This is a genomic window from Pseudomonas sp. NFACC24-1, from assembly GCF_900115235.1.
GTDB lineage: Bacteria > Pseudomonadota > Gammaproteobacteria > Pseudomonadales > Pseudomonadaceae > Aquipseudomonas > Aquipseudomonas fluorescens_AA.
Map to the genome: position 1 here is coordinate 57,672 of NZ_FOVS01000009.1, position 55,851 is coordinate 113,522.

The 55,851-nt window shown below is 61.7% G+C and carries 57 protein-coding genes (2 of these 57 running past the window's edge); 49 read left to right on the forward strand and 8 right to left on the reverse strand.

All coding sequences use genetic code 11. The features are described 5' to 3' along the window. The 21 genes from BM317_RS10740 to flhB all read left to right on the forward strand — a co-directional run. Nucleotides 1–1,341: the 3' portion of a sigma-54 dependent transcriptional regulator gene (locus BM317_RS10740; RefSeq protein WP_003199076.1), read on the forward strand. It extends 135 nt beyond the left edge of the window; only the last 1,341 of its 1,476 coding nucleotides appear in the window; the start codon falls outside the window, past its left edge; it ends in the stop codon at nt 1,339–1,341. A 128-nt stretch (nt 1,342–1,469) separates the two neighbouring features. Next, nucleotides 1,470–2,660 (forward strand): sensor histidine kinase, encoded by a 1,191-nt coding sequence (locus BM317_RS10745; RefSeq protein WP_256574124.1) that lies wholly within the window; start codon nt 1,470–1,472, stop codon nt 2,658–2,660. A gap of 5 nt (nt 2,661–2,665) precedes the next feature. Next, a complete protein-coding gene (gene fleR, locus BM317_RS10750; protein ID WP_092167431.1) occupies nt 2,666–4,060 on the forward strand; it encodes a sigma-54-dependent response regulator transcription factor FleR in 1,395 nt (464 codons plus the stop codon). Nucleotides 4,061–4,282: 222 nt separating this feature from the next. Then, the gene (gene fliE, locus BM317_RS10755) at nt 4,283–4,609 is read left to right on the forward strand and encodes a flagellar hook-basal body complex protein FliE (RefSeq protein WP_003199082.1); all 327 of its coding nucleotides are present in this window, start codon (nt 4,283–4,285) and stop codon (nt 4,607–4,609) included. Nucleotides 4,610–4,624: 15 nt separating this feature from the next. Beyond that, the gene (gene fliF, locus BM317_RS10760; RefSeq protein WP_060738649.1) at nt 4,625–6,409 is read left to right on the forward strand and encodes a flagellar basal-body MS-ring/collar protein FliF; all 1,785 of its coding nucleotides are present in this window, start codon (nt 4,625–4,627) and stop codon (nt 6,407–6,409) included. Beyond that, nucleotides 6,402–7,421: a flagellar motor switch protein FliG gene (fliG, locus tag BM317_RS10765; RefSeq protein ID WP_003199086.1), complete on the forward strand. Its 1,020-nt coding sequence runs from the start codon at nt 6,402–6,404 to the stop codon at nt 7,419–7,421. Before fliF ends, fliG begins: the two co-directional genes overlap by 8 nt. A gap of 7 nt (nt 7,422–7,428) precedes the next feature. Next, nucleotides 7,429–8,274, forward strand: a complete 846-nt coding sequence (fliH, locus tag BM317_RS10770) for a flagellar assembly protein FliH (protein ID WP_092167434.1) — start codon at nt 7,429–7,431, stop codon at nt 8,272–8,274. Further along, nucleotides 8,264–9,622 (forward strand): flagellar protein export ATPase FliI, encoded by a 1,359-nt coding sequence (gene fliI / locus BM317_RS10775; protein ID WP_003199089.1) that lies wholly within the window; start codon nt 8,264–8,266, stop codon nt 9,620–9,622. Before fliH ends, fliI begins: the two co-directional genes overlap by 11 nt. Nucleotides 9,623–9,628: 6 nt before the next feature. Beyond that, nucleotides 9,629–10,078 carry a flagellar export protein FliJ gene (gene fliJ / locus BM317_RS10780; RefSeq protein ID WP_053182982.1) on the forward strand — a complete coding sequence of 150 codons (450 nt, stop codon included), beginning with the start codon at nt 9,629–9,631 and terminating at the stop codon, nt 10,076–10,078. Nucleotides 10,079–10,180: 102 nt separating this feature from the next. Further along, the gene (locus BM317_RS10785) at nt 10,181–10,486 is read left to right on the forward strand and encodes an STAS domain-containing protein (RefSeq protein WP_072408521.1); all 306 of its coding nucleotides are present in this window, start codon (nt 10,181–10,183) and stop codon (nt 10,484–10,486) included. Nucleotides 10,487–10,491: 5 nt separating this feature from the next. Continuing rightward, nucleotides 10,492–12,198: an ATP-binding SpoIIE family protein phosphatase gene (locus tag BM317_RS10790; RefSeq protein ID WP_092167440.1), complete on the forward strand. Its 1,707-nt coding sequence runs from the start codon at nt 10,492–10,494 to the stop codon at nt 12,196–12,198. A gap of 31 nt (nt 12,199–12,229) precedes the next feature. Further along, nucleotides 12,230–12,574: an Hpt domain-containing protein gene (locus tag BM317_RS10795; protein WP_053178502.1), complete on the forward strand. Its 345-nt coding sequence runs from the start codon at nt 12,230–12,232 to the stop codon at nt 12,572–12,574. Nucleotides 12,575–12,662: 88 nt separating this feature from the next. Next, the gene (locus BM317_RS10800; protein ID WP_092474289.1) at nt 12,663–14,039 is read left to right on the forward strand and encodes a flagellar hook-length control protein FliK; all 1,377 of its coding nucleotides are present in this window, start codon (nt 12,663–12,665) and stop codon (nt 14,037–14,039) included. 231 nt (nt 14,040–14,270) lie between these two features. Beyond that, entirely contained in the window at nt 14,271–14,774 is a 504-nt protein-coding gene (gene fliL / locus BM317_RS10805) for a flagellar basal body-associated protein FliL (protein WP_072341628.1), read from the forward strand. Between the two features lie 9 nt (nt 14,775–14,783). After that, a complete protein-coding gene (gene fliM, locus BM317_RS10810) occupies nt 14,784–15,752 on the forward strand; it encodes a flagellar motor switch protein FliM (RefSeq protein WP_053120288.1) in 969 nt (322 codons plus the stop codon). Between the two features lie 71 nt (nt 15,753–15,823). Next, a complete protein-coding gene (fliN, locus tag BM317_RS10815; RefSeq protein ID WP_060738643.1) occupies nt 15,824–16,282 on the forward strand; it encodes a flagellar motor switch protein FliN in 459 nt (152 codons plus the stop codon). Next, nucleotides 16,283–16,720: a flagellar biosynthetic protein FliO gene (fliO, locus tag BM317_RS10820; protein ID WP_092167444.1), complete on the forward strand. Its 438-nt coding sequence runs from the start codon at nt 16,283–16,285 to the stop codon at nt 16,718–16,720. It begins immediately after the preceding gene. After that, a complete protein-coding gene (gene fliP / locus BM317_RS10825; RefSeq protein WP_060738641.1) occupies nt 16,720–17,469 on the forward strand; it encodes a flagellar type III secretion system pore protein FliP in 750 nt (249 codons plus the stop codon). The genes fliO and fliP overlap by 1 nt, the downstream gene beginning before the upstream one ends. 23 nt (nt 17,470–17,492) lie before the next feature. Then, nucleotides 17,493–17,762, forward strand: a complete 270-nt coding sequence (gene fliQ / locus BM317_RS10830; protein WP_038858957.1) for a flagellar biosynthesis protein FliQ — start codon at nt 17,493–17,495, stop codon at nt 17,760–17,762. Between the two features lie 4 nt (nt 17,763–17,766). Continuing rightward, nucleotides 17,767–18,549, forward strand: a complete 783-nt coding sequence (gene fliR, locus BM317_RS10835) for a flagellar biosynthetic protein FliR (protein WP_092167447.1) — start codon at nt 17,767–17,769, stop codon at nt 18,547–18,549. A 3-nt stretch (nt 18,550–18,552) separates the two neighbouring features. Continuing rightward, entirely contained in the window at nt 18,553–19,689 is a 1,137-nt protein-coding gene (gene flhB / locus BM317_RS10840) for a flagellar biosynthesis protein FlhB (protein ID WP_092167449.1), read from the forward strand. Nucleotides 19,690–19,734: 45 nt separating this feature from the next. Here the strand turns inward: flhB and BM317_RS10845 are convergent, their stop codons facing one another. Continuing rightward, a complete protein-coding gene (locus BM317_RS10845) occupies nt 19,735–21,693 on the reverse strand; it encodes a hypothetical protein (RefSeq protein ID WP_092474291.1) in 1,959 nt (652 codons plus the stop codon). A gap of 267 nt (nt 21,694–21,960) precedes the next feature. Here BM317_RS10845 and flhA point away from each other — a divergent pair, with 267 nt between their 5' ends. The 14 genes from flhA (at nt 21,961) to BM317_RS10915 (ending at nt 36,350) form a co-directional block, all read left to right on the forward strand. After that, the gene (flhA, locus tag BM317_RS10850) at nt 21,961–24,090 is read left to right on the forward strand and encodes a flagellar biosynthesis protein FlhA (RefSeq protein WP_092167453.1); all 2,130 of its coding nucleotides are present in this window, start codon (nt 21,961–21,963) and stop codon (nt 24,088–24,090) included. Between the two features lie 11 nt (nt 24,091–24,101). Beyond that, the gene (gene flhF / locus BM317_RS10855; RefSeq protein WP_060738636.1) at nt 24,102–25,451 is read left to right on the forward strand and encodes a flagellar biosynthesis GTPase FlhF; all 1,350 of its coding nucleotides are present in this window, start codon (nt 24,102–24,104) and stop codon (nt 25,449–25,451) included. A gap of 115 nt (nt 25,452–25,566) precedes the next feature. Beyond that, nucleotides 25,567–26,397: a flagellar synthesis regulator FleN gene (gene fleN, locus BM317_RS10860; protein WP_003184001.1), complete on the forward strand. Its 831-nt coding sequence runs from the start codon at nt 25,567–25,569 to the stop codon at nt 26,395–26,397. Next, nucleotides 26,394–27,137 (forward strand): RNA polymerase sigma factor FliA, encoded by a 744-nt coding sequence (gene fliA, locus BM317_RS10865; protein ID WP_014337177.1) that lies wholly within the window; start codon nt 26,394–26,396, stop codon nt 27,135–27,137. Before fleN ends, fliA begins: the two co-directional genes overlap by 4 nt. Nucleotides 27,138–27,302: 165 nt before the next feature. Then, nucleotides 27,303–27,674 (forward strand): chemotaxis response regulator CheY, encoded by a 372-nt coding sequence (locus BM317_RS10870; protein ID WP_003199125.1) that lies wholly within the window; start codon nt 27,303–27,305, stop codon nt 27,672–27,674. Nucleotides 27,675–27,692: 18 nt separating this feature from the next. Then, the gene (locus tag BM317_RS10875) at nt 27,693–28,478 is read left to right on the forward strand and encodes a protein phosphatase CheZ (RefSeq protein ID WP_060738635.1); all 786 of its coding nucleotides are present in this window, start codon (nt 27,693–27,695) and stop codon (nt 28,476–28,478) included. Between the two features lie 30 nt (nt 28,479–28,508). Beyond that, complete coding sequence (locus BM317_RS10880; protein WP_092167455.1) at nt 28,509–30,761, forward strand: chemotaxis protein CheA; 2,253 nt, start codon at nt 28,509–28,511, stop codon at nt 30,759–30,761. Between the two features lie 48 nt (nt 30,762–30,809). Continuing rightward, nucleotides 30,810–31,943, forward strand: coding sequence for a protein-glutamate methylesterase/protein-glutamine glutaminase (locus tag BM317_RS10885; protein WP_060738633.1), 1,134 nt, complete (start codon nt 30,810–30,812; stop codon nt 31,941–31,943). Then, the gene (locus BM317_RS10890; RefSeq protein WP_003199135.1) at nt 31,943–32,683 is read left to right on the forward strand and encodes a flagellar motor protein; all 741 of its coding nucleotides are present in this window, start codon (nt 31,943–31,945) and stop codon (nt 32,681–32,683) included. The genes BM317_RS10885 and BM317_RS10890 overlap by 1 nt, the downstream gene beginning before the upstream one ends. Before the next feature lie 15 nt (nt 32,684–32,698). Then, nucleotides 32,699–33,583, forward strand: a complete 885-nt coding sequence (gene motD / locus BM317_RS10895; RefSeq protein WP_060738632.1) for a flagellar motor protein MotD — start codon at nt 32,699–32,701, stop codon at nt 33,581–33,583. Between the two features lie 49 nt (nt 33,584–33,632). After that, nucleotides 33,633–34,424 carry a ParA family protein gene (locus BM317_RS10900; RefSeq protein WP_060738631.1) on the forward strand — a complete coding sequence of 264 codons (792 nt, stop codon included), beginning with the start codon at nt 33,633–33,635 and terminating at the stop codon, nt 34,422–34,424. A 96-nt stretch (nt 34,425–34,520) separates the two neighbouring features. Next, nucleotides 34,521–35,396: a CheW domain-containing protein gene (locus BM317_RS10905; protein ID WP_092167457.1), complete on the forward strand. Its 876-nt coding sequence runs from the start codon at nt 34,521–34,523 to the stop codon at nt 35,394–35,396. Between the two features lie 72 nt (nt 35,397–35,468). Further along, nucleotides 35,469–35,954 (forward strand): chemotaxis protein CheW, encoded by a 486-nt coding sequence (locus BM317_RS10910; protein ID WP_003199144.1) that lies wholly within the window; start codon nt 35,469–35,471, stop codon nt 35,952–35,954. Further along, on the forward strand, nt 35,955–36,350 hold the full coding sequence (locus BM317_RS10915) for a DUF2802 domain-containing protein (RefSeq protein WP_060738629.1): 396 nt from the start codon (nt 35,955–35,957) through the stop codon (nt 36,348–36,350). It begins immediately after the preceding gene. A gap of 247 nt (nt 36,351–36,597) precedes the next feature. Here the strand turns inward: BM317_RS10915 and BM317_RS10920 are convergent, their stop codons facing one another. Together BM317_RS10920 and BM317_RS10925 are read right to left on the reverse strand one after the other, a co-directional pair. Next, a complete protein-coding gene (locus BM317_RS10920) occupies nt 36,598–36,927 on the reverse strand; it encodes an EscU/YscU/HrcU family type III secretion system export apparatus switch protein (RefSeq protein ID WP_060738627.1) in 330 nt (109 codons plus the stop codon). After that, complete coding sequence (locus BM317_RS10925) at nt 36,924–38,495, reverse strand: flagellar hook-length control protein FliK (protein ID WP_092167459.1); 1,572 nt, start codon at nt 38,493–38,495, stop codon at nt 36,924–36,926. Before BM317_RS10925 ends, BM317_RS10920 begins: the two co-directional genes overlap by 4 nt. Before the next feature lie 199 nt (nt 38,496–38,694). Here BM317_RS10925 and ccmA point away from each other — a divergent pair, with 199 nt between their 5' ends. From ccmA to BM317_RS10980, 11 genes are all read left to right on the forward strand, one after another. Next, nucleotides 38,695–39,330, forward strand: coding sequence for a cytochrome c biogenesis heme-transporting ATPase CcmA (gene ccmA, locus BM317_RS10930; RefSeq protein WP_092167461.1), 636 nt, complete (start codon nt 38,695–38,697; stop codon nt 39,328–39,330). Next, nucleotides 39,327–39,995, forward strand: coding sequence for a heme exporter protein CcmB (gene ccmB / locus BM317_RS10935; protein WP_003183957.1), 669 nt, complete (start codon nt 39,327–39,329; stop codon nt 39,993–39,995). Before ccmA ends, ccmB begins: the two co-directional genes overlap by 4 nt. 94 nt (nt 39,996–40,089) lie before the next feature. Further along, nucleotides 40,090–40,845, forward strand: a complete 756-nt coding sequence (locus tag BM317_RS10940) for a heme ABC transporter permease (protein ID WP_092167464.1) — start codon at nt 40,090–40,092, stop codon at nt 40,843–40,845. After that, nucleotides 40,842–41,018, forward strand: a complete 177-nt coding sequence (ccmD, locus tag BM317_RS10945) for a heme exporter protein CcmD (RefSeq protein WP_003199159.1) — start codon at nt 40,842–40,844, stop codon at nt 41,016–41,018. Before BM317_RS10940 ends, ccmD begins: the two co-directional genes overlap by 4 nt. Next, nucleotides 41,015–41,470 carry a cytochrome c maturation protein CcmE gene (gene ccmE, locus BM317_RS10950; RefSeq protein ID WP_060738623.1) on the forward strand — a complete coding sequence of 152 codons (456 nt, stop codon included), beginning with the start codon at nt 41,015–41,017 and terminating at the stop codon, nt 41,468–41,470. The genes ccmD and ccmE overlap by 4 nt, the downstream gene beginning before the upstream one ends. 3 nt (nt 41,471–41,473) lie before the next feature. Continuing rightward, nucleotides 41,474–43,462 (forward strand): heme lyase CcmF/NrfE family subunit, encoded by a 1,989-nt coding sequence (locus BM317_RS10955; RefSeq protein ID WP_092167466.1) that lies wholly within the window; start codon nt 41,474–41,476, stop codon nt 43,460–43,462. Beyond that, nucleotides 43,459–43,995, forward strand: coding sequence for a DsbE family thiol:disulfide interchange protein (locus BM317_RS10960; RefSeq protein ID WP_072408483.1), 537 nt, complete (start codon nt 43,459–43,461; stop codon nt 43,993–43,995). The genes BM317_RS10955 and BM317_RS10960 overlap by 4 nt, the downstream gene beginning before the upstream one ends. Then, on the forward strand, nt 43,992–44,465 hold the full coding sequence (locus tag BM317_RS10965) for a cytochrome c-type biogenesis protein (RefSeq protein ID WP_092167468.1): 474 nt from the start codon (nt 43,992–43,994) through the stop codon (nt 44,463–44,465). Before BM317_RS10960 ends, BM317_RS10965 begins: the two co-directional genes overlap by 4 nt. Further along, the gene (gene ccmI / locus BM317_RS10970; RefSeq protein WP_092167471.1) at nt 44,458–45,660 is read left to right on the forward strand and encodes a c-type cytochrome biogenesis protein CcmI; all 1,203 of its coding nucleotides are present in this window, start codon (nt 44,458–44,460) and stop codon (nt 45,658–45,660) included. Before BM317_RS10965 ends, ccmI begins: the two co-directional genes overlap by 8 nt. Before the next feature lie 14 nt (nt 45,661–45,674). After that, nucleotides 45,675–46,082 carry a hypothetical protein gene (locus tag BM317_RS10975; protein ID WP_060738618.1) on the forward strand — a complete coding sequence of 136 codons (408 nt, stop codon included), beginning with the start codon at nt 45,675–45,677 and terminating at the stop codon, nt 46,080–46,082. Nucleotides 46,083–46,463: 381 nt separating this feature from the next. Further along, the gene (locus BM317_RS10980; protein ID WP_092167473.1) at nt 46,464–48,557 is read left to right on the forward strand and encodes an LTA synthase family protein; all 2,094 of its coding nucleotides are present in this window, start codon (nt 46,464–46,466) and stop codon (nt 48,555–48,557) included. A 61-nt stretch (nt 48,558–48,618) separates the two neighbouring features. On the opposite strand, the gene BM317_RS10985 is transcribed toward BM317_RS10980, so the two are convergent. Beyond that, nucleotides 48,619–48,771 (reverse strand): DUF3309 family protein, encoded by a 153-nt coding sequence (locus BM317_RS10985; RefSeq protein WP_003183939.1) that lies wholly within the window; start codon nt 48,769–48,771, stop codon nt 48,619–48,621. A gap of 230 nt (nt 48,772–49,001) precedes the next feature. Here BM317_RS10985 and BM317_RS10990 point away from each other — a divergent pair, with 230 nt between their 5' ends. The 3 genes from BM317_RS10990 to csrA all read left to right on the forward strand — a co-directional run bounded on the left by BM317_RS10990 (nt 49,002) and on the right by csrA (nt 50,559). Then, the gene (locus BM317_RS10990; protein WP_092167476.1) at nt 49,002–49,817 is read left to right on the forward strand and encodes an SDR family oxidoreductase; all 816 of its coding nucleotides are present in this window, start codon (nt 49,002–49,004) and stop codon (nt 49,815–49,817) included. A gap of 57 nt (nt 49,818–49,874) precedes the next feature. Beyond that, complete coding sequence (locus BM317_RS10995) at nt 49,875–50,207, forward strand: YnfA family protein (protein WP_092167605.1); 333 nt, start codon at nt 49,875–49,877, stop codon at nt 50,205–50,207. 151 nt (nt 50,208–50,358) lie between these two features. Then, nucleotides 50,359–50,559 (forward strand): carbon storage regulator CsrA, encoded by a 201-nt coding sequence (csrA, locus tag BM317_RS11000; RefSeq protein WP_060738615.1) that lies wholly within the window; start codon nt 50,359–50,361, stop codon nt 50,557–50,559. Here the strand turns inward: csrA and BM317_RS11005 are convergent. From BM317_RS11005 to BM317_RS11020, 4 genes are all read right to left on the reverse strand, one after another. Then, nucleotides 50,548–50,775 carry a YheU family protein gene (locus tag BM317_RS11005; protein WP_003199186.1) on the reverse strand — a complete coding sequence of 76 codons (228 nt, stop codon included), beginning with the start codon at nt 50,773–50,775 and terminating at the stop codon, nt 50,548–50,550. The genes csrA and BM317_RS11005 overlap by 12 nt on opposite strands. A gap of 191 nt (nt 50,776–50,966) precedes the next feature. Then, nucleotides 50,967–52,154: an osmoprotectant NAGGN system M42 family peptidase gene (locus BM317_RS11010; RefSeq protein WP_162491250.1), complete on the reverse strand. Its 1,188-nt coding sequence runs from the start codon at nt 52,152–52,154 to the stop codon at nt 50,967–50,969. Nucleotides 52,155–52,365: 211 nt separating this feature from the next. Beyond that, nucleotides 52,366–54,111: an N-acetylglutaminylglutamine synthetase gene (ngg, locus tag BM317_RS11015; RefSeq protein ID WP_092167478.1), complete on the reverse strand. Its 1,746-nt coding sequence runs from the start codon at nt 54,109–54,111 to the stop codon at nt 52,366–52,368. A gap of 3 nt (nt 54,112–54,114) precedes the next feature. Continuing rightward, a protein-coding gene (locus BM317_RS11020) for an N-acetylglutaminylglutamine amidotransferase (protein WP_092167480.1) crosses the window boundary here: on the reverse strand, nt 54,115–55,851 show its 3' portion. 36 nt of this gene lie beyond the right edge of the window; only the last 1,737 of its 1,773 coding nucleotides appear in the window; its start codon lies beyond the right edge, outside the window; it ends in the stop codon at nt 54,115–54,117.

A 55,851-nucleotide genomic window follows, 5' to 3' on the forward strand; every position in this document is an offset into this window, starting at 1 on the left:
TTGTCGTCCAGTCGTGAAGTCATCTGTGTCCTTATCGGGACCGTAAATGCTCCCGCAACGCTTTTGGGCTTGCTAAAGACACTCTCAACCTGGGATGAGTTCCTTCCGGTTTTGTTAATGGGAGAAAATTCTTCCCTTGACTTGCCTGAAGACCAGCGTCGCCGGGTACTTTCCACCCTCGAAATGCCGCCCAGCTACAGCAAGCTGCTCGATTCGCTGCACCGCGCGCAGGTTTATCGCGAGATGTACGATCAGGCCCGCGAGCGCGGCAGGCATCGCGAACCCAACCTGTTCCGCAGCCTCGTCGGCACCAGCCGGGCGATCCAGCACGTGCGCCAGATGATGCAGCAGGTCGCCGATACCGACGCCAGCGTGCTGATCCTGGGCGAGTCGGGCACCGGCAAGGAAGTGGTCGCGCGTAACCTGCATTACCACTCCAAGCGCCGCGAAGCGCCATTCGTGCCAGTCAACTGTGGCGCGATCCCGGCCGAGTTGCTGGAAAGCGAACTGTTCGGCCATGAGAAAGGCGCCTTCACCGGCGCGATCACCAGCCGCGCCGGGCGTTTCGAACTGGCCAACGGCGGTACGCTGTTTCTCGACGAGATCGGCGACATGCCGCTGCCGATGCAGGTCAAGCTGTTGCGGGTCCTGCAGGAGCGCACCTTCGAGCGCGTGGGCAGCAACAAGACCCAGAGCGTTGATGTGCGCATCATTGCCGCTACGCACAAGAACCTCGAGAGCATGATCGAGGTCGGCAGTTTCCGCGAAGACCTCTATTACCGCCTCAATGTTTTCCCGATCGAAATGGCGCCACTGCGTGAGCGCGTCGAAGACATACCGTTGCTGATGAACGAACTGATCTCGCGCATGGAGCACGAAAAGCGCGGTTCGATCCGCTTCAATTCGGCGGCGATCATGTCCCTGTGTCGCCATGGTTGGCCGGGTAACGTCCGCGAGTTGGCCAACCTGGTGGAGCGCATGGCGATCATGCACCCGTACGGGGTGATCGGCGTGAATGAGTTGCCGAAGAAATTCCGCTACGTCGACGACGAAGACGAGCAAATGGTCGACAGCCTGCGCAGTGACCTGGAGGAGCGGGTGGCGATCAACGGTCACACGCCGGACTTTACCGCCAATGCCTTGTTGCCGCCCGAAGGCCTGGATCTCAAGGATTACCTGGGCGGCCTTGAACAAGGGCTGATCCAGCAGGCGCTGGACGATGCCAACGGTATCGTGGCCCGCGCGGCAGAACGCCTGCGCATCCGTCGCACCACCCTGGTGGAGAAGATGCGCAAGTACGGCATGAGCCGTCGCGAAGGAGATGAACAGGCGGATGATTGACGCCTGTTTTACAACCGCCTGATTCTTGGGCGGTTTTTTTTCGGCACGGGTATTGCTATAGCCCTCGCAACGTTCCGTTTAACTGACGGTCAGCCAAGCGAGAGAGCACGATGACCCAAGCCGCCCAGATGTCTCCTGTCCCCGAACCGGGACACATGCCGTCCGCCGAACAGGCAGGCCGGCTTGGTCTTGAGCAGGCATTTTCGCTGTTCAGCCAGATGTCCAGCCAACTGACTGATTCCTACAGCCTGCTCGAAGCTCGGGTCACCGAGCTCAAGGGCGAGTTGGCCGTGGTCAGCGCCCAGCGCATGCAGGAGCTGGCGGAAAAGGAACGCCTGGCCAATCGCCTGCAAAATCTCCTCGACCTGTTGCCCGGTGGTGTGATCGTCATCGACGCCCACGGCCGTGTGCGCGAAGCCAACCCGGCGGCCTGCGAGTTGCTCGGCCTGCCCTTGGAGGGCGAGCTGTGGCGGTACGTCATCGCCCGCTGCTTTGCGCCCCGGGACGACGACGGCCATGAAGTGTCCCTCAAGGACGGTCGGCGCCTGTCCATCTCGACGCGCTCGCTGGACGCCGAGCCTGGGCAATTGGTGCTGCTCAATGACTTGACTGAAACCCGTCACCTGCAAGACCAGTTGGCTCGCCACGAGCGCCTGTCTTCCCTGGGGCGGATGGTGGCCTCGCTGGCCCATCAGATTCGTACGCCGCTGTCCGCCGCGCTGCTCTATGCCAGTCACCTGACCGAGCAGCAATTGCCGATGGAAACCCAGCAACGCTTCGCCGGACGCTTGAAAGAGCGCCTGCACGAACTGGAGCACCAGGTGCGGGACATGCTGGTGTTCGCTCGCGGCGAGCTGCCGTTGACCGACCGTGTCACCCCAAAAGCCTTGTTGCAATCGCTGCAGGCCGCGGCGTTGACCCATGTGCAGGAGCTGCCGATCCGCTGGCAGTGCGACAGCCATGTCGGTGAAGTGCTGTGCAACCGCGACACACTGGTGGGCGCGGTGTTGAATCTCATCGAAAACGCGATCCAGGCCAGCCGCGGCGACGTCCGGCTGAAAGTGCACTTGTACACACGGAACAACACCTTGCGCCTGTCTGTCAGCGACAACGGCAGCGGTATCGAGCCGGTCGTGCTGGCGCGCCTGGGCGAGCCATTCTTCACCACCAAGACCACCGGCACGGGCCTGGGCCTGACCGTGGTCAAGGCCGTGGCCCGTGCTCATCAGGGAGAATTGCAGTTGCGCTCGCGGTTGGGCCGTGGCACGTGTGCGACGGTGTGTTTGCCGCTGTTTTCCAATGCGCCAGGGGTGGAGTGAAAGCAATGGCGATCAAGGTGTTGCTGGTTGAGGATGACCGGGCCCTGCGCGAGGCGCTGGCCGATACCCTGGTGCTGGCCGGGCACGACTACGCCGCCGTCGGTTCGGCGGAGGAAGCGCTGCTGGCGGTGGGCCGGGAAGCGTTCAGCCTGGTGGTCAGTGACGTCAACATGCCGGGCATGGACGGCCATCAATTACTCGGCCTGTTACGTGCCCGTCAGCCGCAACTGCCCGTCTTGCTGATGACCGCTCACGGTGCCGTCGAGCGAGCAGTGGACGCCATGCGCCAGGGCGCGGCGGATTACCTGGTCAAGCCGTTCGAGCCAAAAGCATTGCTGGACCTGGTGGCGCGCCATGCCTTGGGCAGTCTCGCGGTCGAGGGCGAAGGCCCGGTGGCCATCGAGCCGGCCAGTGCGCAACTACTGGAATTGGCCGCACGGGTCGCTCGCAGTGATTCAACCGTGTTGATTTCCGGTGAGTCCGGTACGGGTAAGGAAGTGCTGGCCCGCTACATCCATCAACAATCCCGGCGTGCCGGGGAACCGTTCATTGCCATCAATTGCGCGGCGATTCCCGACAACATGCTCGAGGCGACACTGTTCGGCCACGAAAAGGGTTCGTTCACCGGCGCCATCGCGGCCCAGGCCGGCAAGTTCGAGCAGGCCGACGGTGGCACGATCCTGCTCGATGAAATTTCCGAAATGCCGTTGGGCCTGCAAGCCAAGCTGTTGCGGGTATTGCAGGAGCGGGAAGTGGAGCGGGTGGGGGCGCGCAAGCCTATCAGCCTGGATATTCGCGTGGTGGCGACCACCAACCGCGACCTGGCTGGCGAAGTGGCGGCGGGGCGTTTCCGTGAAGACCTCTATTACCGTCTGTCGGTGTTCCCGCTCGCCTGGCGTCCGTTGCGCGAGCGCACCGCCGATATCCTGCCGCTGGCCGAGCGCCTGCTGAACAAACACGTCAATAAAATGAAGCACGCGGCGGCCCGGCTTTCAGCCGAGGCCCGGGCTTGTCTGGTTGCCTACCCGTGGCCGGGCAATGTCCGAGAGCTGGATAACGCCATTCAGCGGGCCTTGATCCTGCAACAGGGCGGTTTGATCCAGCCGGAGGATTTCTGCCTGGCCGGTCCGGTGGCCTGTGCGCCATTGCCCGCATTGGCGCAGGCACCGACCGTAACCCCCGTGCCACCGATGGACGTCGAGGGCGATTCGGTCGGCGCCTTGGGCGATGACCTGCGGCGTCGCGAGTTCCAGATGATCATCGACACTCTGCGCGCCGAGCGCGGTCGTCGCAAGGAGGCCGCCGAACGCCTGGGGATCAGCCCGCGCACCCTGCGCTACAAGTTGGCGCAAATGCGTGACGCCGGCATGGATGTCGAGGCTTATCTGTTCGCCAGTTGAATAAGCCCCAAAACCCCTGTGGGAGCGAGCTTGCTCGCGATAGCGGTGGGTCAGTCAAGTTGGGGGCGGATGTGATGGGGTATCGCGAGCAGGCTCGCTCCCACAATGGGCCTGTGCGCGCATTTGTTTTCCATCGCCATGGAGCTGGCACCCTTGTTGCTAATACCTGAATACCCGCTGAGTAAGTGTCAAAAAAATGCGGGCCGCCAGAGAGAGTAGACCATGAGCCAAGGTATTGAATTTAATCGGTTGATGTTGGACATGCGGGCCATGCAAATGGACGCCATGGCCCAGCCTAAATCGGTCGCGGTCCCCCAGGTGGGTGGCAGCAGCTTTTCCGACATGCTCGGTCAGGCCGTCAATAAAGTGAACGATACCCAGCAGGCGTCGAACCAGTTGGCCAGTGCTTTCGAGATTGGCAAAAGTGGCGTCGACCTGACGGACGTAATGATCTCCTCGCAGAAAGCCAGTGTCTCGTTCCAGGCGCTGACCCAGGTTCGCAACAAACTGGTTCAAGCCTACCAAGACATCATGCAGATGCCGGTTTAAGGAAATTATTGAGTCATGGCAGAAGCAGCCGTTGATAACGTTCCAGCCAAGGCCACTCCGGTAGACGGCAAACCGCCGTTGTTCGGCCTGTCCTTCCTGGAAAATCTCTCCGAGATGACCATGCTGCGTCAGGTGGGCCTGTTGGTCGGCCTGGCTGCCAGCGTGGCGATTGGTTTTGCCGTGGTGCTGTGGTCCCAGCAACCGGACTATCGTCCGCTGTATGGCAGCCTGGCGGGCATGGACGCCAAGCAAGTCATGGAGACCCTGGCTTCCGCCGACATTCCTTACACCGTCGAACCCAATTCCGGCGCCTTGCTGGTCAAGGCCGATGACGTCGCCCGTGCGCGCCTCAAGCTCGCCGCGGCCGGCGTGACGCCGACCGATGGCAACATCGGTTTCGAGATCCTCGACAAGGACCAGGGCCTGGGCACCAGCCAATTCATGGAAGCGACCCGTTATCGTCGCGGCCTGGAAGGTGAGCTGGCGCGGACCATTTCCAGCCTGAACAACGTCAAGGGTGCCCGCGTGCACCTGGCGATTCCGAAAAGCTCGGTGTTCGTGCGCGACGAGCGCAAGCCCAGTGCTTCGGTATTGGTCGAGCTGTATTCGGGCCGTTCCCTGGAGCCAGGCCAGGTCGTGGCCATCGTCAACCTGGTGGCGACCAGCGTACCCGAGCTGAGCAAATCGCAGATCACCGTGGTCGACCAGAAGGGCAACCTGCTGTCCGACCAGGCGGAAAACTCCGAACTGACCATGGCCGGCAAGCAATTCGATTACAGCCGTCGCATGGAAGGCATGCTGACCCAGCGGGTGCACAACATCCTGCAACCGATCCTGGGTAACGATCGCTATAAAGCCGAAGTGTCGGCCGATGTCGACTTCAGCGCCGTCGAGTCCACTTCCGAGCAGTTCAACCCGGATCAGCCGGCGTTGCGCAGCGAGCAGTCGGTGAATGAACAACGCACCGCCAGCAATGGCCCGCAAGGCGTCCCGGGTGCCCTGAGCAACCAGCCGCCGTCGCCGGCCAGCGCGCCGCAAACCACCGGTGGCGCCACGGCGGCCGCCGGCATGGTGCAGCCAGGCCAGCCGCTGATCGATGCCAATGGCCAGCAGATCATGGACCCGGCCACCGGCCAGCCGATGCTGGCGCCGTACCCGGCCGACAAGCGTCAGCAGTCGACCAAGAACTTCGAGCTCGATCGTTCCATCAGCCACACCAAGCAACAGCAGGGCCGTTTGAATCGCTTGTCGGTCGCGGTGGTGGTGGACGATCAGGTCAAGGTCAACCCGGCCAACGGCGAAACCAGTCGTGCGCCATGGAGCGCCGACGAATTGGCGCGCTTTACTCGCCTGGTGCAGGACGCCGTCGGTTTCGACGCCAGCCGCGGCGACAGTGTCAGTGTGATCAACGTGCCGTTCTCCCTGGAGCGCGGTGAAGTGGTCGCCGATATTCCATTTTATTCGCAACCCTGGTTCTGGGATGTGGTCAAGCAAGTATTGGGTGTGCTGTTCATCCTGATACTGGTGTTCGGCGTGCTGCGTCCGGTGCTCAACAACATCACCAATGGCGGCAGGAACAAGCAGTTGGCCGGCCTGGGTGATGTGGAGCTGGGCGGCATGGGCGGCCTGGATGGCGAATTGGCCAATGATCGCGTCAGCCTCGGCGGGCCGCAGAGCATTCTGCTGCCAAGCCCGAGCGAAGGCTATGACGCTCAGTTGAACGCTATCAAGAGTCTGGTGGCAGAAGACCCGGGTCGTGTGGCCCAGGTCGTGAAAGAGTGGATTAACGCAGATGAGTGATAATCGAGCCGCTGTTGCCAAATTGTCCCGGGTCGACAAAGCCGCGATCCTGCTGCTGTCCCTGGGCTCGACCGACGCCGCCCAGGTGCTGCGCCACATGGGGCCCAAGGAGGTCCAGCGCGTGGGCGTGGCCATGGCGCAGATGGGTAACGTGCACCGTGAGCAGGTCGAGCAGGTGATGAGCGAGTTCGTCGACATCGTCGGCGATCAGACCAGCCTGGGCGTGGGTTCCGACGACTACGTGCGCAAGATGCTCACCCAGGCACTGGGCGAGGACAAGGCCAACGGCCTCATCGACCGGATCCTGCTGGGTGGCAATACCAGCGGCCTGGACAGCCTCAAGTGGATGGAGCCGCGGGCGGTTGCCGACGTGATCCGTTACGAGCACCCGCAGATCCAGGCGATCGTGGTGGCTTACCTCGACCCGGACCAGGCTGGCGAAGTGCTGGGCAACTTCGACCACAAGGTGCGCCTGGATATCATCCTGCGCGTTTCTTCGCTCAATACCGTGCAGCCGGCGGCCCTGAAAGAATTGAACCAGATTCTCGAGAAGCAGTTCTCGGGCAACTCCAATGCCTCGCGCACCACCCTGGGTGGCATCAAGCGTGCGGCGGACATCATGAACTTCCTCGACAGTTCGATCGAAGGTCAGTTGATGGACTCGATCCGCGAATTCGACGAAGACCTGTCCGGTCAGATCGAAGACCTCATGTTCGTGTTCAACAACCTGTCCGATGTCGATGATCGTGGTATCCAGGCCCTGTTGCGCGAAGTGTCGTCCGATGTGCTGGTACTGGCCCTCAAGGGCTCGGACGAAGGCGTCAAGGAAAAAATCTTCAAGAACATGTCCAAACGGGCGGCCGAACTGTTGCGCGACGACCTCGAGGCCAAAGGCCCGGTGCGCGTCAGCGATGTGGAAACCGCACAGAAGGAAATCCTCACCATCGCCCGCCGCATGGCCGAAGCCGGGGAGATCGTTCTCGGTGGCAAGGGCGGCGAAGAGATGATCTAAGGTCGTTATGTCTGCCAAGAGTGATGAAGCGCCCAGCGACCTGATCCGCGCCCGGGACGTCGGTGGTTTCGACGTCTGGTCGCTGCCCAGCTTCGACCCTCACGTGCCCGAGCCTGAGCCGGAGCCGGTGGAAGAGCTGCCGGAAATGGAGGAGGTGCCGCTGGAAGAAGTCCAGCCACTGACCCTCGAGGAAGTCGAGAGCATTCGCCAGGAAGCCTATAACGAAGGCTTTGCCGTGGGGGAAAAGGAAGGCTTCCACAGCACCACGCTCAAGGTCCGCCAGGAAGCCGATGTGGCGCTGACGGCCAAGCTCCGTGCGTTGGAATCGCTGATGCTCAACCTGTTCGACCCCATCGCCGAGCAGGACACCCAGATCGAGAAATCCCTGGTGGGCCTGGTGCAACACATCGCCAAGCAAGTGATCCAGCGCGAACTGGCCATCGATTCGAGTCAGATCGAACACGTCATGCGTGAAGCGCTCAAGTTGTTGCCGTTGGGCGTGGGTAACGTGCGGCTGTACATCAATCCCCAGGACTTCGAACTGGTCAAGGCCCTGCGCGAGCGCCATGAAGAAACCTGGCGCATCGTCGAGGACGCGGCGCTGCTGCCGGGCGGTTGCCGGGTGGAAACCGAACACAGCCGCATCGACGCCACCGTTGAAACCCGCATCAGCCAGATCATGGCCAAGTTATTCGACCAACTGCACGAACAGGCCCTGCACCCGGCCGCCGCCGACCTGAGCCTGGAGTTGCCGGACGATCCCCAGATCAGTGCCGATGCCGCGCCGGCCGATGTGGAGCTGCAGGTGCCTGAATTGGACGCTTCCGTACCGGACAACCGCGATGCGCCTTGAGCGAACCAGCTTCGGCAAGCGCCTGGGCAGCTACGCCGAGGCCAGTGAGCTGGCCGGCCAACCGATCCTGGAAGGTCGCCTGCTGCGCATGGTCGGCCTGACCCTCGAAGCCGAGGGTCTGCGTGCCGCCATGGGTAGCCGCTGCATGGTGATCAATGACGACAGCTACCACCCCGTGCAGGTCGAAGCCGAAGTCATGGGCTTCTCCGGCAGCAAGGTCTTCCTGATGCCGGTGGGCAGCGTCGCCGGCATCGCGCCCGGCGCGCGCGTCGTGCCCCTGGCCGACAATGGTCGCCTGCCCATGGGCATGAGCATGCTCGGGCGCGTGCTGGACGGGGCCGGGCGCGCGCTGGACGGCAAGGGCGGCATGAAGGCCGAGGATTGGGTGCCGATGGACGGCCCGACGATCAACCCCCTCAAGCGTGACCCCATCAGCGTGCCGCTGGACGTGGGTATCCGTTGCATCAACGGTTTATTGACGGTCGGTCGCGGCCAACGCCTGGGGCTGTTTGCCGGTACTGGGGTGGGCAAGAGTGTGCTGTTGGGCATGATGACCCGCTTCACCGAAGCCGACATCATCGTGGTGGGGCTGATCGGTGAACGGGGCCGTGAGGTCAAGGAATTCATCGAGCACATCCTCGGCGAGGAAGGGCTCAAGCGTTCGGTGGTGGTGGCTTCGCCAGCGGACGATGCGCCGTTGATGCGGCTGCGGGCTGCCATGTATTGCACGCGCATCGCCGAGTATTTCCGCGACAAGGGCAAGAATGTCCTGTTGCTGATGGATTCGCTGACCCGCTTCGCCCAGGCCCAGCGGGAAATCGCCCTGGCCATTGGCGAACCGCCGGCCACCAAGGGCTATCCGCCTTCGGTGTTCGCCAAGCTGCCGAAACTGGTGGAGCGCGCCGGCAATGCGGAAAAGGGTGGCGGCTCGATCACCGCGTTCTATACCGTGTTGTCCGAAGGTGACGACCAGCAAGACCCCATCGCCGACTCGGCCCGGGGTGTGCTCGACGGTCACATCGTGCTGTCCAGGCGCCTGGCCGAAGAAGGTCACTATCCGGCCATCGATATCGAGGCGTCCATCAGCCGGGTCATGCCGTCGGTGATCAGTGCCGAACACATGAAGCGGGCCCAGCAGTTCAAGCAGTACTGGTCGCGTTACCAGCAAAGCCGTGACCTGATCAGCGTCGGTGCCTATGTGCCCGGCGGTGACCGCGAGACCGACACCGCCATCAGTCTCTACCCGGCCATGGCCGTCTACCTGCGCCAAAGCTTGAACGACAACATCGGCATGGGCGCCAGCGAGGCGCACTTGCAGACTATTTTCGCGCCGGTCTCAGGCACGTAACCGGCCATGGCCACGAGTCGTGCGGCGCGCCTGGCACCCGTTGTGGACATGGCGGAAAAGGCCGAGAAGACTGCCGTCCAGCGACTGGCGTATTTCCAGGGGCAAGTGGCCGTTGCCGAGAGCAAACTGGCAGACCTGGAAAACTTTCGACTCGAATACCAGGAGCAGTGGATTGCCCGGGGCAGCCACGGGGTGTCCGGGCAATGGTTGCTGGGTTACCAGGGGTTCCTGGCACAACTGGGTACCGCCATCGACCAGCAGCGCCAGAGCCTGGTCTGGCACCAGAACAACCTGGAGAAGGCTCGCCAGAGCTGGCAAGAGGCGTTTGCCCGAGTCGAAGGGTTGCGCAAACTGGTGCAGCGTTATATCGATGAAGCGCGACAGTTGGAAGACAAGCGCGAACAGAAACTGCTCGATGAGCTGTCCCAGCGCCTGCCACGCCAGAACCCCTACTGATGCGAAATGAGGATTTTGTCGGATGAACGAGGCAAAACCTTGCTCAGAGCTGTACCAGATGCTACACCTTGTACACGTATGTCCATGACAAGGAAGCCGATCATGTCAGTCGTTACCGAAGTATCCCCCGATGGGCATAAGCTGACGATTTCGATCAAAGGTCGATTCGATTTCGGGCGGCATCAGGAGTTTCGTGAGTCCTATGAGCGGCTCGATACGAAACCCGAGTCCATCGTGGTGGATTTGAAGGAAGCCACTTATCTCGACAGTTCCGCCTTGGGCATGCTCCTGCTGTTGCGCGATCATGCTGGCGGCGATGAGTCGGATATCCGAGTCGTCAACAGCAGTTCCGACGTCAAGAAAATCCTCGCGATCTCCAATTTCGACAAGCTGTTCGACATCAGTTGATCGCCATGCAATCGTCGTCGGAGCCACTGACGGTCCTGATTGCCGAAGACAGTGCCGCTGATCGACTGCTGTTGTCGACCATTGTCCGCCGCCAGGGTCACCACGTGCTCACCGCGGCCAATGGCGCCGAAGCGGTCGACGCCTATCTGGAACAGCGTCCGCACCTGGTGCTGATGGACGCGATGATGCCCGTGATGGACGGCTTCGAAGCCGCACAGAGAATCAAGCAACTGGCTGGGGACCAATTGGTCCCGATCATTTTCCTCACCTCACTGACTGAGAGCGAAGCCCTGGCCCGTTGCCTGGAAGCGGGCGGCGACGACTTCCTGGCCAAGCCCTACAACCAAGTAATCCTGGCGGCCAAGATCAAGGCCATGGACCGCTTGCGCCGGTTGCAGGCCACGGTGGTGGAGCAGCGCGACCAGATCGCCCGGCACCATGACTATCTGCTCAACGAACAACGGGTCGCCAAGGCCGTGTTCGACAAGATCGCCCACTCCGGCTGCCTGAGCGCGCCGAACATCCGCTACCTGCAATCACCTTACGCCTTGTTCAATGGCGACTTGCTGCTGGCCGCGTTCAACCCGGCCGGCGACATGCACGTCTTGCTGGGGGATTTCACCGGGCACGGTTTGCCGGCGGCGGTCGGGGCGATGCCGCTGGCGGAAGTGTTCTACGGGATGACGGCCAAGGGCTACGGCCTGGCGCAGATCCTGCGGGAGATGAATGCCAAGCTCAAGCGCATCCTGCCGGTGGACATGTTCTGTTGCGCAACGCTGTTGTGCCTCAGTTTCCAGCGTTGCACGGTGGAAATCTGGAACGGTGGCATGCCCGATGGTTACCTGCATGACAGCCTCAGCGGCGAGCGTACGCCATTGCCGGCGCGGCACCTGCCGTTGGGCGTGCTCGCGCCGCACTTGTTCGATGACCGCACCGAAGTGCATTCGATGTCCCTGGGGGACCGGGTGTTCCTGTTGTCCGATGGCGTAATAGAGACCAGTGACCGCGATGATCAGCCGTTTGGCGTGGAGCGGTTGCAGCAGGTGTTTTCGGCCAACCGTGAACCTGACCGTCTTTTCGAGGACATCCAACAGGCCCTGCGGGATTTTCGCGGTGAGGCCCGTGATGACTTCAGCATGGTCGAGGTGCGGCTGGTCGCACCGACGCAACTCAATCCGCCACCCCCGGTATATTCCGATAGCGGACAGTCCAGCCCACTGGACTGGTCGGTGAGTTTCGAGTTCCGGGCGCAGACCCTCAAGCGCTTCAACCCGATGCCCTACCTGTTGCAGTTGCTGCTTGAGGTCCATGGGCTCAGGGCGCAGAGTGGTGCTCTTTATAGTGTCATGTCTGAGCTCTACTCCAATGCCCTGGATCACGGGGTGCTGGGGCTCGACTCGAGCCTCAAGTGTGATGCGGCGGGTTTTGCTCGCTACTACAGCGAACGTAATACGCGCCTGGATGAACTGAGCGACGGTTACGTGCGGGTGCACTTGCACGTTTCGCCAAACGGCGAGGGTGGTCGCCTGGCCATCGAGGTCGAAGACAGCGGCGAGGGTTTCGATGTCGCCCGGGTGCTGGCACGCCCCGTGGACAGTGATCGGTTGTCGGGGCGCGGCGTGGGCCTGGTGCGCCAGTTGAGCCACCAGGCCCGCTGGTCAGACGATGGTCGTAGTGCGCGCGTGGAGTTTTTCTGGGAGGCTCTGGCATAATTGGCGTCATTCTTGATCAGGGAGCGAGCAAGTGAACGAGATTCATCTGGACCGCGACGTGCTCAGCACGTTGAAGGAAGTCATGGAGGAGGGGTATCTGGAGTTGCTGGATACGTTTCTCAACGACTCCGAGGCTCGCCTGCGCGTGCTGCATGAAGCGCGGGACGCTGAAAAATTGAGCGCCACCGCCCACAGCTTCAAGGGCAGCAGCAGTAACATGGGCGCCATCCGCCTGGCCGAGCTGTGCGGCGAACTGGAACAGCGTGCCAAGCAGCCTTCATTGGGCGGTATCGAGAATCTGGTCAACGAAATCGACAGCGAGTTCGCCCATGTCCGCAAGCTTTGCCGGGAAGAGCGTGAAGGCTTTCACTGCTGAGATTTGACGGCCAAGTAAACGTTGGCCCGTGCCTTGCATTGTCTAGTCTCGACTGTACCTATGATTCCAGTGCAGCGGAGACTTTTTTATGCCCGTTACCCCAAATTCACTGCTTCAGGCCTCTGTCCAGGCCAAGCCCAAGGTCGCCGTCAATTCACCGGCAGCGGCCCCGGACCTCGGGGATAGAGCCTCCAGCTTCGCTCAAGTCTTCGCCAGGCAGGCGCCTGCCAAAGCGGCTACGGCCCCGGAGCCTGTGGTGAAATCGACGCGCGACAAGGCCGCCGATAACACCGTCAAAAAAGACACCGGCAACGAAAGCCCTGCCGCTCCGGAACCGACGGTTGCCGATAGCGGCAAACCCTTGCCCGCGGACAAACCAGCCAGCACCGACGACAAGGCCGCCAGCGATACCAGTGCTGACTTGGCTGAAACGCCCGTGGCGGATGCCGCACCAGTCGATCCGAGCCTGGATCCTGGCGTGCTGCCGGACATGACTGTGGTGCCGGTCGCGACAGCCCCGGCGGAACCTGCCCCCGTGACGGTCACGACTGAGGTTCAGGTCGCCACGGCAGTCGCGGCGCCCGTTGTTCCATTGGCCGCCCCGGCCCAGCCTGCGGTCCCGGTTGTCGATCCAGCCTTCGACCCGGAGGCCGACCCTCTCGACGCATTGCCCGCCTTGCGCTTGGCAATGGAGCAGGGCGGCCATGTTTCCGCCACCAGCCAGGCGCAGCCCAAGAACGCTGCCCCGGTGTCGCTCGACGGTGAGCCGACGTCGGCGCAGACCTTTGCCGCCGGTATGGCCAGCATGCTCAGTGTGCAAGCCGATCAGAACAGCACCGAGTCCGGTAGCCAGGGGGGCGACAAGGCCTTTGGCGGCTTGATCAGCGAAGGCCTCAAGGACCTGGGCGCGGCGTCCAGCGACACTCGTGTGGATGATTTCGCCAACCGCCTGGCCGCGCTGACCCAGGCCGCTACACCCAAAACCGCCAACGCAATACCGGTCAATCAACCTATCGCGATGAATCAGAGCGGTTGGACCGAAGAGGTGGTCAACCGGGTGATGTACCTGTCCAGCGTCAATCTCAAGGCGGCCGACATCCAATTGCAGCCTGCGGAGCTCGGACGCCTGGATATCCGGGTGAACATGGTTCCGGACCAGCAGACTCAGGTCACGTTCATGAGTGCCCACTCCGGCGTTCGTGAAGCCCTCGAAGGCCAGTTGCATCGCCTGCGGGACAGTTTTAGCCAGCAGGGCATGGGCCAGGTCGACGTCAGTGTGTCGGATCAATCCCGGGGTTCGCAGAACCAGGAGCAGCAAGCCCAGCAGCAGGCCCGGGCCGGGCGTACGACGTCATCCGGCGGGCGGGTGGATTCAGCGGAGGAAGCGGGCCCGGCCGGTATCGCTGAAGTGGCCGCCAGCACAACCAGCGTCATTGGCACCAGCGCGGTCGACTACTACGCCTGATCCAACGATGCTCACCCCTGTGGGAGCGAGCTTGCTCGCGATAGCCGATTGTCAGTCATCCTTGCAGGGACTGGTTCATCGCTATCGCGAGCAAGCCCGCTCCCACATTGCTTTCATGGGGGCTGAAGAGCGTATCTGCCCGTCATCCTGGGTACCGACACTTCTGGCATAACACTTGCTCCTGCCTTGCCGTGCAACAGTGAAAACCCCGATTAGTGACGGATTATTGGCATGGCGAAGAGCGAAGCAGCAGCTGTAAAAGACCCTGCAACCAAAGGCAAACTCAAGCTGATCATCATGATCGTGGTGGGTTTGCTCCTGGCGATCGGTGTGTCCGTGGGGGCGACCTGGTATTTCATGCACAGTGCTCAGAGCAAGCCGGCAGTGGCGGTCGAGGCTGCGCCGGTAGGCAAGCAGCCGGCGATTTTCGAACCGATGGCGCCCGCCTTCGTGGCCAACTACACCGTGAACGGTCGTCAACGCTACATGCAGGTCAGCATTACTTTGCAAGGTCGCAACCAGGCTGACCTGGAAGCGCTGCGGGTGCACATGCCGCTGATCCGCAATAACCTGGTGATGCTCTTTTCCGGACAGAATTTCGACACCCTGGCCACGCCCGTCGGCCAGGAAATGCTGCGTCAGAAAGCCACGGCCAGCGTGCAGGAAGTGGCTCAGAAAGAGCTTGGCAAAGTGGTGATCGAACAGTTGCTCTTCACTAACTTCGTATTGCAGTAGGAACACGACATGGCCGTGCAGGACCTGCTGTCCCAGGACGAAATCGACGCGCTGTTGCATGGTGTCGACGATGGTCTGGTGCAGACCGAAAACGCTGCTGAACCGGGCAGCGTCAAAAGCTACGACCTGACCAGCCAGGATCGCATCGTTCGCGGACGCATGCCGACCCTGGAAATGATCAACGAGCGTTTCGCCCGGTACACTCGCATCAGCATGTTCAATATGCTGCGCCGCTCGGCCGACGTGGCTGTGGGTGGCGTGCAGGTGATGAAGTTCGGCGAGTATGTGCATTCGCTGTACGTGCCCACCAGCCTCAACCTGGTGAAGATCAAGCCGTTGCGCGGCACCGCGTTGTTCATCCTCGACGCCAAGCTGGTGTTCAAGCTGGTGGACAACTTCTTTGGTGGCGACGGTCGTCACGCCAAGATCGAAGGGCGTGAATTCACCCCGACCGAGCTGCGGGTGGTGCGCATGGTGCTGGAACAGGCCTTCATCGATTTGAAGGAAGCCTGGCAGGCGATCATGGAAGTGAACTTCGAGTACATCAACTCGGAAGTGAACCCGGCCATGGCCAACATCGTCGGGCCGAGCGAAGCCATCGTGGTCTCGACCTTCCACATCGAACTCGATGGCGGTGGCGGCGACCTGCACGTGACCATGCCGTATTCGATGATCGAGCCGGTGCGCGAAATGCTCGACGCCGGTTTCCAGTCGGACCTCGACGACCAGGACGAACGCTGGATCAATGCCTTGCGCCAGGACGTGCTCGATGTCGATGTGCCGATCGGCGCGACAGTCGCCCGGCGCCAGTTGCGTTTGCGGGACATCCTGCACATGCAGCCGGGGGACATCATCCCCGTCGAGATGCCGGAAGATATGATCATGCGCGCCAATGGCGTGCCGGCTTTCAAGGTCAAGATGGGCTCTCACAAAGGCAACCTGGCGTTGCAGGTGATTGAGCCGATCGAACGCCGCTGAGCAGTGTCAACTTCTTAAGTTTGTAACGGATTTTACGTTTTTTACTGATTTTTGCCCGCCGAGGACAAATGATGGCTGACGATATGAATACCCAGGATGACCAGGCGCTGGCCGACGAATGGGCTGCGGCCCTGGAAGAAACCGGCGACGCCGGGCAGGCTGATATCGATGCCTTGCTGGCCGCCGATAGCGGCAATCAGGGGTCCAGCCGCCTGACGATGGAAGAGTTTGGCAGCGTGCCCAAGAGCAACGAGCCGGTCACGCTGGATGGGCCGAACCTGGATGTGATCCTCGACATCCCAGTGTCGATCTCCATGGAAGTGGGCAGCACCGATATCAACATCCGCAACCTGCTGCAACTCAACCAGGGCTCGGTGATCGAGTTGGACCGCCTGGCCGGCGAGCCGCTCGATGTGCTGGTCAACGGCACCTTGATCGCCCATGGCGAAGTGGTGGTGGTCAACGAGAAGTTCGGCATTCGCCTGACGGACGTGATCAGCCCGAGCGAACGCATCAAGAAGCTGCGCTGAGTGAAAGGTTTCTTCGCCGCAGCGTCGATGCTGCCATTGAGCGTGCTGGCGGCCGAACCGGTTGCCACGGCGGCCGTTGCGCCGGCGGCAGGCAGCGGGGTCGCCGGGCAACTGGCGCAACTGGTGCTCGGCTTGCTGTTGGTGCTGGGCTTGATCTTCTTTCTCGCGTGGTTGTTGCGCCGCGTGCAACAGGCGGGACCGACCGGCAAGGGCCAGGTCATCGACATCGTCGGTTCGCGCGCGCTCGGGCCGCGCGACCGGCTGGTGCTGGTGCAGGTCGGCAACGAGCAGATTCTGCTGGGCCTGAGCCCGGGCACCATCACCGCCTTGCACGTCCTCAAGGAACCGGTGCAGGTACCCACCAGCGAGCCGGCCAGCCCCGAATTTGCCCAGCGCCTCATGGAGCTGCTGGGGAAAGACCAGAAGGATAAAAAGTAATGCCGTTGCGCATTCTGTTGGCATTGGCCCTGATGCTGGCCGCACCGTTGGCGTTCGCCGCCGACCCGCTGTCGATCCCGGCGATCACCCTGGGGACCAACGCCGAAGGGGCCCAGGAATACTCGGTCAGCCTGCAGATCCTGCTGATCATGACCGCGCTGAGTTTCATCCCGGCGTTCGTCATGCTGATGACCAGTTTCACCCGGATCATCATTGTCTTTTCGATCCTGCGCCAGGCCCTGGGCCTGCAACAGACCCCCTCGAACCAGATCCTCACCGGCATGGCGCTGTTCCTGACCATGTTCATCATGGCGCCCGTGTTCGATCGGGTGAACCAGGATGCGCTGCAACCCTACCTGGCAGAAAAAATCACGGCTCAAGATGCCGTGGCCAAGGCCCAGGTGCCGATCAAGGATTTCATGCTGGCCCAGACCCGCAGCAGTGACCTGGAGCTGTTCATGCGCCTGTCCAAGCGCACCGACATCCCCAGTGCCGACCAGGCGCCGCTGACCATCCTGGTGCCGGCGTTCGTGACGTCCGAGCTGAAAACCGCGTTCCAGATCGGTTTCATGATTTTCATCCCGTTCCTGATCATCGACCTGGTGGTCGCCAGCGTGCTGATGGCCATGGGTATGATGATGCTCTCGCCGCTGATCATTTCCCTGCCATTCAAGATCATGCTGTTTGTGCTGGTGGACGGCTGGGCGTTGATCATCGGTACGCTGGCGGGCAGTTTCGGCGGTGTTTAGGCCTTTTGTGCGGGTAGGACGATATGACGCCTGAAGTAGCGGTAGACCTGTTCCGTGAAGCGCTCTGGCTGACGACCATGATGGTTGCCATCCTGGTGATCCCCAGCCTGTTGGTGGGGTTGCTGGTGGCGATGTTCCAGGCCGCGACCCAGATCAACGAACAGACCTTGAGCTTCCTGCCGCGCCTGCTGGTGATGCTGGTGACGTTGATCGTCGCCGGCCCCTGGATGGTACAAACCTTCATGGAATACATCCTGCAGCTGTACGGCAGTATTCCGCAGTTGATCGGCTGACCCCATGTCGATGCTCGAGCTGACGGACACCCAGATCAGTTCCTGGGTGGCATCGTTCATCCTGCCGTTGTTTCGTGTCACCGCGGTGCTGATGAGCATGCCGGTCTTCGGCACGACCTTGTTGCCCCGGCGCATACGCTTGTATTTCGCCCTGGCGATCACGGTAGTCATCGCCCCCGGGTTACCACCGATGCCGCCGGTCAATGCCCTGGACCTCAGCGCGCTGATGCTGGTGGCCGAGCAAATTCTCATCGGTGCCTTGATGGGGTTCTCGTTGCAGCTGTTCTTCCAGGCATTCGTGGTGGCCGGGCAAATCATTTCGATCCAGATGGGCATGGCCTTCGCGTCCATGGTCGACCCCACCAATGGCGTGACGACGGCGGTGATCGGACAGTTCCTGACGATGCTGGTGACCCTGTTGTTCCTGGCCATGAATGGGCATCTGGTGGTGTTCGAGGTGTTGACCGAGAGCTTTACCACCATGCCGGTGGGCAGTGCATTGCTGGTCAATCATTTCTGGGAAATCGCCGGTAAGCTCGGCTGGGTCCTGGGTGCGGCGATGGTGCTGGTATTGCCGGCGATCACCGCGTTGCTGGTGGTCAACATTGCGTTTGGCGTGATGACCCGCGCGGCGCCGCAGTTGAATATTTTCTCCATTGGTTTCCCGCTCACCCTTGTGCTGGGCATGGTGATTTTCTGGGTCAGCCTCGGGGATATCCTCAATCAGTATCAGCCGCTGGCCACCCAGGCCTTGCAGCTTCTACGCGACATGGCACAGGCTCGCTGAACCATGGCCGAGAGCGAGAGTGGTCAGGACAAGACAGAAGATCCCACGGAAAAGCGCTTGCGCGAATCCCGGGAAAAGGGCGAGATCGCCCGCTCCAAGGAGCTCAACACGTTGGCGATCATGCTGGCCGGGGCGGGCGGGTTGCTGATTTATGGCGGCGGGTTGGCCCTGGACCTGCTGGAAATCATGCGCCTGAATTTCTCCCTGCCCCGCGAGGTGCTGCTGTCTCCGGGGGCCATGTCCCAGTATCTGTTGCACTCGGGCAAGATCGCGATCCTGGCGGTGCAGCCGGTCTTGATCTGCTTGCTGCTGGCCGCTTTCATCGGCCCGATTTCCCTGGGCGGCTGGTTGTTCGCCGCCGGGAGCCTGGCGCCCAAGTTCAGCCGGATGAACCCGGCCGCCGGTCTCAAGCGCATGTTTTCCACCACGGCGCTGATGGAGTTGCTCAAGGCGTTCGGGAAATTCCTGCTGGTCCTGTTCGTCGCGCTGACGGTGTTGCAGGCCGACATCGACGATCTGCTGCGCATTGCTCACGAACCGCTGGAGCAGGCGATTATCCACAGCGTGCAGTTGGTGGGCTGGAGTACGTTATGGATGGCTTGCGGCCTGATCCTGATCGCCGCCATCGACGTGCCGATCCAGCTGTATCAGAGCAAGCAGAAGCTGATGATGACCAAGCAGGAGGTGCGCGACGAGCACAAGGATGCGGAGGGCAAGCCGGAGGTCAAGCAGCGCATCCGCCAATTGCAGCGGGAGGTCTCCCAGCGGCGGATGATGGCGGCCATCCCCGATGCCGATGTGGTCATCACCAACCCGACTCACTACGCCGTCGCCCTCAAGTACGACCCCGAAAAAGGCAACGCTCCCGTGTTGCTGGCCAAGGGCAGCGACTTCTTGGCGCTGAAGATCCGTGAGATCGCCGTGGCCAATGAGGTGATGCTGCTCGAGTCCCCGGCGCTGGCGCGATCGATCTATTACTCCACCGAACTCGACCAGGAAATCCCTGGAGGCCTGTACCTGGCCGTGGCCCAGGTATTGGCCTACGTCTACCAGATCCGCCAGCACCGCGCGGGCAAGGGCAAACGCCCGGAGCCGCTCAAGGATTTGCCGATTCCGCCGGATTTGCGGCGTGATTCCTAGCGGGCTCGAACATTGTGCGGTGGCGATGCACGGGTTCCTGCATTATTAGTCCTCAGCGGCCGATTCTTTGCTGGCGCTAAGGTGTCTGCGCCACTTTCTTGTGGAAGCGATGTATCGGAAGATGAGCGTGTCGCCTTTTTTAAGTTGTACGGAGGCGCCTGTTTCCAGGTTGCTGCCCATGACCGTGGCTGTCAGGGTAGCGTTAGAGGTCAGGATGACTTCGTCGTCCTGCCAGGCTGTGACAGGCAGGGTGATTTCTCTGACCCAGTCGCCGTCCCTGAAGTGCACACGCGTCTCTTCGGTGCCGGTGTCTATCATCTGGGTACCAGCCTGGGCCGCGCCGTAGCTGTGGATGGGGGTCTTGACGGCCTCCCACCTAGATTGGCTGTTGTACATGAAGAGGTACCTGTCGCCCCGCTGGCAGCGGTACACCCTTTGGTCGGCGCGGCGATGGATCTGGCTATGCCAGCCCTCGATAGCCGTTATCTCGGAAGATATCTCCACGTAACTGTAGATCGGGGCGGCAGTGGTTAAATTGATGTGATCCGTCCAGTTGTAATCTTCAGTCCGATATCTGATGAATTTTTCATCGACGCGGACCACGGGGACGTTGTCTCCAGACGTGTTGGGGGAGTAGACCATCGCCGGCTGTGTTACCCATTTTCCTTGGCTGCTGTCGTATATGAACAGCAGCAAATTGCCCTGTGCCAGGGTCATGCTATTTATTAGAAAGTCACTGTTGGAAACGTGCAGGGTCGTGTTCAACTGGGCCTTGCAGATGATGAGTAAAGTGGCGTTTGCGGTGCCGTTCATGGGGAGCGTCATCGAAGCGAGCCAATTGCCGTTGTATGTCTCCAGGGCGATTGCTCGATAGCCGTGGGGAATGTAGCCATTGGCGACAAGATCCCGGGGGGTTAGGTAGGCAGACGTCCGAAATTTGCTCCTGAAGCTATTGGCATGAATGCAATTATCGATATGCCGGTGGCGCAAGGACCAGTCGGTGTTGATGATGTAGAACTTCATGATCGGCGAATCGTCTGCGCCCGCTGCAAACCAGTTCATGACGTCCGGTGACATATCGTCCGGTTGCCCGACTTTAGTGTATTTGTGGGCCTGGATGGAGCGCAGTTCGTACTCCGGCTTTATCTCATTACCGACTTGGTCGATAAAACTCTTCAGCTCGCTGCTGGAGGGCATGTTTTTTTGTATCCAGCGCTGATTGACCCCAGGCCAGAACAGAGGGTCCCGTTGGCTGTGGTTGTAGGCAATCACCACATTTTTTTGTAAAGCCCACAGCTGCCTGAGCGTCAGGACATTCCACTTCGGTTCGATCAGCCTGCTGCCCAGCCGATTTTTTATAACCGTGGCCAACTCGCGATGTGCCGTGTCGGTAAAGTTTTTGAATTGATGAAAGTCGAGGATGACCACCTCGTTGCCGTAAGCCGTGTAGAGATTGATGGCAGCTTGAAGGCAGTCGCCTTCGATGGTTCTTCTGGAGTTCAAACTGTGGTAAATCATGAATCTTTTCGCGTCCCCTACGGGATAGCCAAAAAAGAACTCAACCCTTAAATCCAGCACCCGGATCCCCGTCTGCAACTGGCTATGGGGGGATACGTCCTGGCAGGTCTCATAGCTGTTGGAGTAGGGCGCCTGCTTATCCATTCCCGAGTTGTGGGTCCCGGGCAGTATCATTTCATCGATGCGCAGGCTCGCAGTGGCGCTGGGGTAGTAGCCCATCCAGTTTGGTCGCACATTATTGAACGGAGTGCAGATTCCGCTGTTGATACTGCCGCTCGGGCACCAGCCTACCCTGGGTGTCGAGAGCGGTTCATCGCCAGGTGCGGGATCGCAACGGGTGGGCTGCTCGGTATCGGGATATTCAGCGGGAGGATAAGGGGCAAGCTCGGGCGCCACATAGGGCTTCAACACGCCATGCTCGTCCAGGTCGTCCGGATGTACGCCCATTTGTTCAGCCAGTTCGACGAGGGAAATATTCTTGGTCATGACAGGCCTCCGTCTAGGGGGGCTGAATCGATGGATTGCAACCTCCCGAGTGGCCATTCAATACCTTAGTTGTCTGTCTCGACCACTCACAGAAGTACTAGGTTGACGCTTTTTAAGTTTCGTGCTTGTAGGGGGCTATGTTCCGGGCCGGGTGCTCTCATCCGAGTCAATTTCCTATCGCTTCCAAAGTTGGACGGCTTTTTGCAAAAGCAGGCCATATGACGCTACCAGCGTCAAAAGTTTGCTTCACAGGAACGGGGAAAATCGGTGGATCGCTCACAGTTACTCAGCACCGCGCGCAGCAATGTCGTAGACCTCAGCCGGGGTAATCTGGGCGTGCCGTTGTTGCTGCTGGTCATGCTTGCCATGATGATGCTGCCGGTGCCACCGTTCCTGCTGGACGTGTTCTTCACGTTCAACATCGCCCTGTCGATCGTCGTGCTGTTGGTGTGCGTCTACGCCCTGCGGCCACTGGATTTCGCCGTCTTCCCGACCATCCTGCTGGTGGCCACGCTGTTGCGCCTGGCGCTGAACGTGGCGTCCACCCGCGTGGTGATGCTCCACGGCCAGGACGGGCACGCCGCGGCCGGTAAGGTGATCCAGGCCTTCGGTGAGGTGGTGATCGGCGGTAACTACGTGGTCGGTATCGTGGTCTTCGCCATCCTGATGATCATCAACTTCGTCGTGGTGACCAAGGGCGCCGGGCGGATTTCCGAGGTGAGCGCGCGTTTCACCCTCGATGCGATGCCGGGCAAGCAGATGGCGATCGACGCCGACCTCAACGCCGGTCTGATCGACCAGAGCCAGGCCAAGCTGCGTCGCCTGGAAGTGGCCCAGGAAGCCGAGTTCTACGGTTCCATGGACGGTGCCAGCAAATTCGTGCGCGGTGACGCCATCGCCGGCCTGCTGATTCTGTTCATCAACCTGATCGGCGGCATGGCTGTCGGCATCTTCCAGCACAACATGTCGTTTGGCGACGCCGGCAGGGTTTACGCCTTGTTGACCATTGGTGACGGTTTGGTGGCGCAATTGCCATCACTGTTGTTATCCACAGCGGCCGCGATCATGGTGACCCGTGCTTCGGGCTCTGAAGACATGGGCAAGCAGATCGGCCGGCAGATGTTCGCCTCGCCCAAGGCCCTGGCCGTTGCCGCTGGCCTGATGGCGGTGATGGGCCTGGTGCCGGGGATGCCACACATTTCCTTCCTGACCATGGCCGCCGCCGCCGCGGGCGGTGCCTACCTGTTCTGGAAGAAGCAGAACGCGCAGAAAGTCCAGGCCCTGCAAGAGGTCAAGCGCCAGCAGGAGCTGCTGCCGTCGCCGGCCCGCGCCATGGAAACCAAGGAGCTGGGCTGGGATGACGTGACCCCGATCGATATGATCGGCCTGGAAGTCGGCTATCGTTTGATTCCCTTGGTCGACCGTAACCAGGGGGGGCAGTTGCTGGCGCGGATCAAGGGGGTGCGCAAGAAGCTCTCCCAGGACCTGGGCTTCCTGATGCCCACCGTACACATTCGCGACAACCTCGACCTGGCGCCGAGCGCCTATCGCCTGACCTTGATGGGGGTGATCCTGGCCGAAGCCGAGATCTACCCGGATCGCGAGCTGGCGATCAACCCGGGCCAGGTCTATGGCAGCCTCAACGGCATCACCGCCAAGGATCCGGCTTTCGGCCTGGAAGCGGTGTGGATCGAAATCAGCCAGCGGGCCCAGGCCCAGTCCCTCGGTTATACCGTGGTGGACGCCAGTACCGTGGTGGCGACCCACTTGAACCAGATCCTGTACAAGCACTCCAGCGAGCTGATTGGCCACGAAGAAGTCCAGCAACTCCTGCAAGTGCTGGCCAAAGGCTCGCCGAAGCTGGCTGAAGAGCTGGTGCCGGGCGTGGTTTCGTTGTCGCAGTTGCTCAAGGTGCTGCAGGCGCTGCTGGCCGAACAAGTGCCCGTGCGCGACATACGCAGTATCGCCGAGGCCATCGCCAACAACGCCTCCAAGAGTCAAGATACCGCCGCCTTGGTGGCTGCGGTTCGGGTCGGCGTGTCCCGCGCAATCGTCCAAAGCATTGTAGGCACTGAGTCTGAGCTGCCTGTGATCACCTTGGAGCCAAGGTTGGAACAGATATTGCTCAATAGTCTGCAGAAGGCAGGACAAGGCTCGGAAGAGGGTGTTCTGCTGGAGCCAAGCATGGCCGAGAAGCTGCAGCGTTCGCTGATCGAAGCAGCCCAGCGGCAGGAGATGCAAGGCCAACCGGTGATCCTGCTGGTGGCCGGTCCGATTCGCGCGATGCTCTCGCGATTCGGTCGCCTCGCGGTCCCGGGGCTGCATGTGCTGGCGTACCAGGAAATACCGGACAACAAGCAAGTGACCATCGTTGCGACAGTAGGGCCCAACGGCTGAGGTAGTGGTTTATGCAAGTGAAGCGTTTTTTCGCCGCCGACATGCGTCAGGCCATGAAACTGGTTCGTGACGAGCTGGGCGCTGAAGCAGCCATCATTGGCAACCGTCGTATCGCCGGCGGTGTCGAGCTGACGGCGGCCCTGGATTACAAACTGTCTGCGCTGGCCCCGCGGGTTCCGAACATGGAACTCGAAGACGAGCTGCGCAAGACCCAATCGCGTATCGCCAGCGCCCAGGCCGAACTGAGCCTGCGCAGCAGCGAAGGCGAGGGTGCCGCGGGCACCAATCGTCAATTGTTCGCCGGTCAGCCGCTGACCGCCGGCCTGCCGTTGACCGCTGCCGAGCCGCTGATCGAGCAGGCCCAGGCCGAACCGCGTCGTCCTGAGCCGGCACCCGCCGCGCCTGCCCGCGGCCTCGACCCGCGCGCCCTGGACTCGATGCGCTTCGAACTCAACAGCCTGCGCGAACTGATGGAAGTCCAACTCGGCTCCCTGGCCTGGAATCAGCTGCAAGGCAGCCGTCCGGCCCAGGCCAACCTGTGGCGTCGCCTGCAACGCATCGGCTTGTCCGGCCCGTTGTCCCGGGACCTGCTGGCGCTGATCAATGGTATCGAAGAGCCTCGCCAGGCCTGGCGCATGTTGCTGGCGCACCTGGCGCGGATGATCGCCACGCCGGAAGTCGAGCCGCTGGAGGAGGGCGGGGTGATTGCCATGGTCGGTCCCGCCGGCATGGGCAAGACCACCACCCTGGCCAAGCTCGCCGCCCGTTATGTACTCAAGTACGGCGCCCAGAGCATCGCGCTGGTGAGCATGGACAGTTTCCGCATCGGTGCCCAGGAACAACTCAAGACCCTGGGCCGGATCCTCAATGTGTCGGTGACCCATGTGGATCCGGGCCAATCCCTGGCCCAGGCGCTGGAGCCGTTGCTGCGCAAGCGCGTCGTGCTGATCGATACCGCAGGCCTGCAAGCCAGCGATCCGGCCCTGCGCATGCAGCTCGAAAGCCTGGCCGGACGCGGTATCAAGTCAAAAAATTATCTCGTGTTGGCAACCACCAGCCAGAAACAGGTTCTAACCGCCGCATACCACAGCTACAAGCGCTGCGGACTGGCTGGCTGCATCCTGACTAAGCTGGACGAAACGGCAAGCCTGGGCGAGGTGTTGAGCCTGGCGATCGGTCATGAACTGCCGGTGGCCTACCTGACCGATGGGCCGCGGATCCCGGATGATTTGCATCTGCCGCGCCGTCATCAACTGGTCAGTCGTGCCGTGAGTGTGCAAATGCAGGAAGAACCCAGCGAAGAAGCCATGGCTGACATGTTCGCTGACATCTACCACAGCCCGACCAAACAGGTCGGCTGAGGTAATCATGAATATTTTTTGTACCTACATCGATGGTCTGCCATGCATTGTTCCTTATGCGAACGCGCAGCCAGTAATGTGGCCTCCGTCTAAGAAGACAAGGTAAAGAACGAACATGGGCAGCATGCATCCCGTACAGGTGATCGCGGTGACCGGCGGCAAAGGTGGCGTCGGGAAGACTAACGTGTCAGTGAACTTGTCCCTGGCTCTGGCAGAGCTTGGCCGACGGGTCATGCTGCTGGACGCCGACCTGGGCCTGGCGAACGTCGACGTGCTGCTGGGGCTTACCCCCAAACGCACCCTGGCGGACGTGATCGAGGGCCGTTGCGAACTGCGCGACGTGCTATTGCAGGGGCCGGGCGGGATTCGCATCGTGCCGGCTGCCTCTGGCACCCAGAGCATGGTTCACCTGACCCCGGCCCAGCACGCGGGCCTGATCCAGGCCTTCAGCGACATCGGCGACAACCTCGATGTGCTGGTGATCGACACCGCGGCCGGCATTGGCGACTCGGTTGTCAGTTTCGTCCGCGCCGCCCAGGAAGTGCTGCTGGTGGTCTGCGACGAACCGACGTCCATCACCGACGCCTACGCCCTGATCAAACTGCTGAACCGCGACTATGGCATGAACCGCTTCCGCGTCCTGGCCAATATGGCCCAGAGCCCGCAGGAAGGGCGCAACCTGTTCGCCAAGTTGACCAAGGTCACCGATCGCTTCCTGGACGTCGCCCTACAATACGTCGGCGCCGTGCCGTACGACGAAAGCGTGCGCAAGGCCGTCCAGAAGCAACGTGCCGTTTATGAAGCTTTTCCACGTTCCAAATGCGCGCTGGCGTTCAAGGCGATCGCCCAGAAGGTCGATACCTGGCCACTGCCGGCCAACCCCCGCGGGCATCTGGAATTTTTCGTCGAGCGTCTTGTGCAACAAACAGCAGGGCCCGTGCTATGACAGCCAGCGGTTACAACCATCTCTATAAAAAATCGGCACGGGACGCCCAGTACGAATTGATCGAGCGTTATGCGCCACTGGTCAAGCGTATTGCCTACCACTTGCTGGCGCGGTTGCCGGCCAGTGTCCAGGTCGAGGACTTGATCCAGGCCGGCATGATCGGCCTGCTTGAAGTGTCGAACAAATACGACGCCAGCAAAGGCGCCAGTTTCGAGACCTATGCCGGTATTCGCATTCGCGGGGCGATGCTCGATGAGGTCCGCAAGGGCGATTGGGCGCCACGTTCGGTGCACCGCAATACCCGCATGGTCAGTGACGCGATTCGGGCAATTGAAGCGAAAACCGGGCGTGACGCTAAAGATCACGAAGTTGCGGCCGAACTCCAGTTGAGCCTCGACGATTATTACGGGATTTTGAACGATACCTTGGGCAGCCGCCTGTTCAGTTTCGACGACCTGTTGCAGGACGGCGAACACGAAGGGCTGCACGAGGATAACGCGAGTGCTCACATGGAGCCGTCGCGTGACCTGGAAGATGAACGTTTCCAGAGTGCGCTGGCGGATGCGATTGCCAATTTGCCGGAGCGTGAGCGGCTGGTCTTGGCGCTGTACTACGACGAAGAGCTGAACCTCAAGGAAATCGGTGAGGTCCTGGGGGTCAGCGAATCGCGGGTCAGCCAGTTACACAGCCAGTGCGCGGCCCGTTTGCGGGGGCGTTTGGGGGAGTGGCGAGCGCGTTGACAGGCAGTGTGGGGACACTGCGACGAGGCTGGCCTGGCAATGCTGCGCCAGTCTCCATCCGTTGTGCTCCAGACCGTTGTCGAGTGTTGTGCCGGATTGATTGAAATGGCGCGTCCAGGTGCTGGGCGCGTTTAAGACTGCTTGGAGGTCGAATTGGACAAGAACATGAAAATCCTCATCGTTGATGACTTCTCAACGATGCGGCGGATCATTAAAAACCTGTTGCGTGACCTTGGGTTCACCAACACGGCCGAAGCAGATGACGGGACCACTGCGCTCCCGATGTTGCACAGTGGCAACTTCGATTTTCTGGTCACCGACTGGAACATGCCGGGCATGACCGGTATCGACCTGCTGCGCCAGGTGCGTGCCGACGAAAAACTCAAGCATCTTCCGGTGTTGATGGTCACTGCCGAAGCCAAGCGCGAGCAGATCATCGAAGCGGCCCAGGCCGGTGTGAACGGCTATGTGGTCAAACCCTTCACGGCCCAGGCGTTGAAAGAGAAGATCGAAAAAATCTTCGAACGCATCGGTTAACGGCGCCACGGGGGAGCTATGGACAACGAATCTTCAATGGGCGATTTCGAATCGACCCTGAAAAAACATGCCCGCGAACTGGTCGACAGCCTTGAAAAAGGTCGTTTTGGCGATGCGGTTCAAATGATCCATGAGCTCAACCAGACCCGTGACCGCGGTCTGTATCAGGAAGTGGGCAAGCTCACGCGTGAACTGCACAGTGCGATTGTCAATTTCCAGATCGACCCGCACATGCCGCAGGCCGAGGAAGTCTCGCAGATCACCGACGCCACCGAGCGCCTGGGGTATGTGGTCAAGCTGACCGAAGCCGCGGCCAACCGCACCATGGACCTGGTGGAAAGCGCAACGCCGCTGGTCAATGGCCTGAGCGAAGAAGCCCAGGCCTTGAGCACCGACTGGGGCCGGTTCATGCGTCGTGAAGTCGGTGCTGAAGAGTTTCGGGAGCTGGCCCGCCGGGTCGACGGTTTCCTGACGCGCAGCAGCACCGAGAACCGCGCCGTGGCAAGCAACCTCAACGACATTCTGCTGGCCCAGGACTATCAAGACCTGACCGGCCAGGTGATCAAGCGTGTGACCCAGTTGGTCACCGAAGTGGAAAGCAACCTGCTCAAACTGGTGTTGATGGCCAGCCAGGTCGACCGCTTTGCAGGCATCGAACACGACCGTGAAGCGATGCTTGCTGAAAAAGATCCACAAAAACATCTCTCTCAGGGTGAAGGTCCGCAAATTCATGCCGATAAAAGAGAAGACGTTATGTCCGGTCAGGACGATGTGGACGATTTGCTGTCCAGCCTTGGATTCTGAGTTTTAGCCCTGTTTTAGGAGCAGCCATTAATGAGCTTCGGCGCCGATGAAGAGATCCTTCAGGATTTCCTGGTTGAGGCCGGCGAGATTCTAGAGCAACTATCCGAACAACTGGTCGAGCTGGAAAGCCGACCTGATGATGCGGATCTGCTCAATGCAATTTTTCGCGGTTTCCACACTGTAAAAGGAGGCGCCGGCTTCCTCCAGCTCAACGAGCTGGTGGAGTGCTGTCACATTGCCGAGAACGTGTTCGACATCCTGCGCAAGGGTGAGCGCCGCGTTGATTCGGAATTGATGGACGTGGTGCTCGAAGCGCTGGATGCGGTCAACAGCATGTTCAGCGAAGTGCGCGAGCGCTCGCCGATCACCCCTGCCACCCCCGAGTTGCTCGCCGCGTTGGCACGCCTGGCCGAGCCGCAATCGGCTGACGAAGCGGCACCGGTTGCCGAAGCGGTGGTTGAAGAGCCGGTCGCCGAAGAATCGGGCGACATCACCGATAACGAATTCGAACAGCTGCTGGACTCCCTGAATACCGTCAAGGCCCAGGCCGAGGCGCCGGCCGCTCAGGTCGCTCCTGCTGCGCAAGTCGCCGGGGCTGGCAGCGATGAAATCACCGATGCCGAGTTCGAGTCGCTGCTCGACCAGCTTCACGGCAAAGGCCAGTTCGCACCGGACGCGGTCGTCCCGCCGACGGCCCCGGCCGCCCCGAAAGCGGCGGGCGACAGCTCCGACATCACCGATGACGAATTTGAAGCGCTGCTCGACCAGTTGCACGGCAAGGGCACCTTTGCCGTTGACGCGCTGGATTCGGCCATCGCTTCAGCGCCGACCCCGGCCAAGCCTGCCGCCGCTGCCGCTGGCAGCGATCTGATCAGCGACCACGAATTCGAATCGCTGCTCGATGAACTGCATGGCAAGGGCAAGTTCAGCGAAGTCGGTACAGCGTCTGCCGCGCCTGCCGCCACCGCGGCGGCACCGGCGGCCAAGGCTGCTGCGCCCAAACCCGCCGCCAAGGCACCGGAACCCAAGGCCGAGCCCGCCAAGCCTGCCGCTGCCGCCGCGGCGCCAGCCCGGGCTCCAGCGGCTGCGCCAGCGGAAAAACCGGCCAGCGAAGCCGAGACCACCGTTCGGGTCGACACCGCACGCCTGGACGAGATCATGAACATGGTCGGCGAACTGGTGCTGGTGCGTAACCGTCTGGTGCGCCTGGGCCTCAACAGCCAGGACGAAGCCATGTCCAAGGCCGTGTCGAACCTCGACGTGGTCACGGCCGATTTGCAGACCGCGGTCATGAAGACCCGGATGCAGCCGATCAAGAAAGTCTTCGGGCGCTTCCCGCGCCTGGTTCGCGACCTGGCTCGCCAGCTCAAGAAAGAAATCAACCTGGAACTGGTGGGTGAAGAGACCGACCTCGACAAGAACCTCGTCGAGGCCCTGGCCGACCCGCTGGTCCACTTGGTGCGCAACGCGGTCGACCACGGCATCGAGTCGCCGGAAGAACGCGAAGCCTCGGGCAAGGTCCGCAGCGGCAAGGTAATCCTGGCCGCCGAGCAGGAAGGCGACCATATCCTGCTGTCGATCTCCGATGACGGCAAGGGCATGGACCCGAACGTGCTGCGTTCCATCGCGGTGAAACGCGGTGTAATGGACAAGGATGCCGCCGACCGCCTGAGCGACACCGAGTGCTACAACCTGATCTTCGCCCCGGGTTTCTCGACCAAGACCGAGATTTCCGACGTGTCGGGTCGTGGCGTGGGCATGGACGTGGTGAAAACCAAGATTTCCCAGCTCAACGGTTCGATCAACATCTACTCGACCAAGGGCCAGGGCTCGAAGATCGTCATCAAGGTCCCGTTGACCTTGGCGATCATGCCGACCCTGATGGTGATGCTGGGCAACCAGGCCTTCGCCTTCCCGCTGGTCAACGTCAACGAGATCTTCCACCTCGACCTGTCGCGCACCAACGTGGTGGATGGCCAGGAAGTGGTGATCGTACGGGACAAGGCATTGCCGCTGTTCTATCTCAAGCGCTGGCTGGTCAGCTCGGCGGCTCATGTGGAACAGGGCGAGGGCCATGTGGTTATCCTTTCGGTGGGCACCCAGCGGATCGGCTTCGTCGTCGACCAGTTGGTGGGCCAGGAAGAAGTGGTCATCAAGCCGTTGGGCAAGATGCTCCAGGGCACCCCGGGCATGTCCGGCGCCACCATCACCGGCGACGGCCGCATCGCGTTGATTCTCGATGTGCCAAGCATGCTCAAGCGTTACGCCGCCCGGCGTATTTGATTCTGGAGGGGGGCGGCCCAGGGCCGCGCCTCGTCTAACGGAGTGTTTATGGTAGTTAAAGTCCTGGTGGTGGACGATTCGGGTTTTTTCCGTCGCCGCGTCTCTGAAATTCTTTCGGCGGACACGAGTATTCAGGTTGTCGGTACCGCAACTAATGGCAAAGAGGCGATCGATCAGGCCCTGGCACTCAAGCCGGACGTGATTACCATGGACTACGAGATGCCGATGATGGATGGCATCACGGCCGTGCGGCATATCATGCAGCGCTGCCCGACCCCGGTCTTGATGTTCTCGTCCCTGACTCACGAAGGCGCCCGGGTAACCCTCGATGCGCTGGACGCCGGGGCGGTGGATTTCCTGCCGAAGAATTTCGAAGACATTTCGCGCAACCCCGACAAGGTCCGGCAGTTGCTGTGTGAAAAGGTCCATAGCATTTCCCGTAGCAATCGTCGTGTCGGTGCCTACAGCGCACCGGCGCCAGCCCCGGTTGCGGCGCCAAGCCCCGCGCCAGCGCCGACGGCATCGAGCAGCTTCAATCCAGCCCCGGTACGCAGCGCCCCGGCACCTGCGCCGACGCGTTCGGCACCTGCCAGTGCGACGTCGCCGGCACCCAAACGCAAAGCCTACAAGCTGGTGGCGATCGGTACGTCCACCGGCGGCCCGGTGGCACTGCAACGGGTCCTGACCCAGTTGCCGGCCAACTTCCCGGCGCCCATCGTGCTGATCCAGCACATGCCGGCGGCGTTCACCAAGGCGTTTGCCGAGCGTCTGGACAAGCTGTGCAACATCAACGTCAAGGAAGCCGAGGATGGTGACATCCTGCGTCCGGGCCTTGCATTGTTGGCGCCGGGTGGCAAACAGATGATGATCGACGGCCGCGGCGCGGTGAAAATCCTGCCGGGCGATGAGCGCCTGAACTACAAGCCTTGCGTGGACATTACCTTCGGTTCCGCGGCCAAGTCCTACGGTGACAAAGTTCTGGCGGTGGTGCTCACCGGCATGGGCGCCGACGGTCGTGAAGGCGCACGGCTGCTCAAGCAGGGCGGCAGTGCGATCTGGGCCCAGGACGAAGCCAGTTGCGTGATCTACGGCATGCCGATGGCCATCGTCAAAGCCGATCTTGCCGATGCGGTGTACGGGTTGGACGACATCGGTAGACACTTGGTCGAGGCCTGCCTGTAATGGATGTGCTCAGCCTGATTGGCATCATCATGGCGTTCGTCGCCATCATTGGCGGCAATTACCTGGAAGGCGGTCATCTGGGCGCGCTGGCCAACGGCCCGGCGGCGTTGATCGTGCTCGGTGGCACCATTGGCGCGGCGCTGTTGCAGTCGCCCATGAGCGCTTTCAAGCGGGCCATGCAGGTGCTGATCTGGATTCTGTTCCCGCCCCGCGTCGACCTGGCCGGTGGCATCGACCGCGTGGTGAACTGGAGCCTGACCGCTCGCAAGGAAGGCCTGCTGGGCCTGGAAGGGGTGGCGGACGCCGAACCCGACAGCTACTCACGCAAAGGCCTGCAATTGCTGGTGGACGGCGCCGAGCCGGAAGCCATCCGCAGCATCCTGGAGGTGGATTTCTACACCCAGGAAAGCCGTGACATCGAAGCGGCCAAAGTATTCGAAAGCATGGGCGGCTACGCGCCGACCATCGGCATCATCGGTGCGGTGATGGGCCTGATCCATGTGATGGGCAACCTGGCCGATCCGTCGCAACTGGGCAGCGGCATCGCCGTGGCCTTCGTCGCCACGATCTATGGCGTGGCCAGTGCCAACCTGGTGTTGTTGCCGATCGCGGCCAAACTCAAGTCCATCGCGTTGCGCCAGTCGCGCTATCGCGAAATGCTGCTGGAAGGGATCCTGTCGATCGCCGAAGGTGAAAACCCGCGCTCCATTGAGTTGAAGCTCCAGGGTTTCATGGACTGATGGGAGGCATGGGAAATGGCACGTCGCAGGCATCGTGAAGAACACGTCAACCATGAACGCTGGCTCGTTTCCTACGCCGACTTCATCACGCTGCTGTTCGCTTTTTTCGTGGTCATGTATTCGATTTCGTCGGTCAACGAAGGCAAGTACAAAGTCATTTCCGAGGCGTTGATCGGGGTCTTCACCGATTCCGACCGAGCCCTCAAGCCCATCCCTATCGGCGAGGAGCGGCCCAAGACCACCACCCCGGCCAAACCCTTGGTCAAGGACAGCGAGCAGGTCGATGCCGGTATCGCCGGCAGCAGCGATCCGTTGAAAAGCATCGCCGACGACATCAGCGCGGCGTTCGGTGACCTGATCAGCTCCAACCAGATGACCGTGCGTGGCAACGAGCTGTGGGTCGAGATCGAACTCAATTCCAGCCTGTTGTTCGGCAGCGGCGACGCCATGCCCAGCGACATGGCGTTCAACATCATCGATAAGGTCGCGGCGATCCTCAAGCCCTTCGACAACCCGATCCATGTCGAAGGCTTCACGGACGACCAGCCGATCCGTACCGCGCAATACCCGACCAACTGGGAACTGTCCTCGGCCCGTTCGGCGAGCATCGTGCGCATGCTGGCGATGCAGGGCGTGAACCCCGGTCGCCTGGCCTCGGTGGGCTACGGCGAGTTCCAGCCGGTGGCCAACAACGCCACGGCCGAGGGGCGTGCGCGCAACCGGCGGGTGGTGCTGGTGGTGTCGCGTAACCTCGATGTACGTCGTAGCCTGACCGGTACCGGTACGGCCAACGCAACCCCGGATGCGGCGTTGAAGCGGGCTGGCACACAAACTGCACCGGCTCCGGTCAAGTCACCGGGAAGACAGAGTGCCGTCAATTCTCCGTCACCCGCTTTATAACCGAGCTATTTCTCGGTCGAGCCTGTTTCGGCCGGGAGGAACGATCCGAATGAGAGTCTGGGCAGTCGCCAATCAAAAAGGTGGTGTGGGCAAGACCACATCTTCCATCGCTTTAGCCGGGTTGCTGGCCGAGGCGGGCAAGCGCGTGGTCATCGTCGATCTGGACCCCCATGGCTCGATGACCAGCTATTTCGGCTACGATCCCGACAGCCTGGAGCACAGCAACTTCGACCTGTTCCTGCACAAGGGCGTTGTGCCCGAGGGGTTGCCGGGGCAATTGTTGTTGTCCACCAGCGACGAGCGAATTTCCCTGTTGCCGTCGAGCACCGCCCTGGCCACCCTGGAGCGACAGTCGCCCGGGCAGAGCGGCCTGGGCCTGGTGATCGCCAAGAGTCTGGCGCAGCTGTGGCAGGATTTCGATTACGCGATCATCGACAGCCCGCCGTTGCTGGGGTTGCTGATGGTCAATGCCCTGGCCGCCAGTCAGCAGTTGGTGATCCCCGTGCAGACCGAGCATTTGGCCGTCAAGGGGCTGGAGCGCATGGTCAATACACTGGCGATGGTCAACCGCTCGCGCAAACAGACGCTGGCCTTCAATATCGTGCCGACGCTGTTCGACCGTCGCACCCAGGCGTCCCTGGGGACCTTGCGGGTGTTGCGGGACAAGTACCCGGATGACATCTGGCAGGGTTATATCCCCGTCGACACCCGCCTGCGGGATGCCAGCCGCGCCGGTGTGACCCCTTCGCAATTCGATGGCAAGAGTCGTGGTGTGCTGGCTTACCGAGCGCTGCTCAAGCATCTGCTGGCCCAACAGCTTGTTCCGCAGCAGGTGGCTTAAGGTGACGAGGCTTTCCATTGGCAGTGTGTTCGCTTGCGAACGCTCAAGTCCTGCCGCATTCATGCCGATAACCTCTTCAAGTGGCGCACTGTTCCTATGAACCGCCCAATAAAGACAACCTCGCGTCCGCAAATGGCCCTGCAGTCTTATCTGGATGGGCTGCTGCAGGAAGCGACCGAAGAACTGCCACTGCCGCCAAGCGTGATCGAGGCGTTGCCTGAACACGTCGAAGCCGAGGGTGTGCTGGATGAGTTTCAAGCGGCCGTGCTCGAAGAGCAGGCCCGTGACGCACAGAAGTCAGTGATGGCCGCGGCGGTCGAAGCACCGTTCATCAAGCCTCAACTGACAGTAATGGAGGCACCTGCTCCGATCCTGGCGCCGGTCTCGACCGTTGCCCCGTTGCTGCAGGGGTTGGTGACGCCGGTGGTGGAAGTCCACTTGCCACCGAGCAACCCACCGCCACCGGTGCCGGGCGACGACCGTCCGGCCTGGGCTGCCGAGCCGTTCGAGTGTTTGTTGTTCGATGTGGCCGGGTTGACCCTGGCGGTGCCGCTGGTCTGCCTGGGATCGATTTACTCCCTGGCCGGGCAGGAATTGACGCCGTTGTTCGGCCAGCCGGAATGGTTCCTCGGGATCCTGCCGAGCCAGGCGGGCAATCTGAAGGTACTGGATACGGCGCGCTGGGTGATGCCGGACCGTTATCGCGATGATTTTCGCCAGGGCCTGCAATACGTGATTTCGGTGCAAGGTTACGAGTGGGGATTGGCGGTGCACCAGGTCAGCCGTTCGCTGCGCCTGGACCCGAACGAGATCAAGTGGCGCAGCCATCGAGGGCAACGGCCATGGCTGGCCGGTACGGTGATCGAGCACATGTGCGCCTTGCTGGACGTTGCCGAGCTGGCGGAGTTGATCGCCAGCGGCGGGGCAAAACACCTGGGCGGCAGCAAGAAGCCGGTCCAGAAACCGAAATAAGACAACCGGTGGCGCACAGCGTCGCCGGACAGAATACACGCCGCCACAGGCGGTTTTTCGAGGGGTCAAGGTATGAATGATAAGGCGTCGTCTCAAAAGGGTTCTGAAGATCCGATTCTGCAATGGGTGACCTTCAAGCTCGATAACGAAACCTACGGCATCAACGTGATGCGCGTTCAGGAAGTGCTGCGCTATACCGAGATCGCCCCGGTACCGGGTGCACCCAGCTATGTGCTGGGCATCATCAACCTGCGTGGCAACGTGGTCACCGTGATCGATACCCGTCAGCGCTTTGGCCTGATGAACGCCGAGATCAGCGACAACACCCGGATCGTCATCATCGAAGCCGACAAGCAAGTGGTCGGCATCATGGTCGACAGCGTCGCCGAAGTGGTTTACTTGCGCCAGTCGGAAATCGAGACGGCGCCGAACGTGGGTAACGAAGAATCCGCCAAGTTCATTCAAGGCGTGTGCAACAAGAATAACGAGTTGCTGATTCTGGTTGAACTGGACAAGATGATGAGCGAAGAAGAGTGGTCGGAACTGGAGAGTATCTGATTGATTCTTGAGGTAGCAGTCATTGTCCTGTTCCTTTTCTGGGCAGGTACGCTGGCGATGTTCTTGGCATACATACGTGGCCAGCGGCAGATTGCCGCTCAGCAGGCCCAGGGCGATGCGCTGCGCGACCAGCGCATCAAGGACCTGGCCAAGCGCGTCGACGATTACCAGAACGGCACCGTGCGCATGGGCGAAGCGCTCCATGAGCTGCGTGCCGTGGTTGCGCCGTTGCCGGACAAACTCGCCCAGTTGGAACAGCGTGACCCCTCCAGCCTGTCCTTCGCCCAGGCCGCCCGCCTGGTGGGCATGGGTGCCAGCGTCGACGAACTGACCCAAGCCTGCGGCCTGACCCAAGCCGAGGCGGAGTTGATGAGCAAGCTGCACCGAGGCGGCTGATCGTTTTCTTCACAGACCCCATGTGGGAGCGAGCTTGCTCGCGATAGCGGTGTAACAGTCAACAGAGATGTTGAATGTGAGTCCGCCATCGCGAGCAAGCTCGCTCCCACAGGTTTTTCTGGCGAACCGATTTTTCCAGCCCAGCCCCTGTGGCGAGGGGATTTATCCCCGCTCGGGTGCGCAGCAGCCGCCTAAAAAAATTGGGGTCGCTGCGCAACCCAACGGGGATAAATCCCCTCGCCACAGATCAGTAGTCGTCGCCGCGGTCGGTCACATCCTTTTCGACACTCGGTGCATTCGGGTCATGGCCTTGGGGGAACTTGCCCTTGAGGTTCCAGGCGAACGCGATGATCTCGGCAATCGTGCGGTACAGCTCTTCCGGGATGCTGTCCCCCAATTCCATCCTTGCCAGCAGCTTCACCAGCTCGGCATTTTCATAGATCGGTACTTCACTGTCCCGGGCGATGCGCAGGATTTCCTCGGCCAGGGCTTCGTCGCCCTTGGCGGTGAGGGTCGGGGCGTGGTGGCCGTCGTATTTAAGGGCGATGGCCTGGCGGGGTTCGGTGTGGGTTGTCATGCGGTTTCGTCCACCCAGCGTTGTTCCAGGCGAGTCTTGGGGCCTTGGGGCGGAGTGCCAAGGTGGCAGTCCAGGTCGCCGACGTTCAGGCCACAGGTCACCAGGCGCTCACGCAGTGCTGTCAGGTTGCTTTCGATCAGGCTCGCGGTGTACGGCCGTTCGGCCCACAATTGGCTGGACAGGCTGCCGCTGAGCAACTGGGCTTGAATCTGCAGCGGGCCGAGCGGTTCCATGTCGAATGCCAGTTCGACCCGCCAGAGCTGCTGTTTCGGCTCGCGTTCTTCCCGGCGTTCGTCTGGCTGTTCCCGGGGCGGGGTTTCCTCGCGCTGGAACTTGACCTGCAACGGCACGATGTCCTGCAGGTTGCGCATCGGGATCTCCAATTGCCAGGTGCTCATCAAGCGACCGTCGTCGGTCAGGCCGGTTTGTTCCAGACTCGACAACTGATGGCTTTGCAGGCGCGACACGGCAGCGGCGGCCAGACGCAGCAGGTGCTCCAGATCGCCGTCTTCGTCCTGGTCTTTCAACTGGCGCGAGGGCAGCGGAAAACTGGTGGGTTGAGGCTTGGCGCTGACCTGGCCGAGCATCCCCAGGGCGCTGCGCACGAAACTCGGCAGGACCTGAGCCAGCGTATTGGCGGCAATGATGGCGCTGAGGTTGGTGGAGGCGGGCAGGGCCGGTGTCAGTTGGGCAATCAGTTTCAGCAGGTCGCCTTTCATGTCCGGCGCCAGGCTGGGCGGCTGGCCGGCGAGCAGTTTGCTTTCCAGGAACACCCCGCTGGCGACCATGGCCTGGGCCAAGCCCTTGGGCGTACTCAGTTGCTGGACATCCGGCAGCCCAGCCAGCAAGCGAGTCACCGCGGCGCGCAACTCGGTGCCGGTGTCGTCGGTGAGCGGCAGGTTTTGCAGGGCAGTGACCAGGCTGTCCAGCGAGCCCTGGCGGCTCACTTGGGTGAGCAATTGCTGGCTCACCGCCAGTTGCTCCTGGCGGTTGCTCAGAGGAACGAATTTCAGCGTCTGGGCATCTTGCACCTGGGCGCTCAAGAGTGTGCCGATGCGCAGTGGTCGGGGGCTGTCGATGTCCAGGGTACTGCCGGCCTGGGCGGTGTTGAGCAGGCTCACCAATGACCGATAGACCACCGGCTGCCCGGGCAATGACGGCAATGCCTGGCTGGTCAGCACCTTGCCTTGCAGCAGCGTGCCGACCGGCATCTGCGCCGTGTCGATGCGCGTCAAGGTGGCGACGCTGGAGGCAACGGCCTGTTGCACGGCAATCGTCAGGTTGCTGGGGGACGGTTGGGTCACGGCCAGGCTGGTGCCCTGGGGTAATGGCTGGGTGCTGGTGGCTTGCACGGTGGTCTGGCGGCCGCTCTCCAGGGTGACCTTGAGCAACAGCTGGAAAGTCTGGTCGGCCTGCTTGAGCGACAGCACTTCGGCCTGGGCGGTCTGGCCGGGGCCGATCAGCCCTTCGGCCGGTGCCAGCAATTTGAGCAGCTCGCCCGTCACCGCTGGCATACGCGTCGTTGCCGTGGCCTGGGGCAGCGGCAGGATGTTGATGTCGCCTGTCATCTGCGGTCTTACCCTGGGGAAAATAAGCCCTCTTGAGAGTAGGGCATCACATGTATAATGCCGCCCGTCTTTCAGGGAGTGGCGAAAACCTTGCAATTGTTTGACGCAGCTCTGTGGAACAGGCCGTCAAAGCATCTATGCTGCACCTCTTTAACGGCCGCTGCACCGCCGACTTGAACCGTATAAGGCCCGCGATCCCTTGACCAGTCCTCTCCTGCAAACCGTTGGCCTCGCCTGTGAGCGAGACTTGCGGCTGCTTTTCGAAAATCTCGAATTGAGACTCTCGCCGGGCGATATGGTGCAGATCAGTGGCCCCAACGGTAGCGGCAAGACCAGCCTGTTGCGCCTGCTCGCCGGATTGATGCAGCCCACCGCGGGCCAAGTGTTGCTCAATGGCCTGCCCTTGCACAGCCAGCGCAGCGAGCTGGCCCGTAACCTGCTCTGGATCGGCCATGCCGCCGGCATCAAGGACTTGCTGACCCCCGAAGAAAACCTCAGTTGGCTCTGCGCTCTGCACACGCCGGCCGGCCGCGAGGCGATCTGGCAGGCGTTGGCGGCGGTCGGGCTGCGCGGCTTCGAGGATGTGCCGAGCCACACCCTGTCCGCCGGCCAGCAGCGCCGGGTGGCCCTGGCCCGGTTGTACCTGGACGGTCCGCCGCTGTGGATTCTCGACGAGCCGTTCACCGCCCTGGACAAGCAGGGCGTCGCGCAGCTCGAGGAACACCTGGCCCGGCATTGCGAAAACGGTGGCATGGTGCTCTTGACCACCCACCACACGCTGGCGCGGATGCCGTCCGGCTATCGCAACATCGATCTGGGGAACTGGGCCGTATGAGTGTGTTTGGCCTGTTACTGGCCCGCGAGGCGCGCCTGCTTTTTCGTCGTCCGGCCGAATTGGCCAATCCGTTGGTGTTCTTCGCGATCGTCATCGCGCTGTTCCCGCTGGCGGTCGGTCCGGAGACTCAATTGTTGCAAACCTTGTCTCCGGGACTGGTCTGGGTGGCCGCGCTTTTATCGGTCCTGCTCTCGCTGGACGGGCTTTTCCGCAGTGATTTCGAAGACGGTTCCCTGGAACAGTGGGTCCTTTCGTCGCACCCCCTGGCCCTTCTGGTTTTGGCCAAGGTACTGGCACACTGGGTTTTTTCCGGGCTGGCGCTGGTGCTGCTGTCGCCGCTGTTGGCGATGATGCTGGGTTTGCCTGCCGCGTGCATGCCGGTGTTGCTGGTGTCGCTGCTGCTGGGCACGCCGGTGTTGAGCCTGCTCGGTGCGGTAGGCGCGGCGTTGACGGTGGGGTTGAAGCGCGGTGGCCTGTTGCTGGCGCTGCTGATCCTGCCCTTGTATATCCCGGTGTTGATCCTGGGCAGTGGTGCCTTGCAGGCGGCGTTGCAAGGCATGCCGGCAACCGGTTATCTCCTGTGGCTTGGCAGCCTGACCGCCCTGGCGATAACCCTGACACCCTTTGCAATAGCCGCTGGCCTGAAGATCAGCGTCGGCGAATAATAATGAGGCCTGGTCAATAATTGACCACTTCTGCGGAAGTTAAGGCAGACCTGGCAGCTCGTGATGACGAGCCGCAACCGTGATGGAAACAGCAATGAACTGGACCTGGTTTCATAAGCTCGGCTCACCCAAGTGGTTCTACGGCATCAGCGGCAAGATGCTGCCCTGGTTGAGCCTCTTCGCTCTGCTGCTGATCGGCTCCGGCGTCGTCTGGGGCCTGGCCTTCGCCCCACCGGATTACCAGCAGGGCAACAGCTTCCGCATCATCTACATCCACGTTCCCACCGCGATGCTGGCCCAGTCCATCTACGTGATGCTGGCCGTGTGTGGTGTGGTCGGGCTGGTGTGGAAGATGAAGCTGGCCGACGTGGCCCTGCAATGCGCCGCGCCCATCGGCGCCTGGATGACCGCCGTGGCGCTGGTCACCGGGGCCATCTGGGGCAAGCCGACCTGGGGATCGTGGTGGGTCTGGGATGCACGACTGACGTCGATGCTGATCCTGCTGTTCCTGTACTTCGGTCTTATTGCGCTGGGCAACGCCATCAGCAATCGTGACAGTGCCGCCAAGGCCTGCGCGGTGCTGGCGATTGTCGGCGTGATCAACATCCCGATCATCAAGTACTCGGTGGAGTGGTGGAACACCCTGCACCAGGGCGCGACGTTCACCCTCACCGAAAAGCCGGCGATGCCCGTGGAAATGTGGCTGCCGCTGTTGCTCACCGTATTGGGCTTCTACTGTTTCTTCGGCGCGGTGCTGTTGCTGCGCATGCGCCTGGAAGTGCTCAAGCGCGAATCCCGGGCCAGTTGGGTGAAGGCCGAAGTACAGAACAGCCTGGAGGCCGCTCGATGAGTTTCGCTTCATTCGGCGATTTCCTCGCCATGGGTCATCATGGCCTGTATGTCTGGTCAGCCTATGGCATTTGCCTGGTGGTGCTGGCCCTCAACGTGGCGGTGCCGATCCTGGCCCGCAAGCGGTATCTGCAACAAGAGGCGCGTCGTCTGCGCCGGGAGAACGGTCAGTGAATCCGCTGCGCAAAAAACGTCTTGTCATCATTCTGGCGATCCTGGTGGGTGTCGGTGCCGCGGTCGGCCTGGCCCTGAGCGCCTTGCAGCAGAACATCAACCTGTTCTACACCCCGACCCAGATCGCCAGTGGCGAAGCGCCCAAGGACACCCGCATCCGCGCTGGCGGCATGGTGGAAAAAGGCTCGCTGGTGCGCTCCGGGGATTCACTGGACGTGAAATTCAATGTCACCGACTTCAACAAGACCGTGACCATCACCTATCGCGGCATCCTCCCGGACCTGTTCCGCGAAGGGCAGGGCATCGTCGCCCTGGGCAAGCTCAACGCCGATGGCGTGGTGGTGGCCGACGAAGTGCTGGCCAAGCACGATGAAAAATACATGCCGCCGGAAGTGACCAAGGCCCTGAAAGACAGCGGCCAGTCGGCGCCCGCTCCCGTGAAGGAGGGCTGATCGATGACTACTGGCATCTTCATTCCCGAGTTGGGCCACCTAGCGATGATCCTCGCCCTGTGCTTCTCCCTGGTACAGGCCGTGGTGCCCTTGCTCGGTGCCTGGCGCGGCGACCGCTTGTGGATGAGCCTGGCCCAGCCTGCGGCGTGGGGGCAGTTCGCCTTCATGCTGTTCGCCTTCGGTTGCCTGACCTATGCGTTCATGGCCGACGACTTTTCCGTGGAGTACGTTGCCAGCAACTCCAACAGCGCCTTGCCCTGGTACTACAAGTTCAGCGCCGTGTGGGGCGCCCACGAAGGTTCGCTGTTGCTTTGGGCGTTGATCCTCGCCGGCTGGACTTTCGCGGTCTCGGTGTTTTCCCGGCAGTTGCCCCAGGTGATGCTGGCTCGTGTGCTGGCGGTGATGGGCATGATCAGCACCGGTTTCCTGTTGTTCCTGATCGTCACGTCCAACCCGTTCAAGCGCATCCTGCCGCAGATGCCGATGGACGGCCGCGACCTCAATCCATTGTTGCAGGACATCGGCCTGATCGTTCACCCACCGATGCTCTACATGGGCTATGTCGGTTTTTCCGTGGCCTTCTCCTTCGCCATCGCTGCGTTGCTCGGTGGTCGCCTCGATGCCGCGTGGGCACGTTGGTCCCGCCCGTGGACCATCGTCGCCTGGGCCTTCCTCGGTATCGGCATCACCCTCGGTTCGTGGTGGGCCTACTACGAACTCGGTTGGGGCGGCTGGTGGTTCTGGGACCCGGTGGAAAACGCCTCGTTCATGCCCTGGTTGGTGGGCACGGCGCTGATTCACTCCCTGGCTGTCACGGAAAAGCGCGGTGTGTTCAAGAGCTGGACCGTGCTGCTGGCCATCGCGGCCTTCTCCCTGAGCCTGCTGGGAACGTTCCTGGTGCGTTCCGGCGTGCTGACGTCGGTGCATGCCTTCGCCTCGGACCCTGAGCGTGGCGTGTTCATCCTGATGTTCCTGCTGTTCGTCGTCGGCGGTTCGCTGACGTTGTTCGCCCTGCGTGCGCCGGTGGTCAAGAGCCAGGTCGGCTTCAACCTCTGGTCACGGGAAACCCTGTTGCTGGGCAACAACCTGGTGCTGGTGGTGGCCGCGTCGATGATCCTGCTGGGGACGCTGTACCCGCTGGTGCTCGATGCGCTGTCCGGCGCCAAGCTGTCGGTCGGCCCGCCGTATTTCAATGCGTTGTTCATCCCGCTGATGGCGATCCTGATGGTGGTGATGGCCATCGGTGTGCTGGTGCGCTGGAAGGACACACCGGTCAAATGGCTGCTGGGCATGTTGACCCCAGTGCTGCTGGGCACGGCCGCCCTGGCCGTGGTGGCTGGCGTGGCCTATGGCGACTTCAACTGGGCGGTGCTGGCGACGTTCGTGCTGGCGGCGTGGGTGTTGCTGGCCGGTGTCCGGGATATCTTCGACAAGACCCGCCACAGAGGCCTGATCAAAGGCCTGCCAACCCTGACCCGCAGTTACTGGGGCATGCAGATCGCTCACCTGGGTATCGCCGTCTGCGCCCTGGGTGTGGTGCTGTCCAGCCAGAACAGCGCCGAGCGCGACCTGCGCCTGGCGCCGGGCGAGTCCATGGACCTGGGCGGTTATCAGTTCGTGTTCGAGGGGGCCAAGCATTTCGAGGGGCCGAACTTCACGTCCGACAAAGGCACCGTGCGGGTCATTCGCAATGGTCAGGAAATCACCGTGCTGCATCCGGAAAAACGCCTCTACACCGTGCAGAACTCGGTCATGACCGAGGCTGGAATCGATGCCGGTTTCACCCGCGACCTCTACGTGGCCCTGGGCGAATCCCTGGGCGACGGTGCATGGGCGGTGCGGGTCCACGTCAAGCCGTTCGTGCGCTGGATCTGGTTCGGTGGCTTGCTCACGGGCCTGGGTGGCGTGCTGGCCGCGCTGGATCGGCGTTATCGAGTCAAGGTGAAAACCCGGGTGCGTGAAGCCCTGGGCGTGACGGGAGCCACTGCATGAAACGTTGGTTGATGGTGTTGCCGCTGGCGCTGTTCCTGTTGATGGCGGTGTTTTTGTACCGGGGGTTGTACCTGAACCCGAGCGAATTGCCCTCGGCGATGATCGGCAAGCCGTTCCCGGAGTTTTCCCTGCCCTCGGTGCAGGGTGACAAGACCCTGACCCGTGCCGACCTGCTGGGCAAGCCGGCGCTGGTCAACGTGTGGGGCACCTGGTGCATTTCCTGCCGGGTCGAACACCCGGTGCTGAACAAGCTGGCCCAGAACGGCGTGGTGATCTACGGCGTCAACTACAAGGACGTCAATGCCGACGCCTTGAAGTGGCTGGCCGAATTCCACAACCCGTATCAATTGGACATTCGTGATGAGGACGGCTCCCTTGGCCTGAACCTGGGTGTCTATGGCGCACCGGAAACCTTCTTCATCGATGCCAAGGGCGTGATCCGCGACAAGTTCGTCGGGGTGATCGACGAACAGGTCTGGCGCGAGAAACTGGCCGCCAAGTACCAGGCCCTGGTGGACGAGGCCAAGCCATGAAGCGCTGGTTAACCGCCGCCATCCTCGGCTTGAGCCTGGTCGGTGTGGCCCAGGCCGCTATCGACACCTACGAATTCGCCAACGATGGCGAGCGCGAGCGGTTTCGCGAACTGACCAAGGAACTGCGCTGCCCCAAGTGCCAGAACCAGGACATCGCCGACTCCAACGCCCCGATTGCCGCCGACCTGCGCAAGGAAATCTTTCGCATGCTCGGCGAGGGCAAGGACAACCAGCAGATCATCGACTTCATGGTCGATCGCTACGGTGAGTTCGTGCGCTACAACCCCGCCCTGTCCTCCAAGACCGCGCTGCTCTGGTTCGGCCCCGCCGGGCTGTTGCTCGGCGGCTTCGCGATCATCGTGGTGATCGTGCGTCGGCGTCGGGTCCAGCGCACGGCCGCCCCGGACACGCTTTCTGTCGAAGAGCGCCAGCGCCTCGACCAACTGTTGGATAAAACCAAGCATGATTGATTTCTGGCTCGCCGCAGGTCTGCTTCTCCTGATTGCCCTGAGTTTTCTGTTGATCCCTGTGCTGCGCGGTCGCCGCGCCCAACTGGAGGAGGACCGGACCGCGCTCAACGTGGCGCTGTATCAGGAGCGCGTCGCCGAATTGCAGGCCGAACGGGAGGAGGGCGTGCTCAACGCCGCGCAACTGGACACCGGTCGCGCCGAGGCGGCTCGTGAGCTGCTCGCCGACACCGAGGGCGCCGATGCCCCGCGCGAATCCCGATTGGGCAAGCCATTGCCGTTGCTCGCCGCCGTGTTGGTGCCGGTGTTGGGCCTGGCGCTGTACCTGCATTTCGGTGCCAGTGACAAGGTCGAGTTGACCCGCGAGTTCGCCCAGGCGCCGCAGTCGATGGAAGAGATGACCCTGCGCCTGGAACGCGCGGTGGCGGCGCAGCCGGATAATGCCGAGGGCCTTTATTTCCTCGGGCGTACCTACATGGCTCAGGATCGTCCGGCGGACGCGGCGAAGATCTTCGAGCGCACCGTGGCCGTCGCTGGCCGTCAACCGGAACTGTTGGGCCAGTGGGCCCAGGCGCAGTACTTCGCCGATGGCAAGAAATGGTCGGATAAAGTCCAGGCCTTGACCGACGAAGCGCTCAAGCTCGATCCGAAGGAAGTCACCAGCCTCGGCTTGTTGGGCATCGCCGCGTTTGAAGGCGAGCGTTATCAGGATGCGATCGACTACTGGGGGCGTCTGCTCGCGCAACTGCCGGAAGGCGACAAATCCCGAGAGGCGCTGCAGGGCGGCATTGCCCGTGCCACCGAGAAGCTGCAAGCCAGCGGTGGCAAAGTCGCCCAGGCTCCGGTGGCCAAGACCGGGGCATTGCTCAAGGTCCGCGTCGATCTGGCACCGGCACTCAAGGCCAAGGTGCAACCGGGCGACAGCGTGTTCATCTTCGCCCGTGCCGTTTCCGGCCCACCGGCGCCGCTGGCCGCCAAACGCCTGACGGTGGCCGATCTGCCGGTCACGGTGGAACTGAGCGACGCGGACGCCATGATGCCGCAGTTGAAACTGTCGAACTTTCCCGAAGTCCAACTGATGGCGCGCATTTCCCGGGCCGGTCAGCCGACCGCGGGTGAGTGGATCGGCCGCAGCCAGCCCCTGGCGAGCAGCACCACGGCGCAACAACAATTGACCATCGACAGCCCGGACAAATAACAGGAATTCGCACCATGACCGCCATCGCTCGTATCACCCTGCTCACGCTCGTCATGGGCCTGAGCGCTTGTGCGGTCCAGCGTCCGTCGGAGCCCTCGGCGCCGCTGCCACCGATTCCACCGTCGACCCCAACCACCAAACCGGCCCCGTCCACGCCTCCAGGCAAGCCGGCCATCCCGAACAAACCGGCCAAGCCGCTGCCGCGCACTTCCGCCAGCTTCGCCCCGCCACCGGGTGGCAACAGCCATTGGGACGCCAAGCTGGGGGTCTATGTGCTGGACAACCAGACCAATACGTTCTATCGCCAACGTACCTATTACCGCTGGAACAATGGTTGGAGCCGTTCCGTCAGCCCGAATGGCCCATGGGAGGACACCACCATCGAAGGCGTGCCGGCGGGCCTTGGACGGCAATTTCACTAAACATGAGGTCCCTGTGGCGAGGGGATTTATCCCCGCTGGGCTGCGAAGCAGTCCTGAAACCTGATGACTCGGTATGTCAGGCAGATTGAGTCCACAGTGATGGGGTCGCTTCGCGACCCACGGGGATAAATCCCCTCGCCACAGCTTCCCGGGGCAGGCCGGGATTTTTGTGTTTCTGGATATTCTTTGAACGAAATTTTCACTCAATCTTGCGGACAATCCCCCGCGCTCATATCGCCGTCGGTTATTTAATGGCAATGCCATAGCCGTTCGTGCAACATTTGCGCACTCGCGCAAGCCCCGGGGCCAGGCTTTGGCCAACAGAGGGCGCGCCGTTGTTTCTCTTTTGTCACTCCAATACCAATAGGGTCCTTAAACGACATGGCAATCCCGGACGCCCTGAGTCAGCAGCGCACCACGCATCGCCTGCTGCAACCGACCGTCAAATCGCACCTGGCCTACACGTTGCTTTGCGCCCTGGTGATGATGGTTATGTTAAGCCTGCTGCGCGTGGCGCTGCTGGTCTATAACCGCGAGATGATTCTCGACACCCCGGCCTCGACCTTCGTTGAAGCGTTCCTCAACGGCCTGCGCTTCGACTTGCGCCTGGTGATCTACCTCTGCATCCCGTTGCTGCTGGCGTTGTTCAGCGCAAGGGCCATGGCTGCCCGTGGTTTTTTTCGTTTCTGGCTGACCGTCACCTCCAGCATCGCGCTGTTCCTCGGCTTGATGGAGATGGACTTCTACCGTGAATTCCACCAGCGCCTCAACGGCCTGGTCTTCCAATATGTGAAGGAAGACCCGAAAACCGTGATGAGCATGCTCTGGTACGGTTTCCCGGTGGTGCGCTACCTGCTGGCCTGGGTCGGCGGCACCCTCATCCTCGCCCTGGCGTTCAAGGGCGCCGACCGCGCCACCCGTCCCCGTGGGCCGTTCAGTGGCGGTACTATCGGCACCCGGCAGATCGCCCCGTGGTATGGGCGTGTCGCGGTGTTCATGGTTTGCCTGCTGGTGGCCGTGGCCGCTGCGCGCGGCACCCTGCGCCAAGGTCCGCCGCTGCGTTGGGGTGATGTCTACACCACCGATTCGAACTTCGCCAACCAGTTGGGACTCAATGGTACGTTGTCGCTGGTGGCGGCGGCCAAGAGCCGGATGTCCGAAGACCGTGACAACATCTGGAAAGCCACCCTTGAGCAGCCGCTGGCACAGCAGACCGTGCGTGACATGCTGGTGATGCCTGACGACAAACTCGTGGACACCGAGACCGCCGCCGTGCGCCGCGACTACACGCCGCCGGCGGACAAGACCCTGCCGATCAAGAACGTGGTCGTGATCCTCATGGAAAGCATGGCCGGTCACTCGGTGGGCGCCCTGGGCGCGCCGGGCAACATCACGCCCTACATGGACAAACTGTCCAAGGAAGGCCTGCTGTTCGACCGTTTCTTCTCCAACGGCACCCACACCCACCAGGGTATGTTCGCCACCATGGCGTGCTTCCCGAACCTGCCGGGTTTCGAATACCTGATGCAGACGCCGGAGGGCAGCCACAAGCTGTCAGGCTTGCCGCAACTGCTCAGCGCCCGTGACTACGACGACGTGTATGTCTACAACGGCGATTTCGCCTGGGACAACCAGTCGGGGTTCTTCAGCAGCCAGGGCATGACCAACTTCATCGGGCGTAACGATTTTGTGAACCCGGTGTTTTCCGACCCCACCTGGGGCGTGTCCGACCAAGACATGTTCGACCGTGGCCTGATCGAGCTCAAGGCGCGGGAAAATGGCAAGCCGTTCTATGCCTTGCTGCAAACCCTGTCCAACCACACGCCTTATGCGTTGCCGACACCGTTGCCGGTCGAGCCGGTCACCGACCGTGGCAGCCTGAACGAACACTTGACGGCCATGCGCTACGCCGACTGGGCGCTGGGCCAGTTCTTCGAGAAAGCCCGCAAGGAGCCTTACTTCAAGGAAACCCTGTTCGTGGTGGTGGGTGACCATGGCTTTGGCAACGAACGCCAGATCACCGAAATGGACCTGGGCCGTTTCAACGTGCCGATGCTGTTGATCGGTCCGGGCGTCCAGGAAAAATTCGGCCAGCGCAGCCATACCGTGGGGACCCAGGTCGACATCGTGCCGACCATCATGGGCCGGCTCGGTGGGCAGGTACGGAACCAGTGCTGGGGCCGTGACCTGTTGAACCTGCCGGAAGGCGACACCGGTTTTGGCGTGATCAAGCCGTCGGGCAGTGAACAGACGACGGCGATCATTCGCGATGACAAGATCCTGGTCCTGCCGAAGGAAAAGGAAATGCCGCCGAAGATGTACCGCTATGAACTGGGCGCCAACCCTCATGCGCAAGTGATCCCGGATGCACCGGACACGGCCGAGATGAAACTCAAGCTCGAGTCGTTCCTGCAAACCGCGACCAAGAGCCTGCTGGATAACACCGCCGGCGTCGTGGACGGCAAGCCGGACTGATAAACGGCGAGCATAAAAAAGAGGCCTGCGAAGGCCTCTTTTTTTGCGCTTACTTAGTGGTTTATATCTTGCCCAGTAATAGCAGGACCAACAGCACCACCAACACTACACCAATGATACCGGACGGACCGTAACCCCAACTTCTGGAGTGCGGGAAGACCGGAAGACCACCGATCAGCAGGAGGATCAGGATGATGATAAGTATTGTGCCCATTTGTAGATTTCCTTATTGGTCAGTTTTGGAGTGTTGTAACTTCCAACTACCAGCACGCATGCGTTAAATCCGGGCGGCTTAATAAGTCCGACCGTAACGTCTGGTAAAAAATTCAAAGTTTTTGTAGCGGCTACGGTTTGCCCTCGCCATTCAGCAATTTGATGGAGCGTGGGTCCGGCAGGCGCCTTCGCTACACTCGGCCTATCTCTCCCGGAACAAGGCTGTTTGCTATGCAAAATCGCATGATGATCACTGGCGCCGGCTCCGGCCTGGGTCGCGAAATCGCGCTGCGTTGGGCCCGCGAAGGCTGGCACCTGGCCTTATCGGATGTCAGCGAACCAGGCCTTGTGGAAACCCTCAGACTCGTGCGCGCGGCGGGTGGCGACGGCTTCACCCAGCGCTGCGATGTGCGCGACTACAGCCAATTGACTGCGTTCGCCCAGGCTTGCGAAGAGAAGCTCGGCGGCATCGATATCATCGTCAACAATGCCGGCGTCGCTTCGGGCGGGTTCTTCAGCGAACTCTCCCTGGAGGATTGGGACTGGCAGATCGCGATCAACCTGATGGGCGTGGTCAAGGGCTGCAAGGCGTTCCTGCCGCTGCTGGAAAAAAGCCGCGGCAAGATCATCAACATTGCTTCCATGGCCGCCCTGATGCAGGGGCCAGCCATGAGCAACTACAACGTGGCCAAGGCCGGTGTGGTGGCGTTGTCGGAAAGCCTGCTGGTGGAGCTGGCACAGCAGGAAGTCGGCGTACACGTGGTGTGTCCGTCGTTCTTCCAGACCAATCTGCTGGACTCCTTCCGCGGTCCGACCCCGGCCATGAAGGCCCAGGTTGGCAAATTGCTGGAAAGCTCGCCGATCAGCGCCGCCGACATCGCCGACTACATCTACCAGCAAGTCGCCCAGGGCCAGTTCATGATCCTGCCCCATGAACAGGGGCGCATGGCGTGGGCCCTCAAGCAGAAGAATCCACAATTGCTGTACGACGAAATGACCGTCATGGCCGACAAGATGCGCGCCAAGGCCCGGCAGAACCTGAATTGACCTGGCTGCCCGATGTCCTCAGGATGGCGCCATTCGGCCTTCCTGATGGACATCTGCATGCTCAACTACTTGTGGTTTTTTCTCGCCGCGCTGTTTGAAATCGCCGGTTGCTACGCCTTCTGGATGTGGCTGCGCCAGGGCCAGAGCGCCTGGTGGATCGCCCCGGCGCTGCTCAGCCTGACCTTGTTCGCCCTGTTGTTGACTCGCATCGAAGCGACATACGCCGGGCGTGCCTACGCCGCCTATGGCGGCATCTATATCATTGCCTCGATTGGCTGGCTGGCCGTGGTGGAGCGGGTCCGGCCACTGGGTTCCGACTGGATTGGCGTGGCGCTCTGCGTGTTGGGGGCGAGCGTGATTCTATTCGGCCCGCGGTTCTCGGCGTCCTGAAATAACCTACGGTCCGGCAGGGTTTTGCAGGAAGTTTCCTTCAGTCACAAGAACTTTGCTTGTAGGGGCTTACTGAATTCTCGCCGGTGTCTTGAGAACGGAAAGCAGGCCGGGCATGGTCAGGGTCCAGACATTCTTAAGGACAAGAACCATGCTCGTATTAAGCCGCGCTGTGGGTGAATTGATTTCCATCGGTGACGATATTTCCGTCCGTGTGCTGTCGGTCAGCGGCACCACCGTGCGTTTTGGCGTGGAAGCGCCACGGCACGTCGATGTCCATCGCTCCGAAATCTACGAAAAGATCCAGCGGAAAAAGGCCCACGCCGCCCGCAAGGCGTGTTCAGTCGAATAGGTGCTTGGGCACGTCGTGCTTGAGCATCAGTTGGCACTGTTCGCTTTCGGGGTCGAAGACGATCAACGCCTGGCCTTTGGTCAGCGCTTGCCGGACCCGTAGAACCCGGGTTTCCAGGGGCGTGTCGTCACCGTTGTCGGTGCCGTCGCGGGTCACGAAATCCTCGATCAGGCGAGTGAGTGTGTCGACTTCGAGTTGGTCGTGGGGGATGAGCATGGGGTACCTCGGCTAGACAATGAGGCGATGCTACGACCAATGAGCTTTTGCGGCTAGCCTTGGGTTTTGTGGGGTCTGTTCTGCCTCATCGCGAGCAAGCTCGCTCCCACAGGGTTTTGAGCCGCACTGAAGACTCAATGTGGGAGCGAGCTTGCTCGCGATGGCAATAAGCCCAGACAGTGAATGTTGGATCAGCTATCCGACCGCTGCCCCACCAGGCTATCCACCGACGGCACCCGAGTATCGCTTTCCATCTGTGCATCGTGCTCGATCTGGTGACTGAAGCGGTCCAGCGAGCCTTGGGCCGGTTGTGCGTCGCTGGCGAACACCGGTGGGCTGAGAATGTAGGCGCCGAGCAGGCGGCTGAGGGCGGCCAGGCTGTCGATGTGGGTACGTTCGTAGCCATGGGTGGCGTCGCAGCCGAAGGCGAGCAGGGCGGTACGGATATCGTGGCCGGCGGTGATGGCCGAATGAGCGTCGCTGAAGTAGTAGCGGAACAGGTCGCGGCGTGCCGATATGTCGTTCTCCTTGGCCAGTTTCAGCAAGTGCCGCGACAGATGATAGTCGTAGGGGCCTCCGGAGTCCTGCATCGCCACGCTGACCGAATGTTCGCTCGAATGCTGGCCGGGGGCGACGGGGGCGATGTCGATGCCGACGAATTCGCTGACGTCCCAGGGCAGCGCGGCCGCGGCGCCGCTGCCGGTTTCCTCGGTGATGGTGAACAGTGGGTGACAATCGATCAGCAGTTCTTCACCGCTGTCGACAATCGCCTTGAGCGCCGCCAGCAACGCCGCGACCCCGGCCTTGTCATCCAGGTGCCGGGCGCTGATGTGGCCGCTTTCGGTGAATTCCGGCAGGGGGTCGAAGGCCACGTAATCGCCGATGCCCACCCCCAGGGTTTCGCAGTCGGCGCGGGTGGCGCAATAGGCGTCCAGGCGCAATTCGATGTGGTCCCAACTGATGGGCATTTCGTCCACGGCGGTGTTGAACGCGTGCCCGGATGCCATCAATGGCAGCACGCTGCCGCGAATCACGCCGGTGTCGGTGAACAGGCTGACCCGGCTGCCTTCGGCAAACCGGCTGGACCAGCAACCTACCGGGGCCAGGGTCAGGCGACCGTTGTCCTTGATGGCCCGCACCGCGGCACCGATGGTATCCAGGTGCGCCGAGACGGCGCGGTCGGGGCTGCTCTTGCGGCCCTTGAGCGTGGCGCGGATCGTGCCGCGACGGGTCATTTCGAACGCGATACCCAGCTCTTCGAGCCGCTCGGCGACGTAGCGCACGATGGTGTCGGTAAAGCCGGTGGGGCTGGGAATGGCGAGCATTTCCAGCAGGACCTTTTGCAGGTATTCGAGATCCGGTTCGGGAATTTTGCTGATCATGGAAACTCCTCACGGAACATTAAGTTGAAGTAGGGGAACCCTGTGGCGAGGGTGTTTGCTCCCGCTGGATTCTGTAGGAGCTGGCGAAGCCTGCGATCTTTTGATCTTTCGCTTGGGACTCAAGTGTCTGGGGAAAGATCGCAGCCTCGTTGCACTCGACAGCTCCTACGGCCCAGCGGGAGCGAGCTCTCTCGCCACGGAAGAAGGGCTAGGCCACCGTCTGGCTATGAGGAAACAACAAATCCACAAAGCGCTCGGCGGTAGGCTGGGGTTCGTGGTTGGCCAAGCCGGCGCGTTCGTTGGCTTCGATGAACACGTACTCGGGTTGATCGGCCGCCGGCACCAGCAGGTCGAGGCCGACCATGGGAATGTCCAACGCCCGCGCGGCGCGCACTGCCGCATCGACGAGGGTCGGATGCAGGATGGCGGTGACATCCTCCAGCACGCCGCCGGTATGCAGGTTTGCCGTACGCCGGACGAACAGGTGTTCCCCGGCCGGCAGCACGCTGTCGTAGTCGAACCCCGCCGCGTTGAGTGTGCGCAGGGTCTCGGCATCCATCGGGATCTTGCTTTCGCCGCCCGTGGCGGCCTGCCGTCGGCGGCTTTGGGCTTCAATCAACGCGCCGATGGTGTGCCGGCCGTCGCCGATCACCTCCGCCGGACGCCGGATCGCCGCCGCCACCACTTCAAAGCCGATCACCAGGATGCGCAGGTCCAGCCCTTCGTGGAAGCTTTCCAGCAACACCTGGCTATCGAACTGCCGAGCCGTTTCGATGGCGCTCTGCACTTCCTCGATGGTGCGCAGATCCACCGCCACGCCTTGGCCCTGTTCCCCGTCCAGCGGCTTGACCACCACCCGTTCGTGCTCATCGAGGAACGCCAGGTTGTCATCGGCGTTGCCCGCCAACTGTTGGGCCGGCAGGTTCAGGCCGGCGCTTTTCAGCACCTTGTGGGTCAGGCTTTTGTTCTGGCACAAGGTCATGCTGATGGCGCTGGTCAGGTCGCTCAGGGATTCGCGGCAGCGCACCCGGCGGCTGCCGTGGACCAGGGTGAACAAGCCGGCCTCGGCATCGTCCACCTGCACTTCGATGCCTCGACGGTGAGCTTCTTCGACAATGATCCGCGCATAAGGATTGAACTGCGCCTCGGGACCTGGGCCAAGGAACAGCGGCTGGTTGATGCCGTTCTTGCGCTTGATGGCGAAGGTCGAGAGATTGCGAAAGCCGAGTTTGGCGTAGAGGTTTTTCGCCTGGCGATTGTCATGCAGCACCGACAGGTCGAGGTAGCTCAAGCCCCGGCTCATGAAATGTTCGATGAGGTGACGCACCAGAACTTCGCCCACACCGGGCCGTGGGCATTGCGGATCGACGGCCAGGCACCAGAGGCTGCTGCCGTTTTCCGGGTCGTTGAAGGCCTTCTGATGATTCAGGCCCATGACGCTGCCGATCACCGTACCGGTGTCATCGTCTTCGGCCAGCCAGTAGACCGGGCCGCCCGCGTGACGCGGGGTCAGTCGCAGCGGGTCGATGGGCAACATGCCCCGGGCCTGGTAGAGCTGGTTGATGGCCTGCCAGTCGGTCTCGCTCTGGGCCCGGCGAATTCGGAAACCGCGAAACACTCGGGTGGACTGGCGATAGTCGCTGAACCACAGGCGCAAGGTGTCGGATGGATCGAGGAACAGTTGCGCCGGTTCCAACCCCAGCACTTGCTGGGGCGCCGCCACGTACAAGGCAATGTCGCGCTCACCGGGTTGTTCGTTGAGCAGTTCCCGGGCCAGGCTCGTCGGGTCCGGGAAGGTGTGGCCGATCAGCAGTCGGCCCCAGCCGCAATGCAGCGCGATCGGGGCGGCGCCCAATTCGCTGCCGTCTTCGGCCAGGCGTGCCTGCAGGCGTTCGTAAGAAGGCGCCTGGCCGCGCAAGAGGCGTTGGTTGTGAACGGTTGCGTGAGGTTTCATCGATCAGATTCCTTGCTCGCTGAGCCACAGGTTCAGCGCTGCCAGTTGCCACAGCCGCGAACCGCGCAACGGCGTGAGCTGGCCGTTGGGGTCGGTGAGCAGGCGGTCGAGCATGGCCGGGTTGAACAGGCCGCGATCCTGGCTCGGATCCAGCAGCAGCTCGCGGACCCAGGCCAGGGTATGGCCTTCCAGGTGCTTGAGGCCCGGCACTGGGAAATAACCTTTCTTGCGGTCGATCACCTCGCTGGGGATCACCCGTCGGGCGGCTTCCTTGAGCACCTGCTTGCCGCCATCGGGCAACTTGAACTGCGCCGGGACCCGGGCCGAAAGCTCCACCAAGCGGTAGTCCAGGAACGGCGTGCGCGCTTCCAGGCCCCAGGCCATGGTCATGTTGTCGACGCGCTTGACCGGGTCGTCCACCAGCATCACGGTGCTGTCCAGGCGCAGGGCCTTGTCCACCGCGGCATCGGCCCCGGGTTGGGCGAAATGCTCCTTGACGAAGTCACCGGCCGCGTCATTGGCCGTCAGCCAGTTGGGCTGCACGGTGGCGGCATATTCTTCGTAGCTGCGGTCGAAGAACGCAGCGCGATAGGCGGCGTACGGATCGTTGGCGCCATCGACCTGCGGGTACCAGTGGTAACCGGCGAACAGCTCATCGGCGCCCTGGCCGCTTTGCACGACTTTGCAATGCTTGGCCACTTCCCGCGACAGCAGGTAGAAGGCGATGCAGTCGTGGCTGACCATTGGCTCGCTCATGGCGCGGAACGCGGCGGGCAGTTGCTCGATGATTTCTTTTTCGTCGATGCGCAGTTGGTGGTGGCGGGTGCCGTAGTGCTTGGCGATCAGGTCCGAATATTGGAATTCGTCACCGCGTTCGCCGCCGGCATCCTGGAAACCGATGGAGAACGTGGACAGGTCTTCCACGCCCACTTCCCGCAACAGACCCACCAACATGCTTGAGTCGACGCCCCCGGACAGCAGCACGCCGACATCCACGGCGGCGCGCTGGCGAATGGCGACGGCTTCACGGGTGCTGTCGAGCACACGGTCGATCCAGTCTTCCAGGTTCAGGTGCTGTTCGTCGGCCCGAGGGCCGTAGGGCAGGGTCCACCAGGTTTTCTGCTCGGTGGTGCCGTCGGCTTCGATCCGCATCCAGGTAGCGGGCGGCAGTTTTTCAACACCGGCCAGCAAGGTACGGGGCGCCGGAACCACGGCGTGGAAATTCAGATAATGGTTGAGGGCCACCGGGTCGAGCATGGGGTTGATGTCGCCGCCCTTGAGCAGCGCCGGCAATGCCGAGGCGAAGCGTAGCCGCTGGCCGGTGCGCGACAGGTACAGCGGCTTGACGCCGAGGCGGTCGCGGGCGATGAACAGCCGCTTGGCATCGCGCTCCCAGATGGCGAACGCGAACATGCCGTTGAGCTTGGGCAGCAGCGCTTCGCCCCAGGCGTGGTAGCCCTTGAGCAGCACTTCGGTGTCGCCACCGGAATAGAAGGTGTAGCCCAGGGCTTCGAGTTCGGTGCGCAGTTCCGGGTAGTTGTAGATCGCGCCGTTGAAGGCCAGGGACAGGCCCAATTGATTGTCGATCATCGGCTGGGCCGAGCCGTCCGACAGGTCCATGATTTTCAGGCGCCGATGGCCCAGGGCGATCGGCCCCTGGCTATGAAAACCCCACGCGTCAGGGCCGCGAGGGGCCAGGTGATGGGTGATCCGCTCTACGGCCGCAAGGTCCGCAGGTTG

What these genes read in the sequence shown, in the direction of transcription:
- csrA (WP_060738615.1), top strand. Translation starts at nt 50,359, where the DNA reads ATGCTCGTATTAAGCCGCGCTGTGGGTGAATTGATTTCCATCGGTGAC.
- fliJ (WP_053182982.1), top strand. Translation starts at nt 9,629, where the DNA reads ATGGCCACGAGTCGTGCGGCGCGCCTGGCACCCGTTGTGGACATGGCG.
- BM317_RS10960 (WP_072408483.1), top strand. Translation starts at nt 43,459, where the DNA reads ATGAAACGTTGGTTGATGGTGTTGCCGCTGGCGCTGTTCCTGTTGATG.
- ccmD (WP_003199159.1), top strand. Translation starts at nt 40,842, where the DNA reads ATGAGTTTCGCTTCATTCGGCGATTTCCTCGCCATGGGTCATCATGGC.
- motD (WP_060738632.1), top strand. Translation starts at nt 32,699, where the DNA reads ATGGCACGTCGCAGGCATCGTGAAGAACACGTCAACCATGAACGCTGG.
- BM317_RS10940 (WP_092167464.1), top strand. Translation starts at nt 40,090, where the DNA reads ATGAACTGGACCTGGTTTCATAAGCTCGGCTCACCCAAGTGGTTCTAC.
- BM317_RS10890 (WP_003199135.1), top strand. Translation starts at nt 31,943, where the DNA reads ATGGATGTGCTCAGCCTGATTGGCATCATCATGGCGTTCGTCGCCATC.
- fleR (WP_092167431.1), top strand. Translation starts at nt 2,666, where the DNA reads ATGGCGATCAAGGTGTTGCTGGTTGAGGATGACCGGGCCCTGCGCGAG.
- fliA (WP_014337177.1), top strand. Translation starts at nt 26,394, where the DNA reads ATGACAGCCAGCGGTTACAACCATCTCTATAAAAAATCGGCACGGGAC.
- flhF (WP_060738636.1), top strand. Translation starts at nt 24,102, where the DNA reads ATGCAAGTGAAGCGTTTTTTCGCCGCCGACATGCGTCAGGCCATGAAA.
- BM317_RS10920 (WP_060738627.1), bottom strand. Translation starts at nt 36,927, where the DNA reads ATGACAACCCACACCGAACCCCGCCAGGCCATCGCCCTTAAATACGAC.
- fliR (WP_092167447.1), top strand. Translation starts at nt 17,767, where the DNA reads ATGTCGATGCTCGAGCTGACGGACACCCAGATCAGTTCCTGGGTGGCA.
- BM317_RS10900 (WP_060738631.1), top strand. Translation starts at nt 33,633, where the DNA reads ATGAGAGTCTGGGCAGTCGCCAATCAAAAAGGTGGTGTGGGCAAGACC.
- BM317_RS10995 (WP_092167605.1), top strand. Translation starts at nt 49,875, where the DNA reads ATGCTCAACTACTTGTGGTTTTTTCTCGCCGCGCTGTTTGAAATCGCC.
- fliH (WP_092167434.1), top strand. Translation starts at nt 7,429, where the DNA reads ATGTCTGCCAAGAGTGATGAAGCGCCCAGCGACCTGATCCGCGCCCGG.
- BM317_RS10965 (WP_092167468.1), top strand. Translation starts at nt 43,992, where the DNA reads ATGAAGCGCTGGTTAACCGCCGCCATCCTCGGCTTGAGCCTGGTCGGT.
- BM317_RS10745 (WP_256574124.1), top strand. Translation starts at nt 1,470, where the DNA reads ATGTCTCCTGTCCCCGAACCGGGACACATGCCGTCCGCCGAACAGGCA.
- fliL (WP_072341628.1), top strand. Translation starts at nt 14,271, where the DNA reads ATGGCGAAGAGCGAAGCAGCAGCTGTAAAAGACCCTGCAACCAAAGGC.
- BM317_RS10985 (WP_003183939.1), bottom strand. Translation starts at nt 48,771, where the DNA reads ATGGGCACAATACTTATCATCATCCTGATCCTCCTGCTGATCGGTGGT.
- BM317_RS10910 (WP_003199144.1), top strand. Translation starts at nt 35,469, where the DNA reads ATGAATGATAAGGCGTCGTCTCAAAAGGGTTCTGAAGATCCGATTCTG.
- BM317_RS10990 (WP_092167476.1), top strand. Translation starts at nt 49,002, where the DNA reads ATGCAAAATCGCATGATGATCACTGGCGCCGGCTCCGGCCTGGGTCGC.
- fliE (WP_003199082.1), top strand. Translation starts at nt 4,283, where the DNA reads ATGAGCCAAGGTATTGAATTTAATCGGTTGATGTTGGACATGCGGGCC.
- BM317_RS10925 (WP_092167459.1), bottom strand. Translation starts at nt 38,495, where the DNA reads ATGACAGGCGACATCAACATCCTGCCGCTGCCCCAGGCCACGGCAACG.
- BM317_RS10905 (WP_092167457.1), top strand. Translation starts at nt 34,521, where the DNA reads ATGAACCGCCCAATAAAGACAACCTCGCGTCCGCAAATGGCCCTGCAG.
- BM317_RS10870 (WP_003199125.1), top strand. Translation starts at nt 27,303, where the DNA reads ATGAAAATCCTCATCGTTGATGACTTCTCAACGATGCGGCGGATCATT.
- flhB (WP_092167449.1), top strand. Translation starts at nt 18,553, where the DNA reads ATGGCCGAGAGCGAGAGTGGTCAGGACAAGACAGAAGATCCCACGGAA.
- ngg (WP_092167478.1), bottom strand. Translation starts at nt 54,111, where the DNA reads ATGAAACCTCACGCAACCGTTCACAACCAACGCCTCTTGCGCGGCCAG.
- BM317_RS10880 (WP_092167455.1), top strand. Translation starts at nt 28,509, where the DNA reads ATGAGCTTCGGCGCCGATGAAGAGATCCTTCAGGATTTCCTGGTTGAG.
- BM317_RS11005 (WP_003199186.1), bottom strand. Translation starts at nt 50,775, where the DNA reads ATGCTCATCCCCCACGACCAACTCGAAGTCGACACACTCACTCGCCTG.
- fliN (WP_060738643.1), top strand. Translation starts at nt 15,824, where the DNA reads ATGGCTGACGATATGAATACCCAGGATGACCAGGCGCTGGCCGACGAA.
- BM317_RS10785 (WP_072408521.1), top strand. Translation starts at nt 10,181, where the DNA reads ATGTCAGTCGTTACCGAAGTATCCCCCGATGGGCATAAGCTGACGATT.
- BM317_RS10980 (WP_092167473.1), top strand. Translation starts at nt 46,464, where the DNA reads ATGGCAATCCCGGACGCCCTGAGTCAGCAGCGCACCACGCATCGCCTG.
- ccmI (WP_092167471.1), top strand. Translation starts at nt 44,458, where the DNA reads ATGATTGATTTCTGGCTCGCCGCAGGTCTGCTTCTCCTGATTGCCCTG.
- BM317_RS10955 (WP_092167466.1), top strand. Translation starts at nt 41,474, where the DNA reads ATGACTACTGGCATCTTCATTCCCGAGTTGGGCCACCTAGCGATGATC.
- ccmB (WP_003183957.1), top strand. Translation starts at nt 39,327, where the DNA reads ATGAGTGTGTTTGGCCTGTTACTGGCCCGCGAGGCGCGCCTGCTTTTT.
- fliF (WP_060738649.1), top strand. Translation starts at nt 4,625, where the DNA reads ATGGCAGAAGCAGCCGTTGATAACGTTCCAGCCAAGGCCACTCCGGTA.
- fliP (WP_060738641.1), top strand. Translation starts at nt 16,720, where the DNA reads ATGCCGTTGCGCATTCTGTTGGCATTGGCCCTGATGCTGGCCGCACCG.
- BM317_RS10845 (WP_092474291.1), bottom strand. Translation starts at nt 21,693, where the DNA reads ATGACCAAGAATATTTCCCTCGTCGAACTGGCTGAACAAATGGGCGTA.
- fliQ (WP_038858957.1), top strand. Translation starts at nt 17,493, where the DNA reads ATGACGCCTGAAGTAGCGGTAGACCTGTTCCGTGAAGCGCTCTGGCTG.
- BM317_RS10885 (WP_060738633.1), top strand. Translation starts at nt 30,810, where the DNA reads ATGGTAGTTAAAGTCCTGGTGGTGGACGATTCGGGTTTTTTCCGTCGC.
- BM317_RS10800 (WP_092474289.1), top strand. Translation starts at nt 12,663, where the DNA reads ATGCCCGTTACCCCAAATTCACTGCTTCAGGCCTCTGTCCAGGCCAAG.
- BM317_RS10875 (WP_060738635.1), top strand. Translation starts at nt 27,693, where the DNA reads ATGGACAACGAATCTTCAATGGGCGATTTCGAATCGACCCTGAAAAAA.
- fliM (WP_053120288.1), top strand. Translation starts at nt 14,784, where the DNA reads ATGGCCGTGCAGGACCTGCTGTCCCAGGACGAAATCGACGCGCTGTTG.
- BM317_RS10790 (WP_092167440.1), top strand. Translation starts at nt 10,492, where the DNA reads ATGCAATCGTCGTCGGAGCCACTGACGGTCCTGATTGCCGAAGACAGT.
- BM317_RS10975 (WP_060738618.1), top strand. Translation starts at nt 45,675, where the DNA reads ATGACCGCCATCGCTCGTATCACCCTGCTCACGCTCGTCATGGGCCTG.
- fleN (WP_003184001.1), top strand. Translation starts at nt 25,567, where the DNA reads ATGGGCAGCATGCATCCCGTACAGGTGATCGCGGTGACCGGCGGCAAA.
- fliG (WP_003199086.1), top strand. Translation starts at nt 6,402, where the DNA reads ATGAGTGATAATCGAGCCGCTGTTGCCAAATTGTCCCGGGTCGACAAA.
- fliI (WP_003199089.1), top strand. Translation starts at nt 8,264, where the DNA reads ATGCGCCTTGAGCGAACCAGCTTCGGCAAGCGCCTGGGCAGCTACGCC.